A 57671-nucleotide genomic window follows, 5' to 3' on the forward strand; every position below is an offset into this window, starting at 1 on the left:
AGGGGCAGTACCTCCCTGGTGGATTAACTTCCCACTTCCTTATTCATGATTCATGGGTGGTTGGCATAGCGGCTGTGCAGCGGGCTTTTAATCCGCTATAGAGAGGTTCGACTCCTCTACCACCCACTTTCAGCAAGAAGGCAATAGTCAAGAGGGAACGGGCAATAAGGAAAAAACCTTTTTTGTTCCCTTTTGAAAGAAATCAGAGACTCCACTATACGCAGTCTCCATTGCCCGTTCTCTGTTCGCAATTCCCTTGTTACTTAACCTCTACAAAGAGTCTATATGCTGCTGTACTTTTTGTGAGAGTGGCTGAGACTCGATGTGCTGAGATAATTCATGGGCATTTTGGTAGCAAGATAGTGCCTTCTTTTTGCGTTTGGTTGTGGCGTACAATGTACCCATATTCAGCAAAGTCGAAATTTCTCCCAAGCGATCGCCTAATTCCTGATAAATGGCAATGGCTTGTTTATAAAATTTCATTGCCTGCCAGTTATTTCCTATACGACTATAGGTATACCCAATATTATTCAGGGTTGTGGCTTCGCCAGCGTGATCTTTAAGCGATCGCCGCGACAAAAATACTTGATAATACAGCAGCAGTGCTTGTTTAGGTTGTCCTAAATCACTATAAATAGAAGCAATATTATTCATTGTGGTTGCTTCACCAACCAAATTCTTAGATGCTCTTTGAATAGAACGTGCTTCTTGCAAAAATTCTAGAGCCTGTTCATACTTGCCTAAAAGACTATAGGCAAACCCAAGACCATTCAAAGTTGTCGCTTCGCCAGAAAAGTCTCCTAACAGTCGCCGCATCTGGAGAATTTGGTGCTGTAATAACAACGCTCGTTTTGGTTCTCCCAATTTGGTATATATCAGGGCTACATCGTTGAGGCTAGAAACTTCACCCTGAAGGTCTTGCAATTTTCTAAAAATTACTAAGGCTTTATCGAGATATTTCAGTGCTTGGGAAAACTTTCCAAGACGGCTGTATGTAGAACCCAGATTACTCAGGGCAGTGGCCTCTGCTTTTTGATTGCCTAAGTCTTGAGCAAGCAAAAGTGCTTGCTCAAAACACTCTAATGCTCTTTGAGGTTGCCAGCAACCAAGGTGAGCTAAACCAATGTCGTTTAATGTGTAACCTTCTTTAGCGCGATCAGAAATTGATCTAGCTAACTCTAGATTCTTCATTGCTAGAGCGAGAGATTCTTGAACTTTACCTTCGTGGTAGTAGCGGGTTGCTTGATTACGACGTTGTTCCCACTCTTGGACTGGATTGAAAGTTTGCGTCATTTGACCTCAGTTGCACTGGAGATAAATTAGGCAGGCTCTTTTTGAGCAAACACCCTTAGGAGAGAATTTTCTTGAGGATGCCCACATTTAAGTTAAACATTATTTTCTTCCCTAAGATATAGGATGTAAATAGTAAATTGTGGTATATTTTTCAACTTAATTAGTAAATACTATCTAAAGCTGAGATAATAGGTTGATTTATATAGCTTGTAGTTGCAAATTCATAAACCAAGTGAGCTAATGAGGTCTATTAGCGTAAATATGCATAATCAGCGTAGTTTTCGCTAATTTTTAAGGTTAACTTTGCTTTTGTCAAAGTCATACTCTCAGAGCTTTTACGGGGCGAGGTAGTTACCTGTTCTTCAAATTCCTGAATTTCACAGTTTTATTGATACTGAATTGACACTGGTAGCAGTTTTATCATCTGAAATAGTAGCGATCGCTGTGATTCAGGCTAAATTTAGATATGAAATTGCTTGATGACGCTCATTATGCAAGTTTTATACTTTGATTCAGTTGTTTGAACTATTACTAATTAATAAACCTTTTGCAATATTATTTTTGTAAGAGAAGGAAAAGGTTTTTCTGAGGTGCTTGTATCTTTTAGTCACTTCTGCAAGAAGAATCAGATTTGGCGATCGCAAGTAATGCCCATTTAAGGTGAGACAATTATTGAAATCCCTTGTAATCATTGAGAAATGATTACAAGGGATTTCATATACATGGCACAAGTTATTTTGTTCTTTTTCCCTATGAGCGTTCAATTAGAGCAATAAATCGCCAAATTTATCCATATTACACGCTCTACCTACAGATTGATTTTATTAATAACCCAGACGCGCTAAAGTTCACCCTAGAGGTCGATCCCAAAGTAGGATGATTCCAAGTAAATATAAGTTAGGTGAACTTGATGGCATGAAACATTGTGAAAAATGCTAGCAATTAGATTGCTAATGAAGCTTATTAATAAGCTCAATTACAGCAATTCACAATGTTGATTCTTATTCAAAGATTAACCTCGAAATAACTAAGGGCGAAGCCTAAACTAATCATTATGTGCCTAATTTTTTTAATTAGGATACAAGCTTCCCTGAAAAATATAACTTATTTCTTGTTAACGCTGTTGTAGAGGATTTCCAATGAAGAATATGACTTTTGTACTATCTCTATTGCGTCCAGTACGTTTTTTAGTTGTAGCTTTTACCTGTGCATTATTGTTGATATCTAATGCATTTCCTGCTTTTGCAATTGAAAGCTATCAAAGCAATCCCACTGAAGCTACTACACAACTGCTTGAAACTCAAAAGAAAACTGACGAAATTGGTAGATCTGCACCTCCTGGATTAAAGAAAGTTCAAGAAGAATCCAATAAAGGTCTTAATGAAGTTCAAGGTGATGCTGATATTGATAAAATGAAGCGTCCTGAAAATTCCCAAAATGCAACCACAGTTGAAGAAGAAATTCAAAATGTGCTAGAAAAAGTTACAGGTAAAAAGTAGAAAGTAATAATACTTTTTAATAAAGAATGAGGTACGTTGTTTAAAAAAATAAACAACGTGCTTCTTCCTATTTATATATTTTTACTTAAATAAAAATGATGTCTGTTAGAAGTTATAAATCAATAACATCTTAAGTTGTAATTAATCATGCTGATGTAATCTTTCCTATGGTTGATGTAAAAGAAGTTTTATTTCTGTGAACTTAGTAGATAAGTCTACAGAGGAATTAATAGCGATGCGTGCGATTAACATTGGTTTGACAGAAGAACAACGTCAAGGTGTAGCAAATCTGTTGAATCAAGATTTAGCAGATGCTTATTTACTTTTAGTTAAAACCAAAAAGTACCATTGGGATGTTGTCGGCCCTCAGTTTCGCAGTCTGCACCAACTTTGGGAAGAACACTACGAAAAACTAACAGTAAATATTGATGCTTTAGCAGAGCGGGTTCGTGCTTTAGGATGCTATCCTGTTGGCACAATGGAGGGATTTCTCAACATTGCTAGTCTTAAAGAACATTCTGGTGACGTTCCCACAGCAACAGGAATGGTAGCTAACCTTGTGGAAGACCACGAACAAGTTATCCGCAACCTAAGAGAACATATAGATCAGTCTAGTGAAGAGTTCCATGATGAAGGAACTGCTGACTTTTTAACTGGACTCATGGAAGAGCATGAAGAGATGGCATGGATGCTACGTTCATTTATTGAAGGCCAAGAATTACAACCAAATGGAACAAACCCAGCAACAGGAAGTAAAACTCCTATTGGCGTTTAATTAAGAGCAGATTTATTTCACAACCTAAAGTCTGAAAACAGTCGGTGGTCAAAACTGTTATTACCAAAGGCTAAGATGAGCATGGTGTTTGGTTCAAAGCCAAGGTGAGCATTTAGCCTGTTCTCAATATCTATTTCTCGGCGGAAATTAGTACGAAATCATGGGGTGACTGGAAGTTTTCAAACATTTCCAGCCACCTTTTTTGTCTCTTGAATGGGTGCTGAAATTTATGGTTATTCCCGAAACTTGAGAATGTGTTTGGCAGTGACTTGTGGCTGTTCTAAATGAGGAACATGACCTGAATCATGAATCCAAACTAGTTGACTGTGGGGAATTGCGCGTTTAAATCTTTGAGCATCTGTCGTGCCTAAAATTTTATCGAATTCGCCCCAAAGTATTAATGTAGGTGGCTGAATCTGCACTAGTTTCTTAAATCTAAAAGCACTGTAACCACCACTTTTAGTAAAAGCAATTAAAGCTAAATGCCAACTAGGCATTTCTAGGTGCAATCCAGCACAATATGATGCATCCAACGAAGCCAGACTGGGGTTTTTATATGCAGCACGAGAAATGCGATCGCGGACTTTCGGACTACGCAAAAACTGAGTTGCCCAATTATCCAACGGTGGAAACATAAATTTAGCTAAGGATGAACCCGCCCGTAACCCAGCACTGTCAATTAACACCAGTTTTTTTACTACTTCTGGGTAAGTGAGGGTAAAATCAATCGCGGCTGCACCCCCCATAGACGCACCTACTAGAATTACAGGCTCCTTAATCAGGGTTTTCCAAAAATAATATAGATGGGTTTTAATGGCAACAGGACTAAATTGTATGCCTGCAAGTCTATCAGTAAAGCCAAATCCCAATAAGTCCACTGCCCAAGTTTCATTGTTTTCTGCTAGCAGTGGCAACAGTCTGCGAAACTCTAATACAGAACTGTCGAAGCCGTGAATTAATAAAATAGGTGTGCCGCCACTGCCTTGCTTAACATAGGTTGTGGTGATTGGTTGATTAGATAAAGGAGTTGCGATCGCTTGACATTGGATATTGCGAGCTAGTGCGATCGATTCTGGTTCTGTTAATTGCCCAACTGCGGCAGGTAAAAAGCTTGGAAACATAGGCTATAGTTTACAGCACCCAACTACCAACTTGAAGTTTATTACTCAACACTAGTAAAAAAACTGTCCGCAATGTCACAACTGGTCAAAACCCTCGTAAAATATATATCACTTCTATTATTGTCTCAGGAGCTAATGCCATGCCAATGGCGGTTGGCGTAATCGAAACTTTAGGTTTTCCTGCTGTGTTAGCCGCAGCAGACGCAATGGTCAAATCTGCCGCAGTTACACTTGTATATTATGGTCAAGCGGAAAGCGCTCGCTTATTAGTTGCTGTCCGGGGACAAGTTGCTGAAGTTAAAAGAGCCGTTGAGGCAGGAATTGCCGCAGGAGAACAAGCTCATGGTGGTCAAGTTATCACCCACTACATAGTTCCCAATCCCCCAGAAAACGTGGAGACAATTCTACCTATCCACTTCACCCAAAAATCTGAGCCTTTCCGAATTTTCTAAGCGATTTCGCCATTAAAATTTGTAACGAAGGTTTCTACAATTAATCTTGTATCGCTACATAAGTTTATTCATATCAGGAGATTGCTAATGTCACTACAAGCAGTTGGTGCGCTGGAAACTAAAGGTTTTCCTGCTGTGCTTGCGGCAGCAGATGCTATGGTAAAAGCTGGACGAGTTACCCTTGTGGGATATATCCGAGTAGGGAGCGCTCGTTTCACGGTTAATATTCGTGGGGATGTATCAGAAGTCAAAACTGCTATGGCTGCCGGTATAGAAGCAGCCGAAAATGTTCATGGTGGCACATTAGAGTCTTGGGTAATTATTCCCCGTCCTCATGAAAACGTTGAGGCTGTTTTGCCTATTGGTTATACCGAAGCTGTGCAACAATATCGAGACTCTGTAGAAAATCCAATTATCAGGTCTTCTAACGGTCGATAGAGTTACGTTGATCAGCTATTAATCAAACAGCTAAAGTCAAAAGTCTACAGTCTCAGCGTTAATCGATAATTAATGTTTGATATTTGACTATTGACTTTTGGCTAAAAATAATGTTTGAATTTCTTTTTTTAAATCTGGATTTTTACTTCCCCCAAGTGCTGTATCCAGCAATTTATGGGTTAGCTCTCAGGAAAACATAGTAGTTTTACATAGACTTTGCAACTTTAATATAATTTTCATAAAATTCTCATAATTTCTAGCGGTATGCTTAGAGAATTGTATTGTTAGCGATCGCTTTGCTCGCTCGACACATATTTAGAAGTAAAAAATTAAGGAGTTAACTAGCACTTTCTGATCTCAGCAATAAAAGCTACACAGAATAATCAGAAAATTGCATATTATCCAAGGAAAAACTCTTAAAAGCGAAACTTATCTGGGTAATATCACGTCAGAACTGGAGTAAATCTTTGTAATTGTTTTACAAAAGCTGAAAATTAAGCTTTTGTGGCTGAATGCTGATTGCCAGTTTATCGTTACTAGTTGGAAGTAGGTGTATTCTGTGAACTTTTTAAGTATGATTTACAAAAATTTAGATTTTATTAAGATGGCAGAAATTCAAAATACCATAATTTCTAGCACATAAAACATAAAGACAAAAACTGCAATTTAGAAATTTCTGCATAAAGTTCAGGAATAAAAACGTAATAACATATAGACTCGCAGAAATGTCTTGATAAAGTTAACCGATTCCTGAACAAATGTTGGCCGACATTTTAAGTGCGATATATGGGGGTTGTGATGGAAACTGTAAAAATGAGGTTCGATGAGTGCAATCCTACTATGGCAACCGATGCGGAAACACTAAAAGAGTACTGGCACAGCCGTATAGCTGAGGAATACCCAGATCAAAGTGCAACTACGAGAGAGAGTATTGTTCGTTGGCTGTTAGGAAGTGATTTAAAGCGGTTTGAACTATTTGAACCTAAAGAACTTGAGATTGCCAAGCAAGCGATGGAGTATCGCTGGAAAATTTTATGTCAACGCTACTTAGGAATTGGTAGAGAACGGGCTTATCGCAACTTAATCACAAGATTGGGAAGTTTAGTTTCTTTACGTAATAAGATTCAAACTTGGGTAGCTTTAAGCCGCGATCGCCAACGCAGTGTAATGGATGTATTACAAGAAGTCATCCAAGAATTACTGCAAAACGATACCTATATGCAGCAGCAAATGACTTGCATCGCCGAATTTACCACCGACAGAAGGCTGCAAGATACACTACTGTTTGCAACAATAGAAGAGTATGCTTTACGACCAGTACGCAATCAACCGTTGCTGGTGTATCGTTTTGTCAATTACCTCCGTCGGACTGGGCGTGGTGGTTTAACTCAAGTTCCTGGTAGTGACATGGTGAGATTAGTTTCCGAAGAAATTCTCACCGATGACAGTGATAGTCGGGTTAACTTGGTAGATACGCAAGCGATCGCCGAATATCAAGAAGCACAACAATTAGAAGAACAACAATCACTGCGGCAATCAGTCCAAAAAGCCTTTGAAGAATACTTACAAGAAAATCTAGAACCAGAAGCTGTAGATTGGTTGCGACTGTATCTCCAAGGCAAATCTCAAGATGAGATTGCCAAGCAACTCAAAAAACCCATCCGCGATATCTATCGCCTGCGCGAAAAAATTAGCTACCATGCAGTGCGTGTATTTGCCCTCAAAAATAAACCAGAACTCGTAGATAGCTGGCTGTCAACTTCCTTGGAAGAACATAATCTGGGATTAACACCCAAGCAATGGGAGCAACTTTATGAAAAAATAACTCCTCTTGGGCGGCAGGTACTAGATTTACGCAAAGCAGGTGAGTCCATCGAAGCTACAGCCCAAAAGCTAAAACTCAAAACCCATCAAGTAATGGCAGAATGGACAAAAATTTATCTCGCAGCCCAATCACTGAGAACTGAAGAATAAGGAGAATAACTAGCGATCATCGTCATCAATCACAGTCAGTACTATCATTAGGTAAAAATCAGTTGATTTGGGAATTCGCGGGACGCAACTGGAAAAGCTTTTCAACCAAGCAAAAATTCCGCCTGCTCCCATACCCATTTAACTGGATATCTTCTTACGTAAAGTAATTAATTTAACTTTTATCAAGGTAACAAAGTATCTTTATTTACTGCCAACTAAACTTAAAGCAAAATAAAATATAAGAAAACTTTCAGTAATCAAACTTATGTTGTCTTCAGAGGACAAACCAATTGATACCGGAGCAAGTGGGCAACAAAGAAAATCCAACACAGTTATTAACTTAGAGCAAGAAAGCGATCGTCAACAGGTATTTCAGCTAATCGAGAGTCTATTGTCCTTTGAAGCTTGCCTATACCACCAAATTTTGCCCTTTAAATTAGAAGACAACATATTAACGCTGGGTATGGTTCATGCTCAAGACAGTGGCGCACTAGATTATGTGAATCGCATCTTGACTTATATTAACTGCACGATGATAATTCAAGAACTTGATAATGAAAGCCATCGCAGTCTACTATCTGCATACCTTAACTATAAAAATACGCTTGGCTCAGACATTAAAGCAATTAATCATCCAAAAGCCGACACCGCCGCAGAATTAGAGCAACTCACACAAACAGGCATCATCTCATCTCACCAGCAACCACCATTATCTGTACTAAAGCCAACAGAAACTGCTCAATCTGCTCAAAAATTAATAGATTCTCCTCTCCCAGAACCTACCACCTTAACAAACAAGACAAAAGAAGATATTGCCCAGGAAGCAACACTCGCGACTAACTTAAATATTTCGCCAGTACCAAACCCTGAGTTAACCACTACTGTAGAAGTGCTATCATCACTTCCACCGAAAAAACTACTCGAAGAATTATTAGGGCGAGTTCTTGGTGGAGGAATTGGTCGTTTGTATTTAGAAAGACAACCTTATAAAGGTAAGATTCTTTGGAGCGATAACGGTGTTGTACAGTCTGTATTAGATAAGTTACCTCTCTCGGTTTTTCAAGGCGTACTTAATGAATTAAAGCGATTTGCTGGGCTACCTACCACCACAATTTCGGAACCAAAACAGGTAGAGAAAGAATGTTTATATCAACAAAGCCGTGTGTTATTACGCCTGCGAATTATGCCAGGAATTTATGGTGAAGAAGCCACACTGCAAGTTTTGCGGGGAGCCGCCTTAAAGTTTTATCAACAACAACACTTAGCTCGTCTTAGCCGTGATGTTTTGGGAATTTCTCAACAACTAACTTATAAATTACACGAATTGCATCAAAGGCTATTACTCAACTCTAGCCTGACATCAGAGCAATCAGATGCTTTAGTTGCTTTAAATCGAATCTTAGAAGATTTAGATCAACAAGTCAAAATACTCACAACCAATAACGATTCTGAAGTAAATAATAAATAAAAATTCTGTCAGTAAAACCTCTGATTCCGATCCCCTACAGAATTGTTATGTTGTAATTGAAGATTAGACCAATACCAAAAAAGTATTGTATAAATAATTACTTTAAAATTATGGATTAATACTATGGTTGCGGTTTAAAACCTTATAGTATTTAACTTAATTTTCCGTTATTAAATTCATATTTAATGATATTTCATGCAGACAGAGGTTTTTAGTGAACTTTTCCCTTTATTGAGTACAGCCAACCCACAAACTTTAGAATGGCTGTTCAACGTAGCAATTGAACATGAATATCCAGTTGGCAGAGCTGTTTTAATGGAAGATGCTTGGGGTAACGCAGTTTACTTCGTAGTATCTGGATGGGTTAAAGTGCGCCGTACTTCTGGAGATGATTCTGTTGCTATAGCAATTTTAGGTAAGGGCGATTTTTTCGGAGAAATGGCAATTTTAGATGAATCTCCACGTTCAACAGATGTAATTGCTCTTTCGCCCGTGAAGCTGCTAAGTATTTCTAGAGAGCGTTTTATTCAAATTTTATTTAAAGACCCACAATTACATCATCGAATGCTGCAACTGATGGTGCGAAGATTACGGCAAATTAATCAGCGATTACAAATCCGTTCTTCACCTCCCGCCGTCAAACTGGCTCACACTTTAGTCAATTTGGGCGAAAGCTACGGACAAGAATCACCGCAAGGCAAAGAAATTTTCAATATTCCATTTAAAGATTTGGCAGAAGTGACAGAAATTGGTGTAGAAGAAGCCACTAAAATTATGGAAAAACTACATGAAAAAGGTTGGATTACCATTGATCGTGTTAATAACATCATTTACTTAGTTAATTTCAAACAATTGATGAATTTGGCAGGCAAGGTCTAGTTTTGTCTTGGGTGTCAAGTCATCAAAGTTCAGATCTTAGAAAAAGGATGTACCCAAACAGTAACCCTCATCCCGGTACTAAAAGCCTTCCTAATACCAAAGCTATCATTTGAGCCAGGAATCTGGTATAAATTTTGCAGCACTGGCTGGAGCTTCATCCTTGAGGGAAACCCGACTTATTCACCTTCAAGAAACACTCACTAAAGAATGGTAACAAAGCCACCTGAATCTAGCTAAACTCCTTTGTAACGCTATATTAAATTTATGAGATATCAGGCAGAAGCACCAGACTCAACTTTTAGTCCGGTGCAGAGTGTTAAGTATTGAGTAATTAGTTTTAAAATTTAATTTATGGGCAATTAATTAAGAAAAGTTTTTCCGACTCGACAGTGCTGGAAACGCCTATTATATGAGAAAAAGATATTTATCATATGAATAAAAGTTGCCTAAACTCAGAGGCATTCGCCATACGTTATTAAATTAATTAACGTAAATTTTTGCAAAATCTTAGTTTAAGGGTATTTTGTTCTTAGTTCTTTACAAAGTTCTACTATTGACTATTAACTTTTGGCTATTAACTATAAACTCATAACTTATCACTCCTGTCTACTACTACAAATGACTGAAGCAACAGCACCTCGTCTCGAAATCGGCGTTAAAGAAACCGTGCCGACGATTCATTACTCGGTCGCAATGCCCCAACCAGAAACACATCTGTTTGAAGTTAGCTTGCAGCTTGTGAATCACGCATCCCCAATACTAGACTTAAAAATGCCTGTATGGACACCAGGCTCTTACTTAGTACGGGAATATGCTAAGAATTTACAGGATTTTGCAGCTTTTGCTGGTGATGAACCATTGTCGTGGCGCAAACTAAGTAAAAACCACTGGCAGATAAACACAGACGGTATTTCTGAATTAACTGTGCGTTACCGCATATTTGCCAATGAGTTATCGGTACGAACAAACCACTTGGATAGTACCCACGGTTATTTCAACGGGGCAGCCCTGTTTTTTAGGCTTAGAGGTTGTGAAAGTTTACCAATTCAAGTTACGATTGTGCCACCGCACCCTGAGTGGCGAGTGACTACTGCCTTACCTTCAGTTGAAGGACAGGCATATACATTCTATGCTGCTGACTTTGATACTCTTGTAGATAGTCCCTTTGAAATTGGGTATCACGAGTTATATCACTTTGAGGTGCTAGGAAAACCCCATGAATTGGCTATCTGGGGCAAAGGAAATTATCAAGTACAAAGAATAATTGCTGACATTCAGAAAATAATTCATGTAGAAGCACAGATGTTTGGCGGCTTGCCTTATGAAAGATACGTGTTTCTGCTGCACTTATTTGCCCAAGCCTATGGTGGGTTAGAGCATAAAAATTGTTGTTCGTTAATTTATCAACGTTTTGGTTTTAGCTCACAGGATAAATACGAACGTTTTATGCAATTGGTAGCCCATGAGTTCTTTCACTTGTGGAATGTCAAACGCATTCGCCCAAAAGCTTTAGAAGTTTTTGATTACGATCGCGAAAACTATACATCTTCTTTGTGGTTCTGTGAAGGAACTACAAGTTACTATGATTTGATAATTCCTTTGCGGGCAGGAATTTATGATGCTAGGTCATATTTCCATAACTGGGGTAAAGAAATTTCTCGATATCTGACAACGCCAGGACGGAAAGTACAACCTGTGGCTGAGTCAAGTTTTGATGCTTGGATTAAACTCTATCGTCCAGATGCTAATAGCAATAATTCGCAAATTTCCTATTATTTGAAGGGAGAAATGATTTCTTTGCTGCTAGATTTGCTGATTAGGGAGCGTTATGGCAATCAACGCTCTCTTGATGATGTGATGCGGCAAATGTGGCGGAAATTCGGTATACAAGAAATTGGTTATACTTCAGCGCAATTGCAGGAAGTAATTGAATTGATCGCAGAAATAGATTTAACTGACTTCTTTAACCGCTATATTAATGGTACGGAAGAGTTACCTTTTAATCAGTATCTAGAACCTTTTGGTTTGCAGGTAATTGCAGAGCAAGAAGAAGAACCTTACTTTGGTTTGAGGTTAAATACTGAGAATGGTCGAGAAATCGTTAAGTTTGTTGAATTCGGTTCACCTGCACAATTAGCAGGAATTGATGCCGGCGATGAGTTGCTGGCTATTGCAGGTATACGAGTTACAGGACATCAATTGAGCGATCGCCTCAAAGATTACCAACCAAACGATACAATTCAGGTAACAGTTTTTCATCAAGACGAACTACGTACCTGTTCTGTCACTCTTGCTGCACCACGCCCTAGTAAGTATCAAGTAGTTCCAGTAAACAATCCTGATGCAAGGCAAAAAGAAAATTTTGCTGGCTGGTTGGGTGTGCCGTTAACCACTCTTCGTTAATGCAGTTAGTTTTGAATGTTAGTGAATATTAAGTAGTAACCAATAGGGGCGCAAGAACTTGCGCCCCTTACTTTAGGAATGCTGTATATGTATCCACAAGTTACCACTAGCAACCGTTTTATTTTCAAGGCAGGTCTCTTATCGGAGAAGTCAAATGGAACGCATATGTTTCGTATGTGGAGAAAATAGCGTATCCTTTTGATTGGACTGCACAAACCGTGCAATAATTTCTACTTAATTATTTGTGATGTACTTATAAAGTCTTTTACCGACTTAGTGGATAAGGCAGAATTATGAATTTATCAGTTAAGCAACTACTCAAATGGCTAATTTTAACTCTGCTATTTCCTCTATTGTTTCTCAATGGATGGTTATTATTGCGTTTTTTTGAATATTTTAAACCATTGGTTACAATTTTTATTTTAGCTTCTTTGTTTGCATTTATTTTAAATTATCCTGTTTCATTACTGGAGCGACGAGGAGTTAAACGCAACTATGGCGTAACACTAGTTTTTGCATTAGCTACTTTGATATTAATAACTTTAGGGCTTACCTTATTGCCGATAGTTTCCGAACAATTTAATGAAATGGTTAAATTACTCCCTCAAAGGATTGATTCTACTGAGGCAAAACTGCAAGGCTTGAATGATTGGGCTTTCAGCCAAAGAATTCAAATAGATTTTAGCCAAATTTTTACAAAAATTACCGATAAAATTCCTAATGAATTAGAGTATATTTCTGATAAGCTCTTAAGCATTATTATAGATACAATTGATAGTATTTCTGAATCTTTAATCACAGTAGTTTTAAGTTTTTACTTTTTATTGGATGGCCCAAGACTTTGGGAAGGTATCTTTAAAAAAATACCTTGGAGTTCTGCCCAACAGGTAAGCAAGTCTATTCAGCAAAACTTTCAAAATTACTTAATTGGCCAGTTAAGTTTAGCCTTACTGATGGGTGTTTCCCAAACATTTATGTTTTTATTGTTTCAAGTGCAGTTTGGGTTGCTATTTGGGTTAGGAGTAGGAATTCTCAGCTTAATTCCGTTTGGGGATGTAGTTAGCCTAGCTATTATTACTTTAATTATAGCGACACATGACTTTTGGCTAGCAGTAAAAGTGTTAGTAGTAGCTGTTATTATTGATCAGTTAATTGACCAAGCGATCGCGCCTCGTCTCTTAGGCAGTTTCACTGGGCTTAGACCAATTTGGGTGTTAATTTCTTTATTAATCGGAACTTATATAGCTGGTGTATTAGGGTTAATTATTGCTGTACCTTTAGCTGGTTTTATTAAAGATGTTACCGATGGCTTTTCTCTATCTAATAATTTCAATCATGCTGTTGTAGATGAAGATGCTATATTAACGCAAGAATCGACATCTGCATAAATTCCAAATATTAAATACCTTTAAAACCCATCTCGTTTTCTATTTGTTGGACTTGTGTAGAATTTACCTTATCTGTAGCAAGAGGGCGACGAGTTTGACGCAAAACTCCAATTTGGCTGATTAATATCCCAACTAAAATTAGACTACCGCCTAAATATTGAGCTTGAGTTGGGGCTTCATCTAGGATGAAATAAGCGGCTAAGATACCTGCAATGGGAGTAAAAGAGCCAACTAAAGAGGCTACAGATACCGTCGAAGCTCTCAAACCTTTAAACCAAAGTGACTGACCTAAAACGACAATTACTGCACTATACAACAACATCCATTGCCACAAAAAAGGCGAAAATGCATCCATGAAATGGTGACTACCATAAAGTAATAAAGCCACAAAGAAAAATACGATAGTACCTAACGCAGTGCGAAAAACAGTGAAGATTCCTAAAGGGATATGAAAAAGATATTTTTTACCAATCACTGTTGCAACTGCTGCTGCTATTGCTCCTACTGTTGCTAAAACTTCACCTATACCTAGATTAAAGCCTGCCATGTTCATCATGTTTGGCCCAGGAGGCTGAAGTACTATAGTTAAACTAACACCAATAAAAGCAGCGATCGCTCCAATAATTTCCCAAAGATTTACCCGTTCTTTTAACAACCAGATAGATAAAGCCAAAGTCAATGGTGGCTCTAATCTACCAACCAAAATAACATTGTTGACATTGGTTAGTGCCAGTGCTTGGAAAAACAAACTAGGAGCCAAAGCTCCTGATAAAATGGCTACTACCGATAGCACTAACCAATTATTCACCGATATTTGCTGCAATACTTTTTTCTTCCACTGTCGTCTATAAATGATTAGCATAACCAACAAAGCACACAAGTTTCCCACAAACAAAACATTGCATAGAGAAATAGGATTTCTCCCATTTATTAAGTTTTGAGAACCAATTTCTGTTAGCTTACGGGTAACTGCACCAGATGCTCCAAAAATTAAGACTCCTAGCCAGAGGTAGACTTGGTTAGGAATTTTGTTCATGAAACGCTGCCATCTTTTCAGACTAGTCACAGCAAGACCATTTGTAATAAAAATAATTTCAACAATACTAAATTTTCGAGCTTAAGTCTATGTGAACCCAGCCTGAGTTAGACTTAAGAATTAGATAAGATTTATTCAGACATAAGTTTCTGAGAAAATGCTGAATTTAAACTGAATCTTCATAACTAATAAATTCAGGAAATTTCTGCCTGATATTCACATAGGTTTCAGTAGCATCTGAGATGCTTTGGATAGTTACAAAGCTCAAACACAAGCAAGGAATTTACAAATGAAACTCGCTCCCTCATTGCTTACAGGTGTTGCTCTAGCTGGTTTGTTGACTGTTTGGGATGTGCCACTTCAGGCGGTCAACCCTTCGCTAGTTCAAGTGTCAGCTGCTGAAAAGAAAGATGCTACAGGTTTGACTGTGCAACAAAAAATTGACTTGCTGAGTAAAAATAAGGGTCAGTTTGGTAGTGGAGATCAGTTACGTCGTTTCTTTTTTGGTGATTTGGAACCGCTTGCAGTTCAACCAGGCGGTGCAGGTATGGTAGTTAACCTTTATAACAAGACTAATAATGTCACAATTGCTTATTGTGCTACTTATGATGTGGTAGTAGCAGTAAAAAAAGGCAAAATCAAGGAATTTGCTGCTGATGAGGTTAAGTAATTTTTATTACAGCTAGCTCCTATCAATAGCAATCATATCTAGTCAGATTTAGATAGCCAACTCCTTAAATAAGTTGGCTATCTTATTATTTAGCAGTATTTGACATTTACTTAAATATATTCAAAATCTAAATTAATTAAAATATTAATTTATACATAGATAGCAAATAAGCACATACTATAAAAATCATATTTATCTAGTCACAAATCTACAAAGTTACCACCAGAACATAATTTTTTGATTTCAAAACCTGATAACATAAACAGGACAAAACCCAGGCTAACAAATTTATAGCTCAAGCTTGTTAGTAAATTAAATATAGAAATCCGGTTTGATTCCTGAACATACTTGTGTAGAGAGGCAATAGGTAATAGGGAACAGGAAAGAAGGAACAAAGGTATACTGAGTTTTTTTCCCAAATCAAATATGAGTCCTATATATTTAAAAATATTTTTATGTCATTAATTAGAAAAACTGATAACTAATAGATTTACAAGAATAAATTTTAATTTTTGATGTCAATTAAAAACTAGATAATAGGAAAGCTTCCTGAAAAGTTATCGATAATTCTGTGCAATTAAGGAATCAAAGAATGGGTCAGAGACCACAAAGATTATTAGCTTCTGGAGCAACTTTATTACTATTTGGATTGAGTATTGTTAGTTTCAGCACCCTGTTGACCAAGATAGAAACCGTTACAGCAAGAGAAGTAAAACAAAGACAAGCCACAAGGAGCAATGCTTGGTTAGCAGCTTCTTTTCCTGTAGAAAACTTTCAAGCATACACATCTCCCTTTGGTTATCGCCCATCTGCTACGGGTGGTGCAAATTGGGAATTTCATGGAGGCTTGGATATAGCTGCGCCCCAAGGCAGTTATATTCGTAACTGGTGGGCAGGTACAGTAATTAAAGTTGCCGATCGCACTGCTTGTGGTACTCACATAGTAATTAAATCTGGCGAATGGGAACATACCTATTGCCACATGGAAGGTCATGTCGAGACAGCTAATGGTCGGCGATATTTGATAGACCGTGCTGGTGGAATTCAAATTTGGGAAGGTCAAGTAATTCCCACAGGAATGAGAATTGGTCGAGTAGGTATGACAGGACGCACCACCGGGCCTCACCTTCATTGGGGGCTGAAATATGCAAATAACTATGTAGACCCTGCATTAGTGTTACGAGAAATGTTTACTCAGCAGCAAATTGCTACCAGAGAGTCAAAAATCGTTATTCAAGAGTCAAAAAATAGGGGTGATTCTGGTTACTAATATTTGAAACTGGGGGATTTTTATCTCAAAACTAAAACAGTTTATGAATAAGTAGGTCGTCGTGAATATTTATCGTCAGGATAAGGCAGGAGGCAAGAAGCAGAAGGCAGAAGAGAAGAGGCTTTTAGCTTAATTAATCTTTCGTAACATAGTTAGGTTTTTTCTCACCGACTTACTTAATGCAACTAAACCCAGGTAGCAAAGGACTGGTCAATTCATCCTGACTATATAAAGTTGTAGCTATTCTTAAAACGCCTTGCTCTCGTCGATAAACTTCTACCTTCTGCTGCCTGCGGTCAAAAATCCAATATTCTAGGACTCCTTGCACTGAATATAGCTTGAGCTTTGCTTCTCGATCACGCTTTTCATTCTTTTCGCCTTCAGACAACACCTCTACTACCAACTCTGGTGCGCCTGTCAAATGTCCAGCATCATCTAAAACTTGAGCAAGACGCTCATGACTTGCCCAAACTACATCAGGAATTACATTATCAGCATCAGAAAAAATAATCCCTGGAGTAATTGCTGGTTCTCCCAGACCAGTCTCGTCTGCCCAAAGTTTTAATACTGTCCCAACATTGATACAAACCGCCTGATGCTTCCAATGTGGCACTCGTGTCACAAACAATTCCCCATCAATTATTTCATAGCGATGATTGCGATCGCCCTTAAAGAGTGATAAGTCTGCTGTTGTCCATCGCACTTGACTTACTGGTGTGCTATTCATCGAAACTGCTAAGGGGATGGTTTTCTAAATCATAAATAATGTAGAGACATTGCACAGCAACATCTCTACAAATAGGTAAATATTACAGCTTTAATTAGGTACTGCAAATTTTTCGTCACTTACCTGAGCCTGGGTATGCTCACTGACAATTTTTCGGAATAGCTCACCTTCGATTGTCTCCTGTTCGGCTAACAAATCTACTAAATTTTCTAAGGCTACGCGATTCTCTTGCAATAATTCTTTGGCCTTTTGATAACAAGAGTTGATAATTTCACGGACTTGAGCATCAATCTTGGCGGCAATTTCCTCAGAATATTCTGATTTGTTCATCCAGTCGCGTCCTAAAAAGACCTCTCCACTCTGATTTTCTAGAGATAAAGGACCTAATTCAGACATACCAAATCGTGTGACCATTTGCCGAGCCATACTTGTGACTTTTTGCAGGTCATCTCCTGCGCCTGTAGTTACCTCTGGCTTGCCAAAAACAATTTCCTCAGCAGCGCGACCGCCTAAAGTTGATGTAATTCTGGCTTTGAGTTGCGAACGAGAAATTAAGCCTTGTTCTTCATTGGGTGTAAACCAAGTTAAACCCAAAGCTTGTCCTCGTGGGATGAGTGTCACTTTCTGCACTAAGTCATGGTCTTTGAGCAAAGTACCAACTAAAGCGTGTCCGACTTCGTGATAAGCAATTAAGCGTTTGCTCTTGCTGTCTACTAAGGGAGTACCTTCCATCCCTGCAACTACTCTGTCTACCGCATCATCTATCTCTAGGATGGTAATTGCATCTTTGCGTCTTCTGGCGGTGAGAATAGCTGCTTCGTTGAGTAGGTTGGCTAAATCTGCACCAGTAAAACCAGGTGTACGCCGGGCGATCGCTTCTAATGATACACTCTCGTCAATCTTCTTATTTCGGGCATGAACTTGCAAGATTTCTAATCGCCCTTTTAAGTCTGGTGCATCAACAATCACTTGTCTGTCAAAGCGTCCCGGACGTAACAAGGCTGCATCCAAGACATCAGGACGGTTGGTTGCCGCAATAATAATAATTCCTGTATTGCCTTCAAAACCATCCATTTCGGTGAGTAACTGGTTGAGGGTTTGTTCCCGTTCATCGTTACCACCACCAATACCTGCACCCCGTTGTCTACCAACTGCGTCGATTTCATCAATGAATATTAGACAAGGTGCATTTTCTTTGGCTTTTTTAAACAAATCACGCACACGAGATGCACCAACACCAACAAACATTTCCACAAATTCTGAACCGGAAATGCTGAAGAATGGTACACCAGCTTCCCCGGCGATCGCTTTTGCGAGTAAAGTTTTACCTGTACCTGGAGGCCCAACTAACAACACACCTTTGGGAATACGTGCGCCTACAGCCGTAAATCTTTCTGGCTGTTTTAAGAATGTGACTACTTCTTCTAGTTCTTCTTTGGCTTCTTCTACCCCGGCTACATCTTCAAATTTCACACCAGTTTTGGCTTCCATTTGAAAACGCGCTCTAGATTTACCAAAGTTCATCGCTTGGCTAGAGGCATTTGTAGAACGGCGCAAAAAAAGTAACATTAAAGCTACCAAAGGCAAAATCCACATCAAGTTGATCAATAGCCCGACAGCTGCTCGACTGTTAGCAGAGGATACTTCACCAAACTCGACATTTTTCGCTTTGAGTTTGTTAATTAATTCTGGATTTTGATTTAAAAGCCTTACTTGTAGAGGTGGTGCATCTGGCTTTTGCCCTTGGAGATAAACTTTAGCTGTCTGTTCAGTTTCGTCTAGTTCTACTTTTTTGACTTCGCCTCTCTCAGTTCTTTTAATTAGCTCACCATAATCTATTTCGCGCTCTGCTTTTTGTGCCAGGGCAGGTGTACCGCCGACAATACTTGGCAACATCATTAAACTGGCTAATAACGCCCCAGACCAAGCAACTGATTTTGGCTTTCGCTTCTTATTGGTTGCGCCTAACTCTGGTTTAACCATAGTTCCTTGTATTATGGGCGATCGCTGTTGCATCAATGCCTTTCTCCTGAAATTTTTCATATCAATTACCTTTTATCTGCTGGCATGAGCTTTGCGCTGGATTTATGCCTATTCTTCTAGCAAAAATTGCAATAACTGGAATTGAGTGTTTTTTATCTAGTCTAACTTCTACACAAAGCTATTCTCTACCTCTTTACCCATGCTACTCAAGGAATCCTCCTTAGTGGGATAAATTATACCCCTGGGAAAGATGAAGTTAAATTAATCCTGGCGAAATAAGCTGTTAATCAGCTAATTTGCCGTTTAGACCGCAGGGGAGCCAGCGCGTTGGGGAGACAGTGCCGTGGGCGGGTTTCCCGACTTGAGGCAACTTTCGTCGGCTCTGCCGACTTGTAGCGACTGGCGTGAGCAGGGGAGAGTATTTTTGCTATTGATTCATAATTTTAATAGTGCAGTTTGTATGCTGAACAACTTATCAGCACAATTTCTATTGTTTAGCTACATGAGGTTTACCCTGATATATCTCGACCAATTTGACTACAAGCTAATAAATCGTTATTATAATACACATAGTCATAATGAGTACGACTTTTAGTAAATATTTCTGTACTAGCTAATTATTTGTAATGGATGGGTGAATTATGGTAAAAATTGTTGGCATTGGCGGTAGTTTAAGACCAAATTCCTATACGCAGCTAGCTTTACAAGTAGCAGCACAACGGTTAGAAGCTATAGGTGCAGAGGTAGAAATTTTAGATTTGCGGCAATTGCAACTACCATTCTGCAATGGTGAGAAAGAGTATCCAGAATATCCAGACGTAAAAAGATTGCGTGAGACAGTAAGTGGTACTGATGGATTGATTTTAGCAACCCCAGAGTATCATGGTGGCGTTAGTGGTGTGCTAAAAAATGCCCTTGATTTGATGAGTTTTGAGGAACTGTCTGGAAAAGTCACAGGACTGATTAGTGTTTTAGGGGGTCAATCTAACAGCAACGCCCTCAATGATTTACGGCTGATCGTGCGTTGGGTACATGGTTGGGTAATTCCCGAACAAATTGCCATTGGGCAAGCTTGGGGTGCTTTTAGTTCCGAAGGTAAGCTTGTTGATGAAAAATTGTCTCAAAGATTTGACCAATTTGCACAAAGTTTAGTAGATAGCACTCGCAAATTGAAAGGAATCAATTAATTAATAGGGTGGGCAAAATTCTGCCCACCTTATTAATTAATGATGATGGTGGTGATGATGCTCAGTAGAGTGAGGATTAACTGTCAATGCTTCCTCTGACAATAACTGTGCAATAAAAGGATTTGCCCATTCCGCAGCCATTGCTAAGAATTCTGCATGGTCGTTAACACAAGCCATCTGCACATAATCCACACCAGAGTGCTGTTTTTCTAAAGCATGGATAATGTGATGCACATCTAACAGAGTTTCGTGGTTTTCTGTGGCGAAGCCGATGGGCATAAATATGATGACTTTCGCACCTAATTGAATTAGGTTTTTAGCAGCTTGTTCAGCGTTTGGCTGCGTCCATTCAATTAAAGGTGTGTCGTGATTTAGCCAACCCACTGAGATTAAGGGATAACGATTAATCAGTTTATCTCTAACTAAATCATACAGTGCTTGACTTTCGGTAATCCCAGAGGTAAATCCTTTCGCTTTGTGGGGACAACCGTGATTCATTAACACGATGCCGATTTGCGAAGGTAGGTAAGTTGCGGCAAAATCAGCGTTGATTTTTTCCTCAACTAGATGCGCCATCAAGTCAATGTAGGCGGGTTCGTTGTAAAAAGAAGGAATATAACGCTGGCCTTTCACCCAGTGTTCTTCTCCCTCAGTCATTTCAGCTAAGGCATTATTTACTTGCTCGATCGCAATTCCACTAGTAAAAATAGAATCAACAACCAACAACGGGTAAATTAGTAGCTTGTCAAACCCTTGGTTGTGGATTTCTGACAAAACCTGCTGAGGAAGAAAAGGCGCACAGAAGTTAAAAGCTTTGAAAACTTGAACGCGATCGCCCCACTTAGCTTGTAAATTTTGTTCAATACCTGCCCTTTGCTTTTCAAAGATGGCATTGTGTGGCGAGATGAAATCGTGGTGTGTATGACCCCATTCATGGCGGTCAAATAGTGCCAAAAGCTTTGCTAATGGCGGATATATCCAAGTTGGGACAGGCGCAAACTTTGCTGTTAGAAGATTTAAAGCCTGTTCGTTATAGTTAGCGAAATCTTCGTAGCTTTCAACTTCACCATAACCCATGAGCAATACCGCTACACGGTCTTGGCCTGGTAGATGCTCGTGGGTGTGTTGCAATTTTTCTGGGGTAGCAACCACAGTAAATTCCTCAATAGATACCAGATAATAAAGTTAGAAGCTCTGTAATAGCTTCTATGTATTTTTCTGGATCATAGACCATTATCCCTTCCGGGGGGATAGGATCACTAGAAAATTAACAACAATATTTCAAAAGACATACTTAAGCTGATTACTAGATACTGAGTAGCGAAATATCATTTCTCAGTATTCTAAAAAAGTATTTAAAGTTTTATGATGAATGCAACATTTTGCAAAAATCTCCTACTCATGTTGCATTTAAAGTATTTTTCTATTATTGTGTTCAGCTAAAAAATTTAGATAAAAGATTCATTGAAATAGAAAAAACTCAAGAATCAGAGTGTTAATGTTAAAACCAAAGATAAATGAATATCATTATTTGCCCTGGAATTCATGATCCGGAATTAACCCAAAGCTTTATCTCAAGTGGGTTAGGGATAGATTTTGATAACACAAGCAGTCAAAGGATCATGGTTTTTCCAGAAAATGGATTTTTGGCTTTATCTGCACCTCATATTGTGCATTTTTTAAGCGATCGCCTAAAAAACAAACTAGACTCACCAGTGATATTTATTAGCTTCAGTGCTGGGGTAGTAGGTGCAATAGTTGCCGCTTGGAATTGGCAAATTTTAGGAGGGCAAGTCAAAGCTTTTATTGCTATAGATGGATGGGGAGTGCCTTTATGGGGGGATTTTCCAATTCATCGCTTGAGCCATGATTATTTTACACATTGGAGTTCTTTGCTACTGGGTAGTGGGCATAATAATTTTTACGCAGAACCAACAGTTGACCATCTATCTATGTGGCGATCGCCCCAAACTGTTCAGGGTTGGTGGGTAGACTCCTCTGTTGAGGTTCCTCGTCAAAAAATGCGCTTAACTGCTGCCGAGTTTTTGCATTTGTTAGTAAAACGCTATGAATAAAAATAGTCCGGAAAACAGCGTAGGCAATCAGGAGTGAGAAATAGAAGAGGCAAAAGAGCAGGGGTGCAGGGAGCAGGGGAGAGGAATTTTCCCTCTGCCCCCTGCCCCTCTGCCCCTATCCCCCTGGCTCGCTCTTTCCCACCTTTCCCATCTACCCTAGTCAATATCATTGAGTAACTAATGTTCCCAACTGAACCTGCTGCTGTAAATAATGGGTTTAGCGCACTGCTAAAAAACCGCAATTTCATGCTCCTGTGGATTGGGCAATTAATTTCCCAGTTGGCAGATAAGGTATTTTTCGTTTTGATGGTTGCTTTACTAGAAGTCTACCCGCCGCCAGCTGGATTAGCAGAAAACTCTATGTACTCAACCTTAATGGTGGCATTTACAGTACCCGCAATTTTATTCGGTTCGGCGGGTGGTGTATTTGTAGATCTGCTGCCAAAAAAGGTGGTGATGATTGGCTCTGATATTGTAAGGGGACTATTAACATTGTGTCTGCCCTTGTTACCAAGGGAATTTTTTATTTTGTTAGTTCTCACCTTTGCCATCTCCACCGTTACCCAGTTTTTTGCACCCGCAGAACAAGCCGCTATACCCTTATTGGTACGTAAAGAGAATTTAATGGCAGCGAACGCTTTGTTTAGCAGCACCATGATGGGAGCTTTGATAGTTGGTTTTGCAGTAGGTGAGCCGATTTTGAGTTGGGCGAAAAGCTTGATAGGAGAAGAATACGGCCAAGAAATCATAGTTGGTGGGCTGTATGTTCTATCGGCAGTCATGATGCAACCGATTAAGTTTAAAGAGCATAAACCTCATCGGGAACAGCGCACCTCCGTCAACCATTGGGCTGAATTTACAGAAAGTATCCGCTATCTCAAGAAAAATCGCTTGGTTTTAAATGCCATGCTGCAACTGACAACTTTATATTGTGTGTTTGCAGCTTTAACAGTACTGACAATTCGATTAGCAGAAGAGTTTGGTTTAAAAGAGAAACAGTTTGGCTTTTTCTTGGCAGCAGCAGGGGTAGGAATGCTACTGGGTGCGGGGATTTTAGGACACTGGGGAGATAGATTACACCGTAAGCCCTTACCCTTAATTGGATTTTTGGCGATGGCGGTAGTGTTAGGAGTGTTCACATTCACCCATAATCTTTTGCTAGCACTGGGACTTTGTGCATTGTTAGGTATAGCTGCTTCTTTAATTGGCGTACCGATGCAAACTTTAATTCAACAGCAAACACCACCAACTATGCACGGTAAGGTATTTGGTTTTCAAAACCATGCGGTAAATATTGCTTTATCAGCACCTTTGGCAATTACTGGTCCCTTAACTGATGCTCTTGGCTTGCGTACTGTATTGGTAGCAATGAGCATTGTAGTTGCAGGCGTTGGTGTTTGGGCGTGGCAAAATACACGCCGAGTTTTACAGGATGTGATTTAATCAGCCACAGTGGTTGATTGTCTATGATTAAAGATAGTTAGGTTTACTTACGAAGTATAAGTAGAGCAATTTCGAGTTTATATTTTGAAAATAGCGATCCCCAACAGATTTATTGTTTTGTAACCTCTATCTTCTGATTGATATTTAAAATCGATAAGCACTTAATCTAACTTTTCAATTAAAATGAAATGTTAAATACAGAATTGAAGCGTCAACTTAGCTATTATCTGAGGTTCGACCGTGACCTTGAGCTTGCCTTCCCCGATTAGTCCCGCAAAAACTGAGAATCAAAACCAGTCTGCTGTTGTTCAATCGCCAGTTGTCACACCCAAGCGCGCAACTGGTGGTTTCGCTCTACTGGACAGCCTCCTCCGCCACGGCGTTGAATATATTTTTGGTTATCCTGGTGGAGCGATTCTGCCAATTTATGATGACCTTTACAAAGTGGAATCAACAGGTGCGCTGAAGCACATTTTGGTGAGGCACGAACAAGGCGCAGCCCATGCCGCAGACGGCTATGCCCGTGCCACTGGGAAGGTAGGAGTGTGCTTTGGTACTTCTGGCCCTGGTGCGACAAACTTGGTAACAGGTATCGCTACAGCCTACATGGATTCCATACCGATGGTGATTGTGACCGGACAAGTACCCCGAAAAATGATCGGTACAGATGCGTTTCAAGAAACCGATATCTACGGGATTACTTTACCGATTGTCAAGCACTCTTATGTAGTGCGCGACCCGAAAGACATGGCCCGAATTGTGGCTGAAGCATTCCACATCGCTAGCACTGGACGGCCAGGCCCAGTGTTAATTGATGTCCCTAAAGATGTGGCTTTTGAAGAATTTGATTATGTACCTGTAGAACCAGGCACAGTTAAGTTACCGGGATATCGCCCGACAGTTAAAGGAAATCCTCGCCAGATCAATGCGGCAATTAAATTAATTAAAGAAAGCCGGCGACCACTGCTGTATGTTGGTGGTGGTGCGATCGCTTCTAATGCCCATGAGCAAGTTAAAGACCTCGCTGAGTTATTTAATATTCCTGTCACAACCACATTGATGGGGATTGGCGCGTTTGACGAAAATCACCCGCTAGCCTTGGGTATGTTGGGGATGCACGGCACAGCTTATGCTAACTTTGCTGTGAGTGATTGCGATTTGCTGATTTGTGTCGGCGCAAGATTTGACGATCGCGTCACTGGTAAATTAGATGAATTTGCCTCTCGTGCTAAAGTTATCCATATCGATATTGACCCAGCAGAAGTTGGTAAAAACCGGATTCCAGAAGTACCTATCGTTGGCGATGTCCGCAACGTCTTGGTTGACTTGTTGCGACGCTGCAAGCAATCAGGTATCAAAGCCACACCCAACCAAAACCAAGAATGGCTAAATTTAATTAACCGCTGGCGCGAAGAGTATCCCCTAGTTGTTCCCCAACACGCCGACAGCATCTCACCCCAAGAAGCAATTAGCGAAGTCGGTCGCCAAGCACCCAACGCCTTCTACACCACAGATGTCGGTCAGCATCAAATGTGGTCGGCTCAATTCCTCAAAAATGGCCCACGCCGTTGGATTTCGAGTGCTGGGTTAGGAACAATGGGTTTTGGCTTACCTGCGGCCATCGGCGCGAAAGTGGCCTTCCCAGATGAAGAAGTTATCTGTATTAGTGGTGATGCGAGTTTCCAAATGTGTTTACAAGAATTGGGGACTGCTGCACAGTATGGGATTAATGTCAAGACTGTAATTGTGAACAACGGTTGGCAGGGGATGGTGCGTCAGTGGCAACAAGCTTTCCACGGCGAACGTTACTCTTGCTCAAATATGGAAGTCGGGATGCCAGATATTGAGTTTTTGGCAAAAGCCTATGGCATTAAAGGCATCGTAGTGAAAGAACGCAGTCAACTCAAAGATGCGATCGCCGAAATGTTGGCATATAACGGCCCCGTAATCTTGAATGTTCACGTCACCAGAGATGAAAACTGCTATCCAATGGTAGCCCCTGGTAAGAGCAACGCACAGATGGTAGGTTTACCCAAGCAGCCACCAACAAGCGCGGTAGAACCCGTGTGTTGTAGCCACTGCGGTAGTATGAATGCTCCTAGCCATAACTTCTGCTCTGAGTGTGGCACTAAGCTGTAAAAATTTCTGAAAAATTAACTTCCTTTTTACGCAGGAGAGTACGTCTCCTGCGTTTTTTTATGGACAAAAGTTTACATAAAAAAATCCGACTATCTGTGTGATCTCGGATTTTTGTGGGAAAGCTAATGAAGAAGCAAGTTCAGCATTGAAAATTGCTTTTTCAATCAGTAACCAACTTTTCACAGGATTTTTATGCCAAAACGTTTGCCCAGAGGCCGTAGTGCTAGTTCAGTTGCTCTAGAACCAGAAGTGGCGATCGCTATTATCGGTCTATTTTCCGCAGCTGCTGATGAAGGCATTACCTCAACCGAAGAATATGCGTTGAGTGAAATGCTTGAAAGTGTTAGTCAGTTTGAAGATTACACTGACGAAGATTTTGCCGAATTAGGTGAAAAAGTTGCAGCCCTCATCGAGGAAGAAGATCCAGAAGAACTAATTGCCCAAGCAATTAATTCTTTACCTAATAAAGGTTATCGAGAAGCTGCATATATCACCGCTATTTTGGTAGTGGGTATTGATGAAGAAGTATTTGACAGCGAACAAGACTATATTTCTGAACTTCAAGAAGCCTTAAATATTTCTGATGAACGCGCCCAAGAACTCATCGATGAAGTATTTGGGACAGAGGAAGAAGAATGTGAAGATGAAGACGAAGAATAGTTTTTTTTGGTGCTGAATTTTTAATTTTACTAGCAGTGAGTGAAGCGATCGCTTCACTCACCTTAAACAGTGTTAAATTCCCATCTCTACCAACTTCAGGGTGCTTTCTACGTTTTTCTTGAGCGTTCGTTTTCAGTTAGGTGCAATATAGTAGCCATATTCCAGAGAGTCGAATTTACTGTGCAGATTGAGTTGGTGATGGTTTAGAACGCTGCTGTTTGTAAAAACTAACTACTTTTTGGACATAAGTACCAGTAAAGCCTCTGTTGCAGCCTGTATAAGTGCCTGTCATCCACCAACAAGCTACGCTATTTACAGCCGCAATTTCATTATTTTTAGTTACTTGGTACTGCTTGTTTAACTCACGGCTAGTGATGCAGGAAATTATTTGGCGGGCGATCGCAGGGCTATTTTCAAACTGCGTTGGTGTAATTTCTTTTTTAAGGCAAGATTTTGACCAAGCTTTGACGGTTCCAGGCTGGACTTGCCATTCGCTATAAAGTCCATCATCTTTTTTGCCTGTTTGGGGCGCAGCCAGTCGTAGTGCTTCTACCATTGCTGCGACTTGATTATTAGAAGGTTGTTGTGCTTGGGCTATAGATAATGACTGTCCAATGCTAAAACTAATAAGCATTGCACCAATTAATAATCGCATAAGTTTCTCCTCATCACTCTGGACTCAGTTTAAGACCAAGATGTAGGATAATACATTTTTTTAGCAGTAGGACTCATATCAGCCCTGGTTGATTTTTACTTAAGTGTCATCACTATACTCACTTGTAAGAAATTCAAGTAGATATTTTAAATTATTAGATCAATTAATATAATTAGCTTAATTTATTAGCTATATTTCAATTTTAAAACAAACAAATATTATTTGTGAGACTTTTACTATCTCATTAAAGTATAAACTATTTAAATTATTTTTTTATTCAAAAAAAGTGTTTATCAACACTTCCTTTAAATTTAAAAATGTATAAGCTCTAAACTGAAAAACAAAGATAAATAGCAATCATTTCAGAGATATAGCAGTCCTAAATAAGATTCAAACAAATCTATTGCCTATTGCCCTCATAAGCAGTTTGTCAATCCAATAAGATTGCTATAGCTAAAAAAATAAATATTTTTTCTTCAACCAACTAGAACACCAATTTCCGACAGCCAAAAATAGATTGGTTGAATTAGTGCAATCTCAACTTTGAATACTCAATTGGTGTTCTAGGAGGTTAATAGAAAAACTTCCAATTATCTTACTTGCTTAAAGAGAGTAAGACTCAGAACTTAAAAGCTAAAACTGACTAGAAAAATTACAAAACATGAACAAGCCATTTCAACCACAACGCCGTACAACTTTAAAGCGTATTTTCCAATATTCTGTACTGGGACTATTTGCTTTATCATCTCCGTTGGTGGATAGCCTTGTGCAAAGCACCCAAGCGCAGACAAACGCTAAAGTAATTAACTTGGCGTATCAAAGTTCTGGTGATCTTGTCAAATCCAAGAAAGTTGTTGAGCCACGTTTCAAAGCATTGGGAGTAACTGTGAATTGGGTTGGGCCATTCGCAGCAGGGCCACAATTGATAGAAGCGTTGAATGCAGGTAAGGTAGATATCGGTAATGTAGGAGAGACACCTCCAATATTTTCCCAAGCTGCACGCCCAGGTGTCATCCCTGAAGTTGTCTATCTTACTGGACGTACACCCACTAATGGTCAAAATCAGGGTATTGTGGTGAAAGCTAATTCTTCCATTAAGAAAGTAGCAGATCTTAAAGGTAAGAAAATTGCTTTTCAAGTAGGGTCGAATGCACAATATTTACTAGCAAAAGCTTTGAAAGAGTTAGGGTTAAAATTTAGCGATATTCAAGTTGTTGCTTTGACTCCATCTCAAGCCCGCGATGCCTTTATTCAAGACAAGGCTGACGCTTGGGTGGGAGGCGATCCCCTTTTAGCTGAAGTGGAAAATACGACCCCAATTCGGGTTCTAAGAAATGCAGCAGGAATTAATACTCTCAACGGCTTTTATATTGGCAGGCGTAATTTTGTGACCCAAAATCCGCAATTGGTGCGAGTGTTTTTAGAAGAAGCACAGAAAGTAGGAGAAGCGGCTGAAAAAAACCCAAGCGACTATGCCAAAATCTTAGTTACTGAACAGAAATTAGCCCCATCAGTTGCAGATAAGGTGGCACGTCGTCGTACTTATAAATTGAGAAGACTGACTCCGGCTATCATTGCCGAACAGCAGGGCGTTGCTGATTTCTATTTTCAAGAAAAAGTCATCTCGCGTAAAATTGATATCAAAGAAGGCATTCTTGCTCCGATATTATATCAAGCTATCATACCTGATAATATTCCTTAAACAGGTAGAGGTAGGTTTATTAGGCTATTAAGTTAGCGATATCTTTTACGAAGACGTGAATACCAAGAGCGGCTCGCACTCTTGGTATTCACGTCTATTGGAGTTGACCTTGGGAACAGGAATGCAAGGCTGTTGTATATAGCTTATTGAAGAAAATTTGTACCTCATTCACTTGCAATCTGCTGTAAATAAGGGGAATACAAACCGCAGAAGCGCAGAGTTCGCAGAGGAATAAGAGTTTCAGAGAATAATAGCAATAGCCAACTTAGTTAGAGCATTGGTAAATGATAAAACTTAGATACCAAAGCACTTTTACCTCTGTTGCTTGTCCCCTGCTATGTTGCGTAAGTTCTCACTAAGTTTAAAACATCTCGAATAACCCCTCATCTAATTCATAACCTAGCATTTGCGCCATAGATTTCAGCCGTGATGTACTGGGAATCTCTTGCTGTTTTAACCAATCAGTTAAAACAAATATTTTGTGCATCAAAAATATTTCTAAAGCTTCGGGATTATATTGAATGCCTTCTTTAGAACTGAATTGGTGCGGTACAAGCATGGCGGTGTAACGACCCAATTCTCCGGCTTTCCAATCTAGTAAAAAAAGCAACCAAGGATATTTGGCATCTAGGCGGATAAACCACAGCCGTAACTCTGGAACTTCTGAAAGTTCGCGGGGGTCGCCAGGTTCTAGGGGGTAATCGATATCAAAGGTTAACTGCTGTTCATAGGTAGCAACTCCTTCTTGCAGCAGTTGTTCAATTACCGTTACAGCCGGTGACAAATCTAATGTGTTAATTGAGTCAGTGTTGAGTGCGATCGCAATAGTCATAGTAATTTGTGAATGGTAATTGCTACGTCTATAAAAATAGGAAGTATGAATTTGATTCAGCACTCAGTATTGTATTCAATTGTGGTAGTAAAGCTGCAAAGGCTTTACCACGATGACTAACTGATTTTTTTACCTCTGGTGTCATTTGGGCAAAGGTCAGCTGCTTTTCGGGAACGTAAAACACAGGATCGTAGCCGAAACCACCTTCACCACGCTGTGCGTGAAGAATTTCTCCACGACAAATACCTTCACATTGCAGAACTATCTCACCATCAGGACGCGCGATCGCAACTGCACACATAAATTGTGCTTGTCTATTAGTTTCGTTACCTAATTCTTTGAGTAGCCTAGCAATTCGGTCTGCGTCGGTTTTGCCATAACGCGCCGAAAATACTCCTGGCGCACCATTCAAAGCATCTACCTGTAAGCCAGAATCATCTGCGATCGCCCATTTCCCTGTAGCTTTGGCGACTTCGGATGCTTTTAAACAGGCGTTAGCAGCAAATGTATCGCCTGTTTCTTCAACTTCTAGGTCTTCAGGTTTAAGAGTTAATTCCCAACCAGAACTTGCTAGGTAAGCTTGCATTTCACGCAATTTACCTTGATTGCTTGTGGCGACTACGAGTAGTTTTGTCATATTTCAGTTAACAGTTAACAGTTAACAGTTAACAGTTAAAGGTGATAACTGACAACTGATAACTGTTAACTCATTTTACTCTGCCCACTGTCTTGCCCAATCAAGAGTTTGATGTACTTGTTCGATTGTGGGGGCTTCGCAGTAGAGGCGCAGAACTGGTTCAGTACCGCTAAAGCGAATCATTAACCAGCTATTGTCAGCGAGGCGGAATTTATAACCGTCAATTGTTTGACAATCAATTACGGCTTTACCTGCAATCTCGGTTAAGGGTTGAGTTTGTAGTTGTTGTAAAAGACGCGATCGCACTTCCATACTGGCTAAGGGCAAATCAATGCGATCGTAGGCGGAGTTAAAATCTGTTTGCTGTTGCAAGTGGCGGTAATATTCGCTCAAGTCTTGCCCAGATTCAACAATTGCCTCTAGGACATACAATGCTGACAGTAGTGCATCCCGTTCTGGAATATGGCTACCATAGCCAATACCGCCAGATTCTTCACCACCCAGCAATACTTGCGATACTAACATTCTGTCAGCGATGTATTTGTAGCCAACAGGTGTTTCAAACAGTGACAAGTTGTGCAACTTTGCCACGCGAGGAATTAAGTCAGAACCACTAACTGTTTTAATGATTTCACCTGTAAAGCCACGCCTTAAGGTTAAGTGGTCGATTAATATCGGAATTAATATTTGAGAACTTAAGAAGTTGGCTTCTTGATCTACCGCCGCGATGCGATCGCAGTCTCCATCAAATACTAAACCAACGGTTAAACCTGATTGATTGGTTTGGCGGTGATTTTTGATGACTTTAAATAGTTCAGAAAGATATTTAGGCAATGGTTCCGGCGCACCACCACCAAATAGGGGGTCGCGGTTGCTGTTGAGTTCTTTTACCTGATCGCCTAATAGTCTCCCTAGTCCGCTAGCAGCCGCCCCGTGCATAACATCAGCAAATACAGTTAGCTTACCAGAGGCGATCGCTTGCCGAATTTTGGCAATATCTACTTTCCCTTCTAGCCCTGCGGTGTAACTGGGCCAAGGGTCAAACTTTTCTATTTTGCCAGGGGTCTCTGCTATCGGTACTCCTGTGGGCAACAGTGCTTCTATCTCTTTAGTAATTTCTGGTGATACCGAACCACCAAAATAACCCTTGACTTTTAATCCTAAATATGGGCCAGGATTATGACTAGCTGTAATAACTAACGCGCCTAAAGCGTTAAGTTGTTTGGCAGCCCAACTAAAAGCTGGAGTTGGGGCGTAGCTTTCACTTAATAAAACATCAAATCCTACAGCAGTGACGGCATTGGCGACAGCACGAGCAAAGTCTTCTGCCATAAATCTGCGATCGTAACCGACAATAATAGTTCGGCTACCAACTGTGGAATAATATGTATCATATAATACTTTGGCTGCAACTGGTGCTACTAGGGCTAGGCGTTCAAAGGTGAATTCGTCACCAATAACGCCCCGCCAGCCATCTGTACCAAATTTAATTGAGCTAGCTACAACTGGCATCGGGATATCCTATCTGTCCATCAGAGGATTCTAGCATTTGTACAGTTTATAAAGTAAAAAAAGAGTCTAGTGAAGGGGAAGAGGCAATAGGCAATAGGCAATAGGAGAAAGGACGATTCTATTTTTAGTCAGTGACAATACTGCTAGTGCGGTTACATGATCAGATTTCCGATTTTTTTAAAATGTCGAGGATCTCTTAGACTAAGAACTAGCGGTGTAAATAAATATTTTGAGTAGTAGTAGCCGCAAAAAGATTTTTCGGACAATGCTAATTAAACTCCCTAAATTTAGGGATGTTGATAGGTAAACCTATTGTTACAATACTTAACATACTCCATTCGACTGGTGGCTTTCTTGATGATGGTTAAGACACTTCCCCCGACTTCCCAATCGATTGAGGGCGAACTACAAGTAACTGAAGTGGTATCAGACAATGGTACACAAACTTTGGTTGTGCGTAGCCCGTCGTTAATTAAAAATGCCGATTCTGAAGCAATTCTATACAATCCTGTAGATGTTGCGGCACATTACCAAAAGAGACCGTTGCAAGTGTTGCAGCGAATTACGACGGTATTGCGACCAACTCTGGCTTTTGTTTTGGGGTTGTGGTGGGACAGCAAACGGGGAATTGTTGTGAAAAACGACCGTCGCCGCGCGGTGCAGTTGCGGGAACTGCTGACAAAGTTGGGGCCTGCTTACATCAAAATTGGGCAAGCTTTGTCCACCAGACCGGATTTAGTACCGCCTGTTTTCTTAGAAGAGTTAACTAAGTTACAAGACCAATTACCGCCTTTTCCTAACGAAATAGCATATCAGTTTATACAAGAAGAACTAGGCGCACCACCAGAAGAAATTTATACAGAATTGTCACCCCAGCCAATTGCGGCGGCTTCTTTGGGACAAGTTTATAAAGGGAAGCTGAAAACTGGTGAAGAAGTTGCTGTGAAAGTGCAGCGTCCTGATTTGCGAGAGCGCATTACGATTGACTTATATATTTTGCGCCGCATTGCTGGTTGGGTACAAAAAAATGTTAAACGGGTGCGGAGTGATTTAGTTGGGATTCTGGATGAATTAGGCGATCGCATTTTTGAAGAAATGGATTACATTCATGAAGGCGAAAATGCGGAACGCTTTTTTCAACTGTACGGACATATGAAAGATGTCTATGTACCGAAAATTTACTGGGAATATACCAATCGTCGCGTATTGACGATGGAGTGGATTAACGGTACTAAATTAACGCAGACAGAAGAAATCAAGGCGCAAGGCATAGATGCGCGTTATTTAATTGAAGTGGGTGTGCAGTGTTCTCTGCGCCAGTTGTTAGAACATGGATTTTTCCATGCTGACCCCCATCCTGGTAACTTGTTAGCCACAACCGATGGGAAATTGGCTTACCTAGACTTTGGGATGATGAGCGAGATTAAACCACCGCAACGGTATGGTTTAATAGAGGCGATCGTTCACGTAGTTAACCGTGATTTTGAAGGTTTGGCTCAAGATTACGTCAACCTAGAGTTTTTATCACCAGACACAGACCTCACACCAATTATCCCCGCATTTGCCAGAGTATTTGCTGATGCTCAAGGCGCAAGTGTAGCGGAACTCAACATTAAAAGTATCACTGATGAACTTTCGGCGTTGATGTACGAGTATCCTTTCCGCGTTCCTCCCTACTACGCGTTAATTATTCGCTCTTTGGTGACACTCGAAGGGATTGCTATCTATATAGATCCTAATTTCAAAGTTCTCAGCGAAGCTTATCCTTACGTTTCTAAACGCCTGTTAACCGACCCAGCACCACAATTAAGAACATCACTACGAGACTTACTGTTTAAAGAAGGCAAATTCCGTTGGAATCGTTTAGAAAATTTGTTACGCAATGCCCGGAATAATGAAGACTACGACTTTAATTTAGTATTAAATCAGGGAATAGATTTCTTATCTTCTGAACGTGGTTCATTTATCCGTGACAGATTGGTAGATGAATTTGTCAATAGTGCTAATGCTTTAAGTAAAAATGTTTTGCATAACTTCACCTACTTGTTGCGCGAAAGAGTAGGCTTAACCGCCATTAACGAAACACCAGCAGCAACAGTTGAACAAGAACAAACCTTAGAGCATATCAAACGGATTTTGCAAATTCTGCAAGAAACTCGCGGCTTTGACCCCTTAGAGATGGCTCCGCGATTGGTACAATTATTAGTAAATCCTGGTGTGCAGCAATTGGGTCAGCAAATTGGGTTGCGGTTGGTGCAGAAGTCTTTAGCCCGATTAATTCGGGAGTTGTTAGCCGCAGAAGATATCGAGCAAATGAGAAAGGTTAGTTAACATCAGTATCTCATCTGGCAGGAAGGGCGATCGCTCCTAAGCTAATAATCACTTAATTTGTTTGTTGAGACTGCAAGGGAGCCGGGAAGCAGAGGAGCAGGGGAGAAGATTTGAAGCCCAAAATTTCAATTGTGCAACTTTTAAGCACAAAAGCTTCCATCTTGCCAGTTAGCCACGATAGGAGTATTAAGAATATCTCATGCAGAGTGAATGAGGAGATTTCCATCTTTCACTCTTTTTTTATCCCTATCCGGTGATATTAAAAAATTTTTATTAAGTATACCAATTCAAATAATGTTTGCAACAGATACCCCACCCGCCTGACGGCACCCTCCCCTTGGCAAGGGCAGGGGTCTTATTTATGTGTCGCATTCTTTTTTCAAATTGGTATTATTAGACCGCTTGCAAAAGTCCAACTTTTAAATTCTTTCTTTGTGCCTTTGCGCGACGGCAGTCGCTACAACGGGGAGACAGCCGCGTGGGCGGGTTTCCCGACTTGAGCGGACTGTCGTGGGAACCCCCGCAACGCGCTGCCTCCTCTGCGTGAGACAAAAAAATATTTATGCAAGAGGTCTATTGATAATTCAACATAGCAGTTATATTTTTATTGCAAGTTTAATTAGCAATTAAACTGACTAAAAACTCCATAAAAGTAAATTTATGCATCTCATGAAAACTATCTTGAGTCGAGTAGTAATCATCGGTACTATTTGTGTTGCTCCTCTTAAGATATTAGCAGCAGAAACTCCCACTGCTATATTTCATGCTTTTGATCAAACATATAGCGAGATTGAAAAGTTTGTTTGTGAATTAGGTAAGCAAGGGTATTCTCATATTCAAACTCCGCCAACGCAGAAATCTAACCCCAGTACACAATGGTGGGCGCGCTATCAACCTGTAGACTATAGCGTGATTGAAGGTAGAGGTTCTGAAGCAGATTTAAAAAAACTGATTGATAAAGCCCACAGTTGTAATGTCAAAGTTATTGCTGATGTTGTTTTCAATCATATGGCGAATTTGGATGGCGATGAAGATTTTGAAGACTTAACTAAATTTCCTGGTCTTTCTGTCAGTGATTTTAATTCTGCTTCAGACAGTCCAGGGAAAAAACCTTGTGGAATTGACTATAGCGATCGCAATAGAGATTCAGAAATTAATTGTTGGTTAGGCGGACTTCCTGATTTAAAATTTACTGACAATGTAAAGAAAATTCAAAAAGCTCATTTAAAAAAATTACTCGATTTGGGAATTGATGGATTCCGGTTTGATGCAGCCAAGCATATGCCAGAAGATGTTGTGAAAGAGTACATCAGCTATGTTGATAGAGAAAGCAAAGGAAAAACTTGGAATTATTTAGAAGTAATTTCAGATAGTGATACTAAGGCAGAAGATTATAACGCGATCGCATCTGTGACAGATTTTATTCTTTACAACTCGATGAAAAATGCCTTTACTTTTGGTGGAGATTTAAAGTCGCTGCGAGTTCCCACAGCTGTGAATGATCCCCGTAGCGTCACCTTTGGCAGAAATCACGATACTATCAGCGAACTTAACACCTTTGCAATCAATCCCTACAGCGATCGCACTGACTCTTATTTAGCCACAGCTTATGTACTAGCCAGAGAAAGTGGTACTCCTCTAGTGCTTAACTGGGATAATGCCGATGCTCCTTTTATTAAATATGGAGTCAAGTTCCGCCAGATTATGCGTCAACGGGGAAATGAAGGCAAAAACGTCAAAGAAAATGTTTTGGCTGCTGTTAATAGTTCAACTGTGTTGCTGATGGAGCGAGGTAGTGAAGGATTTTTTGTGGTCAATAAAGCAGAGAACCAATTTAATATCCCAGCATTGGATTTAACCCTGACTAATTTAGAAGGATGTTATCGAGAACTCCGTAATAATTTTACCGTTGCTGTTGAGCGTCGTAACGGCAAAAAATTTATCACTCGTTGGGGAACTCGCAATAGAGGTGGTATGGAAATTCAAAGACGCGATGCACTCTACTTTATCCGAGAACCTTTTGATCAATGCTAGACAAGTTAAAAGGCTAATATCATGTCCGCTTGATTACTTACTAAAACCGATGAATCCCTCCCCGTCAACGGCTACCGTGTACACAATACGGTTCGGTTAAAGGGGAAAGGAGAAGAAAAAACCTTTAACCCTTACCCTTTAACCCCTTCGGGGTGACGCTCGCAAGCTCGCTAACGCTGCGCTAACGCCAGTCGCTCATGGGGGAAACCCCCAAGACCGCGCTGGCTCACCTTTTCCCCAAACCAATTCTGAGTTCAAAATGCTTATCCGAACCGTATTGGCATGACATCCGCAATATCGACATCGGTTGTTACTAAGTCTTCACTAGACTCAAAATACACTACATGGAAGTCGTCTTTTTCTAGTTCTGCGTGTAAGCGCAATATTTCTGTCGATTTACCTCGGCGATCGCTCACTATGCTACTTAACATACATAGCCATAAGATGATACTTGGATCTAACCTCTGACTCTCAGCATTTATCACCCTAGAGAGAATAGGTTAAATCAAATAATAATGATAGACTTTTTCAATAAATTACATAGTTTTGTGAACGTCTTAGCTAGTTATACTACCGCTAGTGGCTATATATCAGGCTTTTCTAGCTGAGTTTACAAGCTCAGTTCTAAACTTGACTATTCCAGAAGGTTAAGAGAGACTAACTAATGACAGACGTGATGACTTATTAAAATAATAACTTTTGTTAATTTTCTGAGATATTTATATTGAGAGATGGAACATTAGTTAAAAAATGGCAATTTTGTATCTAAGTAACAATGTTCCGAGGACAAGCTTTTTAGCATTGTGCTAAGGAGTACAGTCCAAGCTTACTATCGTGGTTGGCCAAAAGCATGGAGACATTAGAATTCATAATTTATCCAGACGGTCGGGTACAAGAGAAAGTCACTGGCATTGTGGGTGCTTCTTGTGCTGAGGTTACAGCAGCAATTGAAGCACAGCTGGGGCAAGTACTTAGTCAAGAGCCAACCTCAGAATATTTCGCTAATAATCAGGTACAACAATCTAACCTAGCGAATACCCAAGCTACTTACAGCGAATGGTAAGTTTTCTGTCCAACAGTTTATTGTCGTCGATTTACAACCACCATGTCACACTTTAGCCAAATTAAGACTCAAATCCGTAACCTTGAATCCTTAAAAGATGCGCTAACTGAATTGGGCATCGACTGGAAACCCGGCCCTCGTGAGGTACGTGGCTATCGCGGTCAAACCCATCCTGCGGAAGTTACCATTGAGCAGGAAAATGGCTATGACATCGGCTTTAGATGGAATGGCAAGGAGTATGAATTAGTAGCTGATTTACAATACTGGCAGCAAAATCTGTCTGTAGACGGTTTCTTGCGTCAAGTAACTCAGCGTTATGCTTTCCAGACAGTTGTGAAAGAAACTGCAATGGCAGGCTTTCAAGTTACTGAACAGCAAAAAAATTCAGACGGTTCTATTCGCTTAGTAGTACAACGCTGGAGTGCGTAATGGCTGACTTTCTGCCTTTGCCGGATGAACAGGATGATAACCGTTCCGGTTTGGAACCAGAGTTAGGCGGTTTTTTGCGGGATGACCCAGAACGTTCTGGTTTGGAACCTGAATTAGGTGGAGTGTTGCGGCAAAAGGGTGTTTATGTTGACGAAATCACCTGTATTGGCTGTAAACACTGCGCCCATGTTGCGCGAAATACTTTTTACATTGAACCAGATTACGGGCGATCGCGCGTAATCCGACAAGATGGGGACGCGGAAGAAGTTATCCAAGAAGCAATTGACACTTGTCCGGTTGATTGCATCCATTGGGTAAATTATACAGAACTAAGAAAGTTAGAAGATGAGCGCAAATATCAAGTGATTCCTGTTGTAGGCTATCCGGTAGAACTGGCAGTTGCCGCTTCTGAAAAACGGCGGAAAAAGCAAAAACTCAAACACAAAAAATCCCGTTATTAAAATAAACAAATTAAATAAATGTATTACAGGACTGGTTCAGCCAGTCCTTTTATTTTTCAATATATTTTTTGCATGAATGTTGGAGAGGAAGAATTTTAAGTCTCACGCAAAGGTGCAGAGGCGCAAAGACTTAAAGACAACTAACTTTTTGAGTAAGAAGTCTCATCTAATTATTGCCAAATTTTTTGCAGATTGAGTACAAATCCAGGTAACACATTTTCACCAGAAAAGGTTTTAGGAGATTTTAGAACTTCCACCTGTGGGCTTATATCCACTTTGTGTCAAAAATTATTAAATAATACTAATACTGTAAGCGCGAATTGCTGAATCAACTGTCGCAATCGTTAGTCCATGCTGTAAAGACTGACAGATTAACATTCTATCGAAGGGATCTTTGTGCAGTGCTGGTAAACTCGCAAGTTGAGTAACGCTACCTTCGTCTAAATCAAGATTTACAATTTGATGGCGATCGCGTTGTTTAGGAATATATATTTCAGGAGACTCTGGTAGTGGTAGCTTGCCCAATTGATATTTAATAATGCATTCCCATATTGAGACAACGCTGAGATAAATCTGGTTATCTGGATTGCGAATAGAATTTATAATATCTGTCGATAAACGATTATCGCTACTAATAAACCATAAAAATATATGAGTGTCTAAGAGAATTTTCATTTGCCTTCAAAAGCATTCAAAATCTCTTCAGGTAAAGGTTCATCAAAATCATCAGGTACAGTAAACTCTCCTGCACATAAACCGAAAGGTCGTAGCAGCTTGTTAGTGCTTTGAATTGGTTTTAGTTCAGCAATTTCTTTATCTGCTTGAATAATAATAAAACTTTCACCTGCCTCAACTTGATTGAGATACTTTAAGGGATCTTGTTGGATTTCATCAACTGTAACTTTCTGCATTTGAGATATTTCGGCGTAGCGGTAACAGAAGGATACACGGCCTAACTCGATTCTAAATCTCAGGCAGGCAATATGCCTGCCTTACAATAAATTAACTCAAAGCAGAAGTTAACTCACTCTGAGCTTGTTCTAATGCTTCTGGTAATTTACTGTCATCGCGGCCGCCAGCTTGGGCTAGGTTGGGTCTACCGCCACCGCCGCCGCCGCAGATTTTAGCGATCGCACCGACAAATTTCCCAGCCTGCAAACCTTTCTTGTTCACCTCTGGACTGAATGCTGCAACTATGCTAACTTTGCCAGCTTCCGGTACAGAACCCAACACCACTGCACCGTTACCGATTTTTTGCAGTAAGCGTTCCGCAGCAGTTTTCAAAGATTCCGGGTCAACGCCTTCGAGTTGGGCAACAATGATTTTATGGTCGCCTACTATTTGGGCTGTTTCTAGTAAGCTGTCTGATTTAGCGATCGCTAGTTGTCCTTTCAGCGTTTCTAGTTGCTTCTCGGCGTTTCTCAGTTCAGTTTGCAGAGTAGTGATTCTCTCTGGTAGTTCTTCGGGTTTAACTTTAAAGCGATCGCTTAAATCTTTGACTACTTTATCCCGAATATTGAGGTAATCTAATATCGCTGGGCCGGAAACCGCTTCAATTCGCCGCACACCAGACGCAACGCCAGCTTCAGAGATAATCTTGAATACGCCAATCTCCGCAGTATTACTTACGTGCGTACCTCCGCATAGTTCCATCGACACGCTAGGAAAATCGATGACGCGGACTTCTTCTCCGTATTTTTCCCCGAACATGGCAACAGCACCTCTAGCTTTCGCTTCAGCTAAGGGTAATATTTCGATTTTTGCGGAGTGGGCTTCAGCAATCCAAGTATTCACCTGTTCCTCAACTTGCTGGACTTCTTCGGCTGTCAAAGCACGGGGACAGTTGAAGTCAAACCGCAATCTGTCAAAAGAAACGAGAGAACCAGCTTGAGATATGCCTTCATCAACGATTTTCTTTAACGCAGCTTGCAGTAAGTGGGTTGCAGTATGGTTAGCTTGGGCGCGACGACGACAAGCGTTATCAATTTGGGCGGTAACAGTATCACCTACACGCAGGGTTCCGCGTTCAATGCGTCCGAAGTGAACGAAGAAATCAGATTCTTTCTTGACATCTTCAACCCGGACTACAATACCATCGCCTGTGATATAACCGCGATCGCCTATTTGTCCCCCAGATTCAGCATAGAATGGGGTTTGGTTGAGAACGATTTGCACATCTGTTCCCACTTCAGCTTCCTCTTGGGCGATTCCACTTACTAGTAATACTTCTACTTTTGCTGTCGTCGCAGGTTGAGTATAACCCAAGAACTCAGTAGCGTGGATATGTTCTGCTAGTTTGTCGAGGGAACCTTGCACAGTTAAATCGATGGTTTCGTGTGCAGCTTTTGCACGTTCCACCTGCTTTTGCATTTCGACGTTGAATCCCTCAACATCAACGGTGAGGTTGTTTTCCTCGGCGATTTCTTGAGTAAGTTCTAAGGGAAAACCGTAGGTATCGTACAGAGTGAAAGCACTTTCCCCACTAATTTCGGTTTGTCCTTGCTGCTTCAGTTGTTGAATTATCTCATCAAGCAGTTTCTCGCCTCTATCCAAAGTTTTGAGGAAATTCGATTCTTCCCGTTCGAGTTCTGCTTTGATGGATGCTTCCCGTTGGCGAACATTGGGGTAAGCTGATTCCGAAAGAGCGATCGCAGTTTCCGCAACTTGGGTGATAAAATTTCCTGAAATGCCAAGTAATCGACCATGACGTACCACCCGCCGAATTAATCGCCGCAACACATAACCCCGTCCTACATTCGAGGCGCGGATTTCATCAGCAATCATGTGAACTACAGAACGTACATGATCACCAATTACTTTTAAAGATACTTTGATGTTCTCGTCGCTGGTATGATAATCAATGCCAGCAATTTGGGCTGCTGTTTTAATAATCGGGAAAATCAAATCTGTTTCATAGTTATTTGGCACTTTTTGGAGAATTTGCGCCATTCTCTCCAAACCCATGCCTGTATCTATATTCTTATTTTGCAGTGGTGTTAAATTCCCGGCTGCATCGCGGTTGTATTGCATGAATACCAAGTTATAGAACTCGATAAACCGGGTGTCATCTTCTAAATCAATATTGTCGTCGCCGCGTTCGGGGTGGAAGTCGTAATAAATTTCCGAACAAGGGCCGCAAGGGCCAGTCGGGCCAGATGCCCAAAAGTTATCATCTGCACCCATCCGTTGAATTCTAGCTTCGGGTACACCAATTTTGTCGCGCCAGATTTCAAAAGCTTCGTCGTCCTCTTCAAAGACGCTGACAACGAGGTTTTGGGGAGAAAAGCCAAAAACTTGTGTGGAAATTTCCCAACCCCAAGCGATCGCTTGTTCTTTAAAATAATCACCAAAGCTGAAGTTACCCAGCATTTCAAAGAAAGTATGATGCCGTTTGGTGCGTCCGACATTTTCAATATCGTTAGTACGGATGCACTTTTGCGATGTGGTTGCTCTTTTAAATTCGGGTGTGCGCTGTCCCAGGAATATCGGCTTAAATGGTAACATCCCCGCGATCGTCAGCAGCACGGTTGGATCTTCAGGCACGAGGGAAGCACTGGGGAGAATTTGGTGTTCCCGTTGGGCATAGAAGTCAAGGAATAAGGTACGAATTTCGTTACCGCTGAGGTAGGGATTAGAAGACATGGGTGAACTAAAGTATTAAGTATAAAGTTTGAAGTATGTAGACACCCTGCGGGTGAATTCTTGGAGGGTAGTGTCAATTTCAGCCTTCATCCTTTATGTGGACGAAGTATGCCGCACAAGACGACATATAACTATTAGGGTAGCTACTTCTGTAACCTGTATCTACTATTAGCCGTCATCAACTACTCACACCAGGAAAGAGAGTCAGGAGTAGGGATAGTGGTTAATTTATTCTCAAGCTAAAGCTTTTCACTGTTTTTAAGCTATACACCCATCGACATCAACGCTTACAACAAAGCATGAATATCTTTCTGCACTACTCTCCACTCTTAACTTTATTTTTGCATTTTGTTTGGTTTTGTTGCTAGTAATTTTTACTTACACTGATAACTTTAATATTATCGTATATTTCTATACTTGTATTATTGCTACCTTACTTTAGCTAGATGTGCGATCGCTCTATGAATGAAATCATTTATTTGTGAAGTATGCATTGAATATCTAGTGAGGTCAGTAATGGCATTAACACTAAACGTACCTAATATTGCTTGTGATGGCTGTGCTGAAACAATTACAGATTCTATCCGTGTAGTAGATTCAGATGCTCGGATTGATATTAATGTTCAAGCCAAAACTGTCAAAGTAGAATCCGCAGTTTCCGAAGAATCTATTAAACAGGCAATTGTTGCGGCTGGTTATACCATTGAAGGTTATCAGGCAGGTTGACTTAAATTTAATAAAATTTTTAGATCTAGACAGTTTTACTGTAATAATTTTATGTTAATGCTTCCGCCTAATAAACAGTCTGGAGTTGACGTTAAAGAATTTCGATATGTACAGTAGTACAAAAAAATGTATATAAATAAACTTTAAACTTTTTCTGTAAATTCACTAGTAGCTTCGCGTTTTTCAAAAAACTAACTTTTGATTAATTAAAATCTCAACAATTCATACAGCTAAAATACTGGCTATTTTAACTCTTGCTGGTTTTTGTAGCTGCTCATTGTTCTGTAACTCAAGGCTTTTTCCTGCATATAAAGCCTGATCGCCCTTTGTTACATAACATTGGCAATATTGATTAGCATCTAGGTTTTTACGGATAAGACGAAAATTTTATATTTTTTTTAACATTAATCTATCTCGAAAAATTTACTTATAAATAAAATCAATTTATCTATTTGATCGGGAAAATACGGTTATCTCTTTAACACTTAACGACTATATTTATAGTTGAAAAATTAAATGTAAATTCCGTATTTATACTGTTTAAAAAACCGCATTAAGAAAGGCATGAATTAGCAAAATCAGAGAGTTTACTGGGTATATTAGCGTCAGTATTAAAAAGATTAAGAGGATATTAAAATTAACAGTATCTTATTAATTTGAAGTTATGACTATCAAAGATGGGGAGAATTCCCCATAACAAGAATACTGACATATTCGTACTTGGAAAATACTAGGTAATTTTATTGTAAAATAAGGCAGCAATCACAAAAATGAACATTTCTATTCTGGTTTTTGGAAGAGATACATTTTTAACTACACTTCCCGATCAAATCCTTGATACAAGCGTTTTTAGTTTAGAAATCAATGCTGATTTTCATCAGGCTGTATCAAACATACAAATCAACCCACCTGATGTTATATTGGTGCAAGCTAGCCTGGATGGAAGCATAGAATTATGTGGTTGGTTAAAAAATCAACCACAACTATCTTGGGTATATTGTATTCTCTTTGAGGATCGTCCCTACGAGCTTGCTGCTAGAAGCCAGCAGGGTTTGGAATGGGAATGGGAAACTACTGCTACTGCACTAAGACAAGGTGCTGATGCTTATATTTGGCAAATGCTTGATGAAACGAAATATAACAAGTCACCAAGTGTAGCAGCACAACATCAATTAATATTATCTCAATTGAACGTTGGTTTACGAAAAGCGCAAAAGTATCGTGATTTAATGCGGACAAATGATTTATTATCAGCGATCGCATTAGCAGATTCGTTAACCGAAATTAGTAATCGTCGGGCTTTAGAATGGGACTTACCGAGACAAATTAAAAAATCTCGTACTCAAGGAGGCCCATTGAGTTTGATTATTCTAGATGTCGATTATTTTAAAAAAGTGAACGATACCTATGGACATTTAGTAGGCGATCGCCTGTTACAGTTATTATCTCAACGTTTGCGACACAACCTGCGTTCTAAAGACACTCCATTTCGTTTTGGCGGTGAAGAATTTGTCGTGGTTCTGACTAACACCACTGGCGATGAAGCAATGATAGTTGCAGAACGTCTAAATCGCATAGTCGGTGAACAACCATTTGCCATTAACGAAAACCTAACTATTCCTGTCACAATTAGCTTAGGCGTTGCTACCCTGCAACCCGATGATGACAATAAAGGTCTTAGCTTACTAAATCGTGCCGATCAATGTCTTTTAGATGCAAAAGCATCTGGGCGTAACCAAGCTGTAAGTTGGAAGCACTCTCCTTTTTCACATCTCAAGGCTGTTTCTTCGTAAATAAATTAGATATGAAAATAGATATGTGTACTTGTAAAGGCACTTGAGAGACGCGAGATTTCGCGTCTCTCAACGTCTTGCTAATAAACACCTTGTTTTCTTACAGAATACTTTAACTATTTCAACTTATACCAATTCAAATAATGTTTGCGACAGATACCCCACCCGCCTGACGGCACCCTTACCAAGAGGAGGGGTCTTATTTATGTGTCGCATTCTTTTTTCAAATTAGTATTAGTTAACATAAAATAACTGTATTAGAGTAAATATTGGGTTTGGTGAGCATTAATACACTCTCTTAATTTATCTAACTTGCTCACAAAATCATATCTAAGTTTAGCAAAAACCCATTTAAAACATCTTCCCCTGACACTGTTGGCGGAGATTCTAATATCTCAACATCTTTTCCTAGTCTATAAATCTCCACTTGTCGAGATTTACGATTAATTAAAAAGCCTAAACGCACACCATTATCTATATATTCCTTCATTTTTTCCTGAGTAACTTTCAAATTATCACTTGGAGAAAGTAACTCAATAACAAAATCAGGCACAATCGGCGGAAACTTTTCCTTTTCTTCTTCAGTTAAAGCATTCCATCTTTCTAACTTTATCCAAGCCGCATCAGGTGAACGATCTGCGCCGTTAGGCAATTTAAAACAAGTCGAGGAATCAAAAACTATACCCTGTTTATCTTGTTCGTTCCAAATCCAAAGTTGAGCAGTAATTCCTGCATTACGATTCCCCGTTCCTCCCCCCGTAGGTGGCATGATAATTAATTCTCCCGAAGCGGTGCGTTCAAATCTTAAATCGCGGTTTGCTTGACATAGCTTAAAAAATTGCTCATCTGTCAGTTCTAAGACTGATTGCAGATTGACGGTGAAAGCATTCATGGTAATGGCAGCTAATATTTAAAGCCTATAAACTATTTTATCCTCTCGGCGATCGCACCTCTGCACATTCCCACAGCGATCGCCTGTTTGAAAACCTAGCAGTTGATTAAGCTTTCACGCTCAGTGACCCACAGAATGATTATCTGTGTATATTTAATTTAGAGCAAAACAAGTATAAGCAGAATTTGAATTCATTAAAATTATGTTGCAATCAATCGAAGGCGTTTACAAAAACGGTAAGGTAGAACTTACAGAATTACCAAGTGATATTTCAGAAAGTATTGTAATTGTCACTTTTCTAGAGTCAAAAAAAACTCAACAGACAAACCAAATAATGCAGTTTGGGATGTTCTCTGGAAATCAACAATCAACAGAAGCAGATTTTCAAATTGCTGAATTTCATGGGGATGGTGATGATAGCTTAAACTGGTCATAAGTAGTTATGAAGTACGTTATAGATACTCATGCTCTTATCTGGTTTCTTGAAGGTAATACCCGCTTAGGTGCGAATGCTAAAGCTCTCCTTTCTCATCCTGATTCACAATTAGTTATTCCTGCGACTACTTTAGCTGAAGCTGTTTGGATTGTGGAAAGAGGTAGAACATCTATTCCTCATCCTCAAGATATAATTTCCGCAGTAGAAGCTGACTCTCGTGTGGTTATTTATCCACTTGATAAAGATGTAATTGCAATGACTATGAGCCTATCTGCTATTCATGAAATGCATGATAGACAAATTGTAGCTACTGCGTTACTTTTAGCAAATAACGGTGATGGTGTGCAGTTATTAACTTGCGACCAAAATATAACTGCTTCGGGTTTGGTTAGTGTTATTTGGTAGTTTCTAGATAAAGTTTATTGTAGCGATCGCGCTCTCCACAATCCTAATGCGATCGCTGATTCTATGATTACACTGTAGGCGATCGCCTGTTTGAAAAAATGAGCGATCGCACTCAACATTCCCAAATACGATCATTTATCGTGGAAGAATGGTACATTTTGATATTAATATCGAACCTAAAGCGTTTCATCGAATTACAATTGGTTTTGGAGCGAGTTTGTATTTACTTAGAATTTCCTTTGCTGTTTTTCTAGAGAAATTTTTTAATTTAAATTGTTCAAGAACTTTACTAGCTGACATCATAGATCGTAGAAACAAAAGATAAAATACTTCTTTCTTTTGATCCTGACTAAAGAATTGAACTTCTGCAATTTTTAAAAAAGCTGTAGCAATGTTTTCCCAAATCTCAATTTCTTTCTCTGGGTTATGATCACGGGATAAATCCATAATCCAAGCATCTACAGTGCGTGGAAAAACATCTGCAAAGATTTCTGCTATTATTTCGACTCTTTCTTTCTGTTCATCACTTAGCAAACTTGTTCCTATAGGAGAATAAACTACACTACTCATACTAAGCATAACCACTTCGCATGAGTCTTCAGCACAGTCTTCTAGGATATCAATCATTGGGATGTCAATAACAACTAGCTCATCAGTGGAGAACCCAAATACTTTATTAACTTCTTGGCAAACACTAAGGATAACTTTTTTTGCAACTCCAATAGGAATAATGAAAAACTCTCTATCCTTATTACTTCTATATGCGTTGAATTTTCGATGAATTGTCTTCTCTGCTATTTCACAATCAGCAACCTTACAAGCAAAAGCAATATTGAATGGTTCAGGAACTCCAGACGCACCACGATAAATTTCCTTTGCGCGAATGTCTGGTTCTCGCGTTGTCCTACCAATTTTAAGAATGTGACTTGCGAATGACCTGTTTTCTAGAGCGTATATGTAGCCAGGATTCACTCAAAGCCTCACGAAGTTTTACAAAATCTTTCTTACTATGATAGTTCATCCGTTCTATTTCATCAATGAATTACGCAACTTTTGTCACTCAAAATACAGCAAATTGTGTGCTTCTACTAAATGTAGACAGTTAGTGAACAGAAAAATCAGATAAGTGTAGAAGGTAAGCTATTACAAAAGCTTTCTTCTTCTACACCAATGTCATCACTTGCTCATATTCTTCTTTATGGCTTTGCAAAGCGTCCCAAATATCAAATTTTTGCTGAAGATTGAGCCAAAGTCTTGGCCCATTCCCTAAAGCTTTACCAAGACGGATTGCGATATCTACTGTAATTGATCTTTGACCATGAATCATTTCATTAACTACTTGATTAGATATCCCTAAAATTTCTGCAAATTTAGGGATATCAATATCTAAATCATCTATGATATCTGCAATTACTTCACCAGGATGTATTGGTCTGACTAATCTATCTTGAGTAATATCTTGCCAGTTATTCATAATCAATGACCAACCATTTAATATTCAACTGACACTATAAATTAGTGATAATCTTCAAGCTATATATTATTATAGGAAAATAGCGATGCCTACCACAGCACAGGCGTTGAAATGTTTTCAACTTTGCTGCGATCTTACCATCAAGTACTGCTCTATAGACCTGGTGACTCTGGATCAGCGCACTGGGAATGTAATTATTCTGGCAAAAGAAGAAATTAATCTTGAGATTAAGCCTACTGGAGAATGGGAGTTTGTATGAGTGTCAAACCAGACTTTGCTACCATGACCACAATTGAACTTCGAGCCTACATCATAGAGCATCGGGATGATGAGGAAGCTTTACAAGCTTACCTTGACAAGCTTCATCAACAGAAACCACGCTCACGGGTGTATAAACCTGAAGAAGATGTAGCTGAAGCGATCGCAGAATATCTGAAAGGTAAAATAAACAAGGAAATATAAGTTTCTCAGCCTGGAAGTTGTGACCACCTGTGTCTGTATGAAAAGATGTACCATCTCATTCCACATTCCCAAACTCGATACCTTCGGTAAGCTACGCTAACGCCTGTGTGCCAGGATGAGTGATCGCACTCTGCACATTCCTAATGCGATCGCCTGTATAAAAAACTAGCAATTGATTAAGCTGTTGCAAAATCTGTGAATTTTCTCACATCGGGAGGATGAAAAGCAAGCACAATATCATTGTTAGTTACACCTAATCTCATTAATTCAGTTGCTATTCCCTCCTCTGTATAGTCTTCCTCTATATAAATTTTTTCATTCTTAATCCGAACATGAACATAAGTATATTTAATTCGCTTGCTGCCTTGCCAATCTACAGCTAACCATAGATAATGGTCATGATTTTCATCAAATACTAAACTAGTTTCGTAATTAGTCTCAGGTGATTTGCGAGATAAATTATCATATTCAGTAAGCACTTGTTTAATTAACTTACGATACTCTGCCATTTTGTCCATAAAGTAATTTCCTCTCTTTCATTGTTAAAAACAATAAGTTTAATCTGATGAAGTTCTACAACTGCTTGAATAGATTTTCGTTGAAAGAAGCTATCAAAGATTGTATCTCTAATAGCTAGATATATATCATAATTTTTATTTGCTAATTGTAAAATGTCACGGTATAAAATATATTGACCCAAAGCATTTTGAAAATCTTTCATCAGAGAAGGGCTGATGAAGCTCTTGATTTCAACAACTATTTTCCGTCCTTCTTGTTCAGCTAGTAAGGCTTTTTCTACAAATAAATCAGCATAAAGTTCAGCATCTTCATACTGCAAAAAATAAGGATCAGCCGTAATTGTCCAGCCATCTTTAATTAAGGCATTTTTAACAGCATCATGGTAAATGTCCTTAGCTGGCATTTCTTTCTGGTAATCTAGACTAGATAAATTATACTAATTGTGCAGGCGATCGCATATTTTCTATACCCTTAAACAGTAATTTAACCTCTAGCTTATGTGCTTGTTCTATCTATATCCACTGAAATATTAGGGATCTTAATACTAGTATGCTTCTTCATCAAAAGTTGCAATTAATACGACCTCATTGGATGTTGTGATGCTTGTAATATTTCTGTAATGTTTTGAACGTGCAAACGTGCGAATAGATATCACTTCGCTATCAAATATATTAGTAAATTTACGACGCGCGAATAAAATAACTTCTCCTTCCATTTCTAATACAAGTCCTGGTCCATTTCCTATACTAATTGTATGAATACTAGAAACCAAACTTCCTAGTCCTTCGTATTTTCTTACATACGAAACTGTAGGAGCAGAAGAACCACTTCTCTTTAATCCTAATGCAAGTAGTTCACCATTATACGTACTAAGAAACAAAGCTTGAGAACTATTATGAACAAATTGCAAATCTTCTGGATCAATTGCATTTCCAGAGTTTAATTTTACGAATAGACTGTTTAAATCAAACTTATTTTGTTCTTCTAAATCTGTAACAATCCATTTTTCTTGTTCTAAGTTATTCTTTGATTCAATTACTTCTTCTAGAAATGCAGTTCTAACACTATTAAATAAAGTTGGGGTGACAGTTGTCGGATAATTGACAATATCAAAATCCAGCCAAGCAGTTCGCAGGGAGTATTCTGAAATATGTTTCTCTTGTCGACCATCATTAATTCCTAAATCAAAATCGTCTAAAAATGAGAACCATCCGTCAGAACCACATGAGGCATTTACTGTGCCATACTTAGCTGTTGTGTGAATACACTTTGCATCAGTGCGTTTTTTAGTATCATCAATTGGTGCAAGACTTTCTGATTCCCAGTCAAGATCAAGATGATAAAGCCCTGTGTTTGAACCAACATATAATCGACCATTATAAATATTTAAATCAAGTAAAATATCTGCGTTTATTCTCAAATCCCATTCAACAGCTTCTATAAAATCTGTATCAATTTCGATTGATAGTGATTGTATTTGCTCAATAGCTCTAAGGAATTCTGCTTTTCCAGTCTCATCATTTATTCTATGACGGAATCGCTCATGATCGATCCAATCATTTCTCAAAATAGCTGTAGGGCCATACTCTAGCCCAGCAGATGTTGATCGATTTGCAGGCATTTATTTTTTCTTTTTTGTCTTTCTAACAGATGTTATAAAAGGCACGGTATTACCGTGCCTCCTAACTTACTCTTTGTTGGTAAACTTACTCAATCCCCTCAATTCGGTCTTCAACTTCTTGGTACAACTCGCGGAGGCGGTCTAAATTCTCCTCGCTAGTTTCCCAATAACCGCGACCATTAACTTCCAACAATGTGGATACCATCTTGCGGAAAGAATGGGGGTTGAGGTTCATCAAGCGTTTCTGCATTTCTTCATCTTTGATGAAGGTTTCGTTCGCATCCTCATATATCCAGTTGTCCACAGCGCCGGCTGTTGCACTCCAACCCATTGTGTTTACCAACCGCTTGGAGAGTTCGCGTACACCTTCGTAACCGTGAGACAGCATACCTTCATACCACTTGGGATTTAACAATTTGGTACGGGCATCTAAGCGCACGGTTTCGGATAATGTGCGGACTTGGGCGTTGGCTGTGGTGGTGTCTGCAATATAGGATGCTGGTTTCTTACCATCACCGCGCAGACTTGCTACTAACTTAGTGGGGTCGGAGTCGAAGTAGTGAGAAACGTCTGTCAAGCTAATCTCAGAGGAATCCAAGTTTTGGAAAGTTGCATCAGCAGTTTTAAGGGTGCTTTCAAAAATCTGCCGGGATTCGTCCATCATTCCGGGGCTATCGGAATTGAAGGAGAAAGATTTCCGTTTCAGATACATTTCCTGTAACTCGGCTTCACTGTCCCAAGTGCTGTTTTCTACTGCCAAGTTAATATTTGACGAGTAGGAACCAGACGCATTGGAGAAGACGCGGGTTGCGGCTTGACGCAGATTAATTCCCATTTCTTCAGCTTGCTGCATGGCGTGTTTGCGGACAAAGTTCATTTCTAAGGGTTCATCCGCTTCCGCCGCCATCTTCACCCCTTGGTCTAGCAGATTCATCTGGTTGATGAACAAGTCGCGGAATACACCAGAACAGTTGATGACTACATCAATTCTGGGTCGTCCCAACTCTTCTAGAGGTATTAACTCCAGCTTATTCACCCGTCCCAAGGCATCGGGAACAGGACGTACACCCACCATCCACATGATTTGTGCTAGGGATTCACCGTAGGTTTTGATATTATCGGTTCCCCAGAGAACGCAGGCGATGGTTTCGGGCCAATTACCCCCGTTTTCGGCTTTGTTCCTTGCCAAAAGCCTATCAACAACGATTTTCGCTGATTGGACTGCGGCGGCTGTAGGAATTGATTGGGGGTCGAGGGCGTGAATGTTTTTACCTGTGGGCAATACATCCGGGTTACGGATGGGGTCGCCACCAGGGCCGGGAAGAACGTATTCGCCTTCTAAGCCTTTGAGTAATGCGCCTAGTTCGTTGTCTGCACAAACTTGTTGCAAGCAGAATTCTAAATACTCGAATAGGGGTTTCAAGGCTGAGGTATCAACTTTGGGATAGCCGGCTTTGTGCAGTGCCTCTACCCAAGGTTCCTTTTTGCCCATGTTGAAGAAATTCAACTTGGAAACTAGAGAAACCCTTCCTTCTGCGTCGGTTTGTTCTTGTACTAAGGCGCGGACGGCGGCGCGAGTAGCTAGGGTGATGTCTTGTAGAAGTTGGACATCTTCTAATACGCCCCGATCGCTATTTTTGTAAATTTCGTCAATATCCCGCCCCAGGCTATTGGCGATAATCCGGGGTAAGCTGAGAATTTCTTCTTCTTGGCGGTCTAGGCTGGCGATATTAACTAGGGTTGCGATCGCTTCTTCTGCACTTGGCGGTTTACCAATGACGTGCAAACCACAAGGTAACAACCGAGATTCGATTTCCATTAACTTGCGGTAGACGCTGCCAACGATATTATCCCGTTCTTCTGGGGTCATATCTTTGGCATCTGTTTCTGGCAAATTGATATCTTTATCCAGGTTGACAATGCGGCATTTATCCATGATCGTGTTGACGATGGGGATACCACGACCGCTATCTTTCAAGGTTTGGTAAGAAGCAATTAATTCGCTGAGTTCTTTCAACCCTTTATACAAGCCAGCGTTTTCTGCGGGTGGTGTCAGGTAAGAAATTGTCTCGGCGTAACTGCGGCGTTTGGCAATTGTCGCTTCACTGGGGTTGTTAGCGGCGTAGTAGTACAGGTTAGGAATTGTCCCAATTAAGTTATCGGGGTAACATTCGCCTGACATCCCCATTTGCTTACCGGGCATGAATTCCAAGGAACCGTGTGTACCAAAGTGCAGTACAGCATCAGCACCCCAAATTCTTTCTAGGTAAGTGTAGTAAGCCGCAAAACCGTGGTGAGGGCTGGCGGAACGGGAGAACAACAGCCGCATCGGGTCGCCTTCATAGCCAAAGGTAGGCTGAACACCAATGAAGACGTTACCAAATTGCTTACCGTAAACTAAGAGGTTTTGTCCGTCGCTGTTGAGGTGTCCTGGTGGTGGCCCCCAGTTTTCTTCTAAGCGTTGGGAATAAGGTGTGAGTGCTTCGTATTCTGGCACTGACATCTTATAGGCAATGTTAAGTTCCGGACTGGCATACTGTGCTTGTGCGTCGTGGATGACTTGTTCCATCAACTCTTTAGCGTTTTCTGGCAAGTCTTGCACGTCGTAGCCGTTGTTTCTCAACGCCTTCATGACTTCGTAGATGGAACCGAATACATCTAGGTATGCGGCTGTCCCGACGTTACCTTTATCGGGGGGGAAGCTGAAAACGGTAATCGCAACTCTTTTATTTAGTTTGGGTTTGCGACGAAGATTAGCCCACTTCAAAGCACGTTGCGCTACGGCTTCGATGCGGTCTTGGAGTGCGATCGCCTTTCCTGTCGCCCCATCTCTACCCGATAATATAATCGGCTCGATCGCGCCATCAAGTTCGGGAATGGCAATTTGTAAAGCTACTTGAATCGGATGTAAGCCTAAATCGCTATCTAACCATTCTTCGGTAGTTTGGAATACCAAGGGTAAAGCCACCATGTATGGGCGATTTAAGCGTTTGAGTGCGTCAATTGCCTTAGGATGGTCTTGTCTAGCTGGGCCGCCAACTAAAGCAAAACCAGTTAAGGATATGACAGCATCAACTAACGCTGTATTTGTAGTTGGTTCGTAGAAGTAAGCATCTACCGGTTTGGAAAAGTCCAAACCACCAGCAAATACTGGCAATACCCTTGCGCCTAGTGATTCCAACTCCTGCACCATTGCTACGTAATGGGCATCATCACCTGTAACTAGGTGAGTACGTTGTAATACTAGCCCTACACAGGGTGCTAAAGGATCTTTCAGATCTTGAGGGATATCCCTTCGGGCTGTATACCAGTTGAGATATTCCCTAACATCCTCATACATGGTTGTGGCTAAAGGATGCCAAATCCCCATGTCTGGATAAACTACTGGTGCTTGATATTCTAAAGATGCAACTTTTTGTTTTTCTACGCCTTTTAATACATATTTATCAGCCAGCATCAGCAAGAAGTTCTCCAGGTTTTCTGGCGAACCCCCCAGCCAATACTGAAAACTCAGCATGAAGTTGCGTGCGTCCTGTGCCTTATCCATTGGCAAGAACTTCAGTACTTGGGGTAGTGTCCGCAACAGCTTCAGCATTCCATCTTGGAATCCCGCACCGGATTTTTCTTTGCGTTTCCGCATGAATTGTGCGATCGCACTTTTCGATTGTCCCAACTGTGCCAAAGAGAAAGTACCCATTTTATTCAGGCGCATTACCTCTGGCATTGATGGGAAAACAACGGCAACGTCGAGATTATCGCGGTATGGTTCTACGGCTGCTACTACTTTCTGTGCTAAGTCTTCGATAAAAATCAGAGAGGCAATAAAAATATTGGCACTTTGTATCTCCCGTTGGAACTCCTCGTAGTTTTCGGGGTCGCGGAGTTCCTCAATTAAGTACCCACTGATTTCGATCGCAAGATCGGGACTGTTCGAGTTAATCGTGCGAACCGCTTGCGACAATGCACTCTGGTACTGGGACTCAAGCACGACATAGACCACCTTAATTAAATTACGTCCGCGCAGGTTTTCAGGCGCAATGTGTCTAATGGTGGACTTGACGTGGGTGAACATGCTTCCTCTGCTCCTTTGATGCGTGTTCTCTACTGGAAGTTCTTCAGCGGCCGAGACCGCTACAGGTTACTTCTTTTTTTCGGCAATAAGAGTTTTTTATCAGAAAAACCTTGCCCAGAGAGCATTTTGCCTGATTTCTGACACAAATTGATATAAAAAATGAAATATTTTTTTACAAATGTTGACAACTATCTCAGCAATTAAAGAAAATTTCGTAATATTTCTTTATACAGCGATTTAGCTATGTAGTTATAAATAATTATTTACCTCAACAATTTCAAGAAAAAACCCCTCTGTGTCACAGAGGGGAAATAGGAGTTGAATAAGTTAAAAATATGTACAAAATTAAGGCTGAGAACCAGGAGCATTACCATTAACAACAGCACTGGCTATCCAGCTATTAGTCCCAGCAATACGATACCAACGGCGATCTGGCCGGCCTGTCCAAATATCGGCTACAGAATCACCATATTTCCAGGCATCAAAATTAACTCTCACATAGCCACCCAATCTACCCACAATCGAAGCTGATGTAGAAGCAGCAGAACGCACATTCACCCCACCAGGAGCAGTAATGGCACTAAAATTCACAACTTTGATGTCAACAGGAGTGGAAGTAATAATTGATCTATTTTTGGAGATGTATGTCCCACTTGTCATAGTTAAAACTCGATACCCATCTACTACTAAGTTTCGATTGGGAAAATTGATATGAACATGAGGCCCTGTAGATATCGCACATTTAGGATCATTGGGAGTATCAGCAGCCACTACACCTATCTGGTCGCCTCTTCTGAAAAATTGACCTCTAGACAATCCTGTTGCTTTAACGTGCATTAGTGTGTAATCACCATCTGCCGAACGAAGCCAAATGGAATTATGATTATCTCCGCCTCTAGCTTGGCAAACGCTTAATATTGTGGAGTCAACGGGTGCCAAAACAGGAGTACCAGCACGAATAGCGAAATCCACAGCATTCCATTGTGCATTCCAGCCATCTTTATGAGAACCAGTTCCTCGGCTGATCGTAGCACTTGTACCGCCTTGCCAAGGTAGGCTCCATTCTGCTGCGATCGCTGGAAGAGTAATGGCTGAAGACATAAGAAGAATACCTGGAAACGCGATCGCTTTTAATCTAGCTGTGAATTGAGATGAAATAATACGCATTTGCATTTATACCAGAGAACTTTTCGTGATGTGCCACTATCTTGGAATACAAAATAAAAGTTCTCTAAGAGTAGAAAAACCGAAATACTCATCAAGAAATAATCAAGGTAAATCTTAGCGATTACTTCATAAATTTTGTAGTACATCTACTTGGTTTTTCCAGATAAGAAATAATCAATTATGTAAATATATGGCAGTTTTAAATATATCTTAAAAAAGAAAATACTTACTTTTTTTAAAAGTCATATACTTGGGTAAGCGCGAGTTTTATCAATTAAATAACTCGTATAGATTAGAGATTATATTGAAAGATATACATTTAGAATATAGTGAATAATAAAAGCTAGGGCTAATTCTAAATTTCAATAAATTGTGAAAGGTTAAACGAGATGAAAATAATTGATAAACTGTATCCCTAGACGATTTGATTGATAGATTATAAAATCTTTAACCTTCCCACACCATCCAAACTAGCATTCCTAGTAGTATTTCCACTGGATGTACAGCGTAATCATTCACATCAATATTTAAACTAGGCTCTATAGACTGGATTTAGGGTAAAAACCTTCCATTTTCAACCGTAGTTAAGTTCAAATCGCGTTTGACTTTTGCAAGCGAGAAGTCACTATAAGACATAATCAATCATAGTGTGTGCATAAAGTCACTGAGTTTGAGTATTATCTTGTTGAGCCTGTAATTTTTGAAGCTGCTCGACAGTTAAACCTGTAACATCAATAATGATTTCCGGACTAATACCTTTACTAATCATTTTGATGGCAATCTCTTGAGCTTTTTGTTCAAGGCCCTGTTCAATACCTTGTTCAATACCTTGTTCAAACCCTTCTTTAAGCCCTTGTTGCAAAATATCTTGATAAATCACTGACTCGCGCATAATATCACTCCGCAAAATTTTTTTAATCACATCTTTATTTAATACTAGCCCAGATAACACTGCTGTTGATGCGGCAACATTACTTCGGATTCTGGTATCATTGATTGCTTGAATAGCTTCAGCAACTTGTTCTAAAGTTCTTCCTTGATCATCCGTTTGACTTAAAGTTGCAAACGGTAACAAACCTGGAGAATTGAAAAATATTTCGGTTGGCTGTTCCCATAGTCGAATTACATTAAATCTGTGCCAGCTATTTTCTAAAACAAATTCAGTTTGATAAACAAGCTCAGAATCACTAGGCTGTAAATAAATTACAAACTGACGCATTTGCTTACGAGGAAACTTTCGATACACCCGTAAGCGATAATCACACATACGAAAGGGAATTTCGACTTTTGGTTTAGTTTGGAATTCGAGATGGAGGACGATTTCATCTGACTGCAACAAAATTAGTGCATCTGCACGTATTGGTTCAAGTGATAATTCAGATGGACTAAGTTCAGTAAGTGTAATTGGTTCATTGAGTAACCAAGTCGCAAAGTCAGTAGAAAATGATTCAGCAAGAAATTTGCAAACATTATCAAACATAGCCTGCAATTATGTAGGTATGATTGTGCGTCTATCAGTAACTGTATATCTCTTCACTATTAACTCATGACTCCAGTCGATATTCTCATTCTCTCCAATGGGCCAGGGGAAATCACAACCTGGGTGCGTCCAGTTGTGAAAGCATTGCGGCAAAAACTAGGAGATGACCGCTCTCAGGTAAGAATTTCTGTAGTGTTGTCACCTTGCCCGAATGCGAGTGGTAAGGAAGCTGCGATCGCTCGTTCTTACCCAGAAGTTGATAGAGTTCAGAAAGCAGAATATTTTTGGCAATTTTTGCTTTGGGGAAAAACTGCTGAGAATTGGGATTGGAGTCGTCGTGGTGTCGTAGTTTTCCTCGGTGGCGATCAAATTTTCCCTGTGATAATTGGTAAAAAATTGGGATATCGCACTGTAGTCTACGCCGAATGGGAAGCCCGTTGGCATAG

The 57671-nt window shown here is 40.0% G+C and carries 52 protein-coding genes, 1 tRNA gene and 1 pseudogene (1 of these 54 running past the window's edge); 30 read left to right on the forward strand and 24 right to left on the reverse strand.

Annotation, left to right across the window (positions count from 1 at the left end):
- The first annotated feature begins 54 nt into the window (after positions 1–54).
- A tRNA-Lys gene (locus tag H6G76_RS12705) sits at positions 55–126 on the forward strand.
- 144 nt (positions 127–270) lie between these two features.
- Here H6G76_RS12705 and H6G76_RS12710 read toward each other — a convergent pair.
- Positions 271–1293, reverse strand: coding sequence for a tetratricopeptide repeat protein (locus H6G76_RS12710; RefSeq protein ID WP_190700589.1), 1023 nt, complete (start codon positions 1291–1293; stop codon positions 271–273).
- A gap of 1139 nt (positions 1294–2432) precedes the next feature.
- Between H6G76_RS12710 and H6G76_RS12715 the strand changes: the two genes are divergently transcribed.
- Both H6G76_RS12715 and H6G76_RS12720 read left to right on the forward strand, forming a co-directional pair.
- Entirely contained in the window at positions 2433–2792 is a 360-nt protein-coding gene (locus tag H6G76_RS12715; protein ID WP_190700591.1) for a hypothetical protein, read from the forward strand.
- Between the two features lie 235 nt (positions 2793–3027).
- Entirely contained in the window at positions 3028–3567 is a 540-nt protein-coding gene (locus H6G76_RS12720; protein ID WP_190700594.1) for a Dps family protein, read from the forward strand.
- Positions 3568–3800: 233 nt separating this feature from the next.
- Here the strand turns inward: H6G76_RS12720 and H6G76_RS12725 are convergent, their stop codons facing one another.
- Positions 3801–4688: an alpha/beta fold hydrolase gene (locus tag H6G76_RS12725; RefSeq protein WP_190700597.1), complete on the reverse strand. Its 888-nt coding sequence runs from the start codon at positions 4686–4688 to the stop codon at positions 3801–3803.
- 140 nt (positions 4689–4828) lie between these two features.
- Here H6G76_RS12725 and H6G76_RS12730 point away from each other — a divergent pair, with 140 nt between their 5' ends.
- From H6G76_RS12730 to H6G76_RS12760, 7 genes are all read left to right on the forward strand, one after another.
- On the forward strand, positions 4829–5140 hold the full coding sequence (locus tag H6G76_RS12730; protein WP_190700599.1) for a carbon dioxide-concentrating mechanism protein CcmK: 312 nt from the start codon (positions 4829–4831) through the stop codon (positions 5138–5140).
- 87 nt (positions 5141–5227) lie between these two features.
- Positions 5228–5578: a carbon dioxide-concentrating mechanism protein CcmK gene (locus H6G76_RS12735; RefSeq protein ID WP_190700602.1), complete on the forward strand. Its 351-nt coding sequence runs from the start codon at positions 5228–5230 to the stop codon at positions 5576–5578.
- Between the two features lie 786 nt (positions 5579–6364).
- Positions 6365–7552: a HetZ-related protein 2 gene (locus tag H6G76_RS12740; RefSeq protein ID WP_190700605.1), complete on the forward strand. Its 1188-nt coding sequence runs from the start codon at positions 6365–6367 to the stop codon at positions 7550–7552.
- A 265-nt stretch (positions 7553–7817) separates the two neighbouring features.
- Positions 7818–9020, forward strand: a complete 1203-nt coding sequence (locus H6G76_RS12745) for a pilus assembly protein PilB (protein ID WP_190700608.1) — start codon at positions 7818–7820, stop codon at positions 9018–9020.
- A gap of 195 nt (positions 9021–9215) precedes the next feature.
- Positions 9216–9899 carry a Crp/Fnr family transcriptional regulator gene (locus H6G76_RS12750; RefSeq protein ID WP_190700611.1) on the forward strand — a complete coding sequence of 228 codons (684 nt, stop codon included), beginning with the start codon at positions 9216–9218 and terminating at the stop codon, positions 9897–9899.
- 618 nt (positions 9900–10517) lie between these two features.
- Positions 10518–12302: a M61 family metallopeptidase gene (locus H6G76_RS12755; protein ID WP_190700614.1), complete on the forward strand. Its 1785-nt coding sequence runs from the start codon at positions 10518–10520 to the stop codon at positions 12300–12302.
- 293 nt (positions 12303–12595) lie between these two features.
- Positions 12596–13690, forward strand: coding sequence for an AI-2E family transporter (locus tag H6G76_RS12760; protein ID WP_190700617.1), 1095 nt, complete (start codon positions 12596–12598; stop codon positions 13688–13690).
- Between the two features lie 10 nt (positions 13691–13700).
- On the opposite strand, the gene H6G76_RS12765 is transcribed toward H6G76_RS12760, so the two are convergent.
- On the reverse strand, positions 13701–14726 hold the full coding sequence (locus tag H6G76_RS12765) for a DMT family transporter (protein WP_190700620.1): 1026 nt from the start codon (positions 14724–14726) through the stop codon (positions 13701–13703).
- A 289-nt stretch (positions 14727–15015) separates the two neighbouring features.
- On the opposite strand from H6G76_RS12765, the gene H6G76_RS12770 reads away from it, so the two are divergent.
- A complete protein-coding gene (locus H6G76_RS12770) occupies positions 15016–15396 on the forward strand; it encodes a hypothetical protein (RefSeq protein WP_190700623.1) in 381 nt (126 codons plus the stop codon).
- 592 nt (positions 15397–15988) lie between these two features.
- The gene (locus H6G76_RS12775; RefSeq protein WP_190700626.1) at positions 15989–16666 is read left to right on the forward strand and encodes a M23 family metallopeptidase; all 678 of its coding nucleotides are present in this window, start codon (positions 15989–15991) and stop codon (positions 16664–16666) included.
- Between the two features lie 172 nt (positions 16667–16838).
- Here the strand turns inward: H6G76_RS12775 and H6G76_RS12780 are convergent, their stop codons facing one another.
- Positions 16839–17393 carry a Uma2 family endonuclease gene (locus tag H6G76_RS12780; RefSeq protein ID WP_190700629.1) on the reverse strand — a complete coding sequence of 185 codons (555 nt, stop codon included), beginning with the start codon at positions 17391–17393 and terminating at the stop codon, positions 16839–16841.
- 90 nt (positions 17394–17483) lie between these two features.
- Positions 17484–19376 (reverse strand): ATP-dependent zinc metalloprotease FtsH, encoded by a 1893-nt coding sequence (gene ftsH / locus H6G76_RS12785; protein WP_190700796.1) that lies wholly within the window; start codon positions 19374–19376, stop codon positions 17484–17486.
- Positions 19377–20017: 641 nt separating this feature from the next.
- Here ftsH and H6G76_RS12790 point away from each other — a divergent pair.
- Positions 20018–20563 (forward strand): NADPH-dependent FMN reductase, encoded by a 546-nt coding sequence (locus H6G76_RS12790; protein WP_190700631.1) that lies wholly within the window; start codon positions 20018–20020, stop codon positions 20561–20563.
- Between the two features lie 36 nt (positions 20564–20599).
- Here H6G76_RS12790 and H6G76_RS12795 read toward each other — a convergent pair whose 3' ends face one another.
- On the reverse strand, positions 20600–21715 hold the full coding sequence (locus H6G76_RS12795; RefSeq protein WP_190700633.1) for a ferrochelatase: 1116 nt from the start codon (positions 21713–21715) through the stop codon (positions 20600–20602).
- A 365-nt stretch (positions 21716–22080) separates the two neighbouring features.
- Here H6G76_RS12795 and H6G76_RS12800 point away from each other — a divergent pair, with 365 nt between their 5' ends.
- The 4 genes from H6G76_RS12800 to H6G76_RS12815 all read left to right on the forward strand — a co-directional run bounded on the left by H6G76_RS12800 (position 22081) and on the right by H6G76_RS12815 (position 26880).
- The gene (locus H6G76_RS12800) at positions 22081–22638 is read left to right on the forward strand and encodes a hypothetical protein (RefSeq protein ID WP_190700635.1); all 558 of its coding nucleotides are present in this window, start codon (positions 22081–22083) and stop codon (positions 22636–22638) included.
- Positions 22639–22818: 180 nt separating this feature from the next.
- The gene (locus tag H6G76_RS12805) at positions 22819–24081 is read left to right on the forward strand and encodes an MFS transporter (protein WP_190700637.1); all 1263 of its coding nucleotides are present in this window, start codon (positions 22819–22821) and stop codon (positions 24079–24081) included.
- 240 nt (positions 24082–24321) lie between these two features.
- Positions 24322–26220: a biosynthetic-type acetolactate synthase large subunit gene (gene ilvB / locus H6G76_RS12810; protein WP_190700639.1), complete on the forward strand. Its 1899-nt coding sequence runs from the start codon at positions 24322–24324 to the stop codon at positions 26218–26220.
- Between the two features lie 192 nt (positions 26221–26412).
- Positions 26413–26880, forward strand: coding sequence for a tellurite resistance TerB family protein (locus H6G76_RS12815; protein ID WP_190700640.1), 468 nt, complete (start codon positions 26413–26415; stop codon positions 26878–26880).
- Between the two features lie 175 nt (positions 26881–27055).
- On the opposite strand, the gene H6G76_RS12820 is transcribed toward H6G76_RS12815, so the two are convergent.
- Positions 27056–27535 carry a hypothetical protein gene (locus H6G76_RS12820; RefSeq protein ID WP_190700643.1) on the reverse strand — a complete coding sequence of 160 codons (480 nt, stop codon included), beginning with the start codon at positions 27533–27535 and terminating at the stop codon, positions 27056–27058.
- A gap of 661 nt (positions 27536–28196) precedes the next feature.
- Here H6G76_RS12820 and H6G76_RS12825 point away from each other — a divergent pair.
- Positions 28197–29237, forward strand: coding sequence for an aliphatic sulfonate ABC transporter substrate-binding protein (locus tag H6G76_RS12825; RefSeq protein WP_190700645.1), 1041 nt, complete (start codon positions 28197–28199; stop codon positions 29235–29237).
- A 361-nt stretch (positions 29238–29598) separates the two neighbouring features.
- Here the strand turns inward: H6G76_RS12825 and H6G76_RS12830 are convergent, their stop codons facing one another.
- The 3 genes from H6G76_RS12830 to H6G76_RS12840 all read right to left on the reverse strand — a co-directional run bounded on the left by H6G76_RS12830 (position 29599) and on the right by H6G76_RS12840 (position 32218).
- Positions 29599–30069 carry a CRR6 family NdhI maturation factor gene (locus tag H6G76_RS12830; protein ID WP_190700648.1) on the reverse strand — a complete coding sequence of 157 codons (471 nt, stop codon included), beginning with the start codon at positions 30067–30069 and terminating at the stop codon, positions 29599–29601.
- A 28-nt stretch (positions 30070–30097) separates the two neighbouring features.
- Positions 30098–30706, reverse strand: coding sequence for an RdgB/HAM1 family non-canonical purine NTP pyrophosphatase (rdgB, locus tag H6G76_RS12835; protein WP_190700651.1), 609 nt, complete (start codon positions 30704–30706; stop codon positions 30098–30100).
- A 75-nt stretch (positions 30707–30781) separates the two neighbouring features.
- Complete coding sequence (locus H6G76_RS12840; protein ID WP_190700654.1) at positions 30782–32218, reverse strand: phosphoglucomutase/phosphomannomutase family protein; 1437 nt, start codon at positions 32216–32218, stop codon at positions 30782–30784.
- Positions 32219–32575: 357 nt separating this feature from the next.
- On the opposite strand from H6G76_RS12840, the gene H6G76_RS12845 reads away from it, so the two are divergent.
- Together H6G76_RS12845 and H6G76_RS12850 are read left to right on the forward strand one after the other, a co-directional pair.
- Complete coding sequence (locus tag H6G76_RS12845; protein WP_190700657.1) at positions 32576–34549, forward strand: AarF/ABC1/UbiB kinase family protein; 1974 nt, start codon at positions 32576–32578, stop codon at positions 34547–34549.
- Positions 34550–35209: 660 nt separating this feature from the next.
- Positions 35210–36583, forward strand: a complete 1374-nt coding sequence (locus H6G76_RS12850; RefSeq protein ID WP_199337360.1) for an alpha-amylase family glycosyl hydrolase — start codon at positions 35210–35212, stop codon at positions 36581–36583.
- A gap of 263 nt (positions 36584–36846) precedes the next feature.
- Here the strand turns inward: H6G76_RS12850 and H6G76_RS12855 are convergent, their stop codons facing one another.
- Positions 36847–37014, reverse strand: coding sequence for a hypothetical protein (locus H6G76_RS12855; protein WP_190700811.1), 168 nt, complete (start codon positions 37012–37014; stop codon positions 36847–36849).
- A 419-nt stretch (positions 37015–37433) separates the two neighbouring features.
- Here H6G76_RS12855 and H6G76_RS12860 point away from each other — a divergent pair, with 419 nt between their 5' ends.
- Genes H6G76_RS12860 through H6G76_RS12870 form a run of 3 tightly spaced genes read left to right on the forward strand, consistent with a single transcriptional unit; the run spans position 37434 to position 38536 of the window.
- Complete coding sequence (locus H6G76_RS12860; protein ID WP_190700660.1) at positions 37434–37646, forward strand: DUF2997 domain-containing protein; 213 nt, start codon at positions 37434–37436, stop codon at positions 37644–37646.
- 42 nt (positions 37647–37688) lie between these two features.
- Complete coding sequence (locus H6G76_RS12865; RefSeq protein WP_190700663.1) at positions 37689–38075, forward strand: DUF1257 domain-containing protein; 387 nt, start codon at positions 37689–37691, stop codon at positions 38073–38075.
- Positions 38075–38536, forward strand: coding sequence for a ferredoxin (locus tag H6G76_RS12870; protein WP_190700667.1), 462 nt, complete (start codon positions 38075–38077; stop codon positions 38534–38536). Before H6G76_RS12865 ends, H6G76_RS12870 begins: the two co-directional genes overlap by 1 nt.
- Positions 38537–38706: 170 nt before the next feature.
- Here H6G76_RS12870 and H6G76_RS38240 read toward each other — a convergent pair.
- The 4 genes and pseudogenes from H6G76_RS38240 to alaS all read right to left on the reverse strand — a co-directional run.
- A pseudogene (locus H6G76_RS38240) lies at positions 38707–38793 on the reverse strand (Uma2 family endonuclease); the annotation flags it as partial.
- A gap of 34 nt (positions 38794–38827) precedes the next feature.
- On the reverse strand, positions 38828–39211 hold the full coding sequence (locus H6G76_RS12875; RefSeq protein WP_190700670.1) for a type II toxin-antitoxin system VapC family toxin: 384 nt from the start codon (positions 39209–39211) through the stop codon (positions 38828–38830).
- Positions 39208–39447: a type II toxin-antitoxin system Phd/YefM family antitoxin gene (locus tag H6G76_RS12880; RefSeq protein WP_190700673.1), complete on the reverse strand. Its 240-nt coding sequence runs from the start codon at positions 39445–39447 to the stop codon at positions 39208–39210. Before H6G76_RS12880 ends, H6G76_RS12875 begins: the two co-directional genes overlap by 4 nt.
- 91 nt (positions 39448–39538) lie before the next feature.
- Positions 39539–42178, reverse strand: coding sequence for an alanine--tRNA ligase (gene alaS / locus H6G76_RS12885; RefSeq protein WP_190700676.1), 2640 nt, complete (start codon positions 42176–42178; stop codon positions 39539–39541).
- A 516-nt stretch (positions 42179–42694) separates the two neighbouring features.
- Between alaS and H6G76_RS12890 the strand changes: the two genes are divergently transcribed.
- Entirely contained in the window at positions 42695–42904 is a 210-nt protein-coding gene (locus tag H6G76_RS12890; protein WP_190700678.1) for a heavy-metal-associated domain-containing protein, read from the forward strand.
- A 770-nt stretch (positions 42905–43674) separates the two neighbouring features.
- Positions 43675–44697, forward strand: coding sequence for a diguanylate cyclase (locus H6G76_RS12895; protein ID WP_190700681.1), 1023 nt, complete (start codon positions 43675–43677; stop codon positions 44695–44697).
- A gap of 316 nt (positions 44698–45013) precedes the next feature.
- Here the strand turns inward: H6G76_RS12895 and H6G76_RS12900 are convergent, their stop codons facing one another.
- On the reverse strand, positions 45014–45589 hold the full coding sequence (locus tag H6G76_RS12900; RefSeq protein ID WP_190700682.1) for a Uma2 family endonuclease: 576 nt from the start codon (positions 45587–45589) through the stop codon (positions 45014–45016).
- Between the two features lie 202 nt (positions 45590–45791).
- Between H6G76_RS12900 and H6G76_RS12905 the strand changes: the two genes are divergently transcribed.
- On the forward strand, positions 45792–46025 hold the full coding sequence (locus H6G76_RS12905; RefSeq protein ID WP_190700684.1) for a hypothetical protein: 234 nt from the start codon (positions 45792–45794) through the stop codon (positions 46023–46025).
- Positions 46026–46031: 6 nt separating this feature from the next.
- Entirely contained in the window at positions 46032–46430 is a 399-nt protein-coding gene (locus H6G76_RS12910; protein WP_190700687.1) for a type II toxin-antitoxin system VapC family toxin, read from the forward strand.
- Between the two features lie 186 nt (positions 46431–46616).
- Here H6G76_RS12910 and H6G76_RS12915 read toward each other — a convergent pair whose 3' ends face one another.
- Positions 46617–47402, reverse strand: a complete 786-nt coding sequence (locus H6G76_RS12915; RefSeq protein WP_190700690.1) for a GIY-YIG nuclease family protein — start codon at positions 47400–47402, stop codon at positions 46617–46619.
- A 190-nt stretch (positions 47403–47592) separates the two neighbouring features.
- Positions 47593–47904: a HigA family addiction module antitoxin gene (locus H6G76_RS12920; protein ID WP_190700693.1), complete on the reverse strand. Its 312-nt coding sequence runs from the start codon at positions 47902–47904 to the stop codon at positions 47593–47595.
- 85 nt (positions 47905–47989) lie between these two features.
- Between H6G76_RS12920 and H6G76_RS12925 the strand changes: the two genes are divergently transcribed.
- Together H6G76_RS12925 and H6G76_RS12930 are read left to right on the forward strand one after the other, a co-directional pair.
- Entirely contained in the window at positions 47990–48163 is a 174-nt protein-coding gene (locus H6G76_RS12925) for a DUF6888 family protein (RefSeq protein ID WP_190700696.1), read from the forward strand.
- Entirely contained in the window at positions 48160–48366 is a 207-nt protein-coding gene (locus H6G76_RS12930; RefSeq protein WP_190700699.1) for a DUF6887 family protein, read from the forward strand. The genes H6G76_RS12925 and H6G76_RS12930 overlap by 4 nt, the downstream gene beginning before the upstream one ends.
- 176 nt (positions 48367–48542) lie before the next feature.
- Here the strand turns inward: H6G76_RS12930 and H6G76_RS12935 are convergent, their stop codons facing one another.
- From H6G76_RS12935 to H6G76_RS12960, 6 genes are all read right to left on the reverse strand, one after another.
- Positions 48543–48884 carry a XisI protein gene (locus H6G76_RS12935; RefSeq protein WP_190700701.1) on the reverse strand — a complete coding sequence of 114 codons (342 nt, stop codon included), beginning with the start codon at positions 48882–48884 and terminating at the stop codon, positions 48543–48545.
- Positions 48854–49288 carry a XisH family protein gene (locus H6G76_RS12940; RefSeq protein ID WP_190700705.1) on the reverse strand — a complete coding sequence of 145 codons (435 nt, stop codon included), beginning with the start codon at positions 49286–49288 and terminating at the stop codon, positions 48854–48856. The genes H6G76_RS12935 and H6G76_RS12940 overlap by 31 nt, the downstream gene beginning before the upstream one ends.
- Before the next feature lie 141 nt (positions 49289–49429).
- On the reverse strand, positions 49430–50506 hold the full coding sequence (locus H6G76_RS12945) for a hypothetical protein (RefSeq protein ID WP_190700708.1): 1077 nt from the start codon (positions 50504–50506) through the stop codon (positions 49430–49432).
- Between the two features lie 85 nt (positions 50507–50591).
- Positions 50592–54578: a magnesium chelatase subunit H gene (locus H6G76_RS12950; RefSeq protein WP_190700711.1), complete on the reverse strand. Its 3987-nt coding sequence runs from the start codon at positions 54576–54578 to the stop codon at positions 50592–50594.
- A gap of 345 nt (positions 54579–54923) precedes the next feature.
- Positions 54924–55745, reverse strand: coding sequence for a peptidoglycan DD-metalloendopeptidase family protein (locus H6G76_RS12955; protein ID WP_190700714.1), 822 nt, complete (start codon positions 55743–55745; stop codon positions 54924–54926).
- A gap of 661 nt (positions 55746–56406) precedes the next feature.
- A complete protein-coding gene (locus H6G76_RS12960; protein ID WP_190700717.1) occupies positions 56407–57225 on the reverse strand; it encodes an Rpn family recombination-promoting nuclease/putative transposase in 819 nt (272 codons plus the stop codon).
- 66 nt (positions 57226–57291) lie between these two features.
- Here H6G76_RS12960 and H6G76_RS12965 point away from each other — a divergent pair, with 66 nt between their 5' ends.
- Positions 57292–57671, forward strand: partial view of a lipid-A-disaccharide synthase gene (locus H6G76_RS12965; RefSeq protein ID WP_190700719.1) — the start only. The gene runs 910 nt beyond the window's last position; the window shows 380 of its 1290 coding nt (coding positions 1–380); the start codon lies at positions 57292–57294; its stop codon lies beyond the right edge, outside the window.

The sequence above is a fragment of the Nostoc sp. FACHB-152 genome (genome assembly GCF_014697475.1).
Classification (GTDB): domain Bacteria; phylum Cyanobacteriota; class Cyanobacteriia; order Cyanobacteriales; family Nostocaceae; genus Nostoc_B.

What these genes read in the sequence shown, in the direction of transcription:
- H6G76_RS12710 (WP_190700589.1), bottom strand. Translation starts at nt 1,293, where the DNA reads ATGACGCAAACTTTCAATCCAGTCCAAGAGTGGGAACAACGTCGTAAT.
- H6G76_RS12715 (WP_190700591.1), top strand. Translation starts at nt 2,433, where the DNA reads ATGAAGAATATGACTTTTGTACTATCTCTATTGCGTCCAGTACGTTTT.
- H6G76_RS12720 (WP_190700594.1), top strand. Translation starts at nt 3,028, where the DNA reads ATGCGTGCGATTAACATTGGTTTGACAGAAGAACAACGTCAAGGTGTA.
- H6G76_RS12725 (WP_190700597.1), bottom strand. Translation starts at nt 4,688, where the DNA reads ATGTTTCCAAGCTTTTTACCTGCCGCAGTTGGGCAATTAACAGAACCA.
- H6G76_RS12730 (WP_190700599.1), top strand. Translation starts at nt 4,829, where the DNA reads ATGCCAATGGCGGTTGGCGTAATCGAAACTTTAGGTTTTCCTGCTGTG.
- H6G76_RS12735 (WP_190700602.1), top strand. Translation starts at nt 5,228, where the DNA reads ATGTCACTACAAGCAGTTGGTGCGCTGGAAACTAAAGGTTTTCCTGCT.
- H6G76_RS12740 (WP_190700605.1), top strand. Translation starts at nt 6,365, where the DNA reads ATGGGGGTTGTGATGGAAACTGTAAAAATGAGGTTCGATGAGTGCAAT.
- H6G76_RS12745 (WP_190700608.1), top strand. Translation starts at nt 7,818, where the DNA reads ATGTTGTCTTCAGAGGACAAACCAATTGATACCGGAGCAAGTGGGCAA.
- H6G76_RS12750 (WP_190700611.1), top strand. Translation starts at nt 9,216, where the DNA reads ATGCAGACAGAGGTTTTTAGTGAACTTTTCCCTTTATTGAGTACAGCC.
- H6G76_RS12755 (WP_190700614.1), top strand. Translation starts at nt 10,518, where the DNA reads ATGACTGAAGCAACAGCACCTCGTCTCGAAATCGGCGTTAAAGAAACC.
- H6G76_RS12760 (WP_190700617.1), top strand. Translation starts at nt 12,596, where the DNA reads ATGAATTTATCAGTTAAGCAACTACTCAAATGGCTAATTTTAACTCTG.
- H6G76_RS12765 (WP_190700620.1), bottom strand. Translation starts at nt 14,726, where the DNA reads ATGAACAAAATTCCTAACCAAGTCTACCTCTGGCTAGGAGTCTTAATT.
- H6G76_RS12770 (WP_190700623.1), top strand. Translation starts at nt 15,016, where the DNA reads ATGAAACTCGCTCCCTCATTGCTTACAGGTGTTGCTCTAGCTGGTTTG.
- H6G76_RS12775 (WP_190700626.1), top strand. Translation starts at nt 15,989, where the DNA reads ATGGGTCAGAGACCACAAAGATTATTAGCTTCTGGAGCAACTTTATTA.
- H6G76_RS12780 (WP_190700629.1), bottom strand. Translation starts at nt 17,393, where the DNA reads ATGAATAGCACACCAGTAAGTCAAGTGCGATGGACAACAGCAGACTTA.
- ftsH (WP_190700796.1), bottom strand. Translation starts at nt 19,376, where the DNA reads ATGGTTAAACCAGAGTTAGGCGCAACCAATAAGAAGCGAAAGCCAAAA.
- H6G76_RS12790 (WP_190700631.1), top strand. Translation starts at nt 20,018, where the DNA reads ATGGTAAAAATTGTTGGCATTGGCGGTAGTTTAAGACCAAATTCCTAT.
- H6G76_RS12800 (WP_190700635.1), top strand. Translation starts at nt 22,081, where the DNA reads ATGAATATCATTATTTGCCCTGGAATTCATGATCCGGAATTAACCCAA.
- H6G76_RS12805 (WP_190700637.1), top strand. Translation starts at nt 22,819, where the DNA reads ATGTTCCCAACTGAACCTGCTGCTGTAAATAATGGGTTTAGCGCACTG.
- H6G76_RS12815 (WP_190700640.1), top strand. Translation starts at nt 26,413, where the DNA reads ATGCCAAAACGTTTGCCCAGAGGCCGTAGTGCTAGTTCAGTTGCTCTA.
- H6G76_RS12820 (WP_190700643.1), bottom strand. Translation starts at nt 27,535, where the DNA reads ATGCGATTATTAATTGGTGCAATGCTTATTAGTTTTAGCATTGGACAG.
- H6G76_RS12825 (WP_190700645.1), top strand. Translation starts at nt 28,197, where the DNA reads ATGAACAAGCCATTTCAACCACAACGCCGTACAACTTTAAAGCGTATT.
- H6G76_RS12830 (WP_190700648.1), bottom strand. Translation starts at nt 30,069, where the DNA reads ATGACTATTGCGATCGCACTCAACACTGACTCAATTAACACATTAGAT.
- rdgB (WP_190700651.1), bottom strand. Translation starts at nt 30,706, where the DNA reads ATGACAAAACTACTCGTAGTCGCCACAAGCAATCAAGGTAAATTGCGT.
- H6G76_RS12840 (WP_190700654.1), bottom strand. Translation starts at nt 32,218, where the DNA reads ATGCCAGTTGTAGCTAGCTCAATTAAATTTGGTACAGATGGCTGGCGG.
- H6G76_RS12845 (WP_190700657.1), top strand. Translation starts at nt 32,576, where the DNA reads ATGATGGTTAAGACACTTCCCCCGACTTCCCAATCGATTGAGGGCGAA.
- H6G76_RS12850 (WP_199337360.1), top strand. Translation starts at nt 35,210, where the DNA reads ATGCATCTCATGAAAACTATCTTGAGTCGAGTAGTAATCATCGGTACT.
- H6G76_RS12855 (WP_190700811.1), bottom strand. Translation starts at nt 37,014, where the DNA reads ATGTTAAGTAGCATAGTGAGCGATCGCCGAGGTAAATCGACAGAAATA.
- H6G76_RS12860 (WP_190700660.1), top strand. Translation starts at nt 37,434, where the DNA reads ATGGAGACATTAGAATTCATAATTTATCCAGACGGTCGGGTACAAGAG.
- H6G76_RS12865 (WP_190700663.1), top strand. Translation starts at nt 37,689, where the DNA reads ATGTCACACTTTAGCCAAATTAAGACTCAAATCCGTAACCTTGAATCC.
- H6G76_RS12870 (WP_190700667.1), top strand. Translation starts at nt 38,075, where the DNA reads ATGGCTGACTTTCTGCCTTTGCCGGATGAACAGGATGATAACCGTTCC.
- H6G76_RS12875 (WP_190700670.1), bottom strand. Translation starts at nt 39,211, where the DNA reads ATGAAAATTCTCTTAGACACTCATATATTTTTATGGTTTATTAGTAGC.
- H6G76_RS12880 (WP_190700673.1), bottom strand. Translation starts at nt 39,447, where the DNA reads ATGCAGAAAGTTACAGTTGATGAAATCCAACAAGATCCCTTAAAGTAT.
- alaS (WP_190700676.1), bottom strand. Translation starts at nt 42,178, where the DNA reads ATGTCTTCTAATCCCTACCTCAGCGGTAACGAAATTCGTACCTTATTC.
- H6G76_RS12890 (WP_190700678.1), top strand. Translation starts at nt 42,695, where the DNA reads ATGGCATTAACACTAAACGTACCTAATATTGCTTGTGATGGCTGTGCT.
- H6G76_RS12895 (WP_190700681.1), top strand. Translation starts at nt 43,675, where the DNA reads ATGAACATTTCTATTCTGGTTTTTGGAAGAGATACATTTTTAACTACA.
- H6G76_RS12900 (WP_190700682.1), bottom strand. Translation starts at nt 45,589, where the DNA reads ATGAATGCTTTCACCGTCAATCTGCAATCAGTCTTAGAACTGACAGAT.
- H6G76_RS12905 (WP_190700684.1), top strand. Translation starts at nt 45,792, where the DNA reads ATGTTGCAATCAATCGAAGGCGTTTACAAAAACGGTAAGGTAGAACTT.
- H6G76_RS12910 (WP_190700687.1), top strand. Translation starts at nt 46,032, where the DNA reads ATGAAGTACGTTATAGATACTCATGCTCTTATCTGGTTTCTTGAAGGT.
- H6G76_RS12920 (WP_190700693.1), bottom strand. Translation starts at nt 47,904, where the DNA reads ATGAATAACTGGCAAGATATTACTCAAGATAGATTAGTCAGACCAATA.
- H6G76_RS12925 (WP_190700696.1), top strand. Translation starts at nt 47,990, where the DNA reads ATGCCTACCACAGCACAGGCGTTGAAATGTTTTCAACTTTGCTGCGAT.
- H6G76_RS12930 (WP_190700699.1), top strand. Translation starts at nt 48,160, where the DNA reads ATGAGTGTCAAACCAGACTTTGCTACCATGACCACAATTGAACTTCGA.
- H6G76_RS12935 (WP_190700701.1), bottom strand. Translation starts at nt 48,884, where the DNA reads ATGGACAAAATGGCAGAGTATCGTAAGTTAATTAAACAAGTGCTTACT.
- H6G76_RS12940 (WP_190700705.1), bottom strand. Translation starts at nt 49,288, where the DNA reads ATGCCAGCTAAGGACATTTACCATGATGCTGTTAAAAATGCCTTAATT.
- H6G76_RS12945 (WP_190700708.1), bottom strand. Translation starts at nt 50,506, where the DNA reads ATGCCTGCAAATCGATCAACATCTGCTGGGCTAGAGTATGGCCCTACA.
- H6G76_RS12950 (WP_190700711.1), bottom strand. Translation starts at nt 54,578, where the DNA reads ATGTTCACCCACGTCAAGTCCACCATTAGACACATTGCGCCTGAAAAC.
- H6G76_RS12955 (WP_190700714.1), bottom strand. Translation starts at nt 55,745, where the DNA reads ATGCGTATTATTTCATCTCAATTCACAGCTAGATTAAAAGCGATCGCG.
- H6G76_RS12960 (WP_190700717.1), bottom strand. Translation starts at nt 57,225, where the DNA reads ATGTTTGATAATGTTTGCAAATTTCTTGCTGAATCATTTTCTACTGAC.